The sequence below is a fragment of the Mesorhizobium sp. B264B1B genome, from assembly GCF_020165765.1.
GTDB lineage: Bacteria > Pseudomonadota > Alphaproteobacteria > Rhizobiales > Rhizobiaceae > Mesorhizobium.
The window spans coordinates 1-57,671 of sequence record NZ_JAIUIS010000001.1; the positions used below are offsets into that span (position 1 = coordinate 1).

The 57,671-nt window shown below is 63.5% G+C and carries 41 protein-coding genes and 1 pseudogene (1 of these 42 running past the window's edge); 26 read left to right on the top strand and 16 right to left on the bottom strand.

Going from position 1 to position 57,671, the window contains the following annotated elements:
* From LB547_RS00005 to LB547_RS00035, 6 genes are all read right to left on the bottom strand, one after another.
* The coding region (locus LB547_RS00005) for an ATP-binding cassette domain-containing protein (protein WP_140650329.1) at positions 1-266 on the bottom strand (266 nt) is incomplete at its 3' end.
* A 125-nt stretch (positions 267-391) separates the two neighbouring features.
* On the bottom strand, positions 392-1,276 hold the full coding sequence (cysW, locus tag LB547_RS00010; RefSeq protein ID WP_140686711.1) for a sulfate ABC transporter permease subunit CysW: 885 nt from the start codon (positions 1,274-1,276) through the stop codon (positions 392-394).
* Positions 1,269-2,120 carry a sulfate ABC transporter permease subunit CysT gene (gene cysT, locus LB547_RS00015; RefSeq protein ID WP_224556450.1) on the bottom strand — a complete coding sequence of 284 codons (852 nt, stop codon included), beginning with the start codon at positions 2,118-2,120 and terminating at the stop codon, positions 1,269-1,271. Before cysT ends, cysW begins: the two co-directional genes overlap by 8 nt.
* Positions 2,121-2,141: 21 nt before the next feature.
* Positions 2,142-3,167 carry a sulfate ABC transporter substrate-binding protein gene (locus LB547_RS00020; RefSeq protein ID WP_140672420.1) on the bottom strand — a complete coding sequence of 342 codons (1,026 nt, stop codon included), beginning with the start codon at positions 3,165-3,167 and terminating at the stop codon, positions 2,142-2,144.
* A gap of 559 nt (positions 3,168-3,726) precedes the next feature.
* Complete coding sequence (gene pbpC / locus LB547_RS00030; RefSeq protein WP_140761290.1) at positions 3,727-5,820, bottom strand: penicillin-binding protein 1C; 2,094 nt, start codon at positions 5,818-5,820, stop codon at positions 3,727-3,729.
* A 212-nt stretch (positions 5,821-6,032) separates the two neighbouring features.
* Positions 6,033-11,531, bottom strand: coding sequence for an alpha-2-macroglobulin family protein (locus LB547_RS00035; RefSeq protein ID WP_140516690.1), 5,499 nt, complete (start codon positions 11,529-11,531; stop codon positions 6,033-6,035).
* 273 nt (positions 11,532-11,804) lie between these two features.
* Between LB547_RS00035 and LB547_RS00040 the strand changes: the two genes are divergently transcribed.
* From LB547_RS00040 to LB547_RS00065, 6 genes and pseudogenes are all read left to right on the top strand, one after another.
* The gene (locus LB547_RS00040) at positions 11,805-13,730 is read left to right on the top strand and encodes an autotransporter assembly complex protein TamA (protein ID WP_140516688.1); all 1,926 of its coding nucleotides are present in this window, start codon (positions 11,805-11,807) and stop codon (positions 13,728-13,730) included.
* Between the two features lie 2 nt (positions 13,731-13,732).
* On the top strand, positions 13,733-19,786 hold the full coding sequence (locus LB547_RS00045; protein ID WP_140761287.1) for a translocation/assembly module TamB domain-containing protein: 6,054 nt from the start codon (positions 13,733-13,735) through the stop codon (positions 19,784-19,786).
* Positions 19,787-20,048: 262 nt separating this feature from the next.
* Complete coding sequence (locus tag LB547_RS00050) at positions 20,049-21,707, top strand: ABC transporter substrate-binding protein (protein WP_140495085.1); 1,659 nt, start codon at positions 20,049-20,051, stop codon at positions 21,705-21,707.
* Positions 21,708-21,856: 149 nt separating this feature from the next.
* Positions 21,857-22,891 carry an ABC transporter permease gene (locus LB547_RS00055; RefSeq protein WP_140521245.1) on the top strand — a complete coding sequence of 345 codons (1,035 nt, stop codon included), beginning with the start codon at positions 21,857-21,859 and terminating at the stop codon, positions 22,889-22,891.
* A 12-nt stretch (positions 22,892-22,903) separates the two neighbouring features.
* Positions 22,904-24,061, top strand: a complete 1,158-nt coding sequence (locus tag LB547_RS00060) for an ABC transporter permease (RefSeq protein ID WP_140495091.1) — start codon at positions 22,904-22,906, stop codon at positions 24,059-24,061.
* A 53-nt stretch (positions 24,062-24,114) separates the two neighbouring features.
* A pseudogene (locus LB547_RS00065) lies at positions 24,115-26,418 on the top strand (dipeptide ABC transporter ATP-binding protein); the annotation flags it as partial.
* Between the two features lie 442 nt (positions 26,419-26,860).
* Here the strand turns inward: LB547_RS00065 and LB547_RS00070 are convergent.
* Entirely contained in the window at positions 26,861-27,451 is a 591-nt protein-coding gene (locus LB547_RS00070; protein WP_140761281.1) for a transglycosylase SLT domain-containing protein, read from the bottom strand.
* A gap of 217 nt (positions 27,452-27,668) precedes the next feature.
* Between LB547_RS00070 and LB547_RS00075 the strand changes: the two genes are divergently transcribed.
* Together LB547_RS00075 and LB547_RS00080 are read left to right on the top strand one after the other, a co-directional pair.
* A complete protein-coding gene (locus LB547_RS00075) occupies positions 27,669-29,207 on the top strand; it encodes a trimethylamine methyltransferase family protein (RefSeq protein ID WP_140761278.1) in 1,539 nt (512 codons plus the stop codon).
* A gap of 66 nt (positions 29,208-29,273) precedes the next feature.
* Entirely contained in the window at positions 29,274-31,700 is a 2,427-nt protein-coding gene (locus tag LB547_RS00080; protein WP_140495099.1) for a GcvT family protein, read from the top strand.
* 21 nt (positions 31,701-31,721) lie between these two features.
* On the opposite strand, the gene LB547_RS00085 is transcribed toward LB547_RS00080, so the two are convergent.
* Entirely contained in the window at positions 31,722-32,114 is a 393-nt protein-coding gene (locus LB547_RS00085) for a DoxX family protein (protein WP_140516674.1), read from the bottom strand.
* Between the two features lie 200 nt (positions 32,115-32,314).
* On the opposite strand from LB547_RS00085, the gene LB547_RS00090 reads away from it, so the two are divergent.
* Complete coding sequence (locus tag LB547_RS00090) at positions 32,315-32,803, top strand: hypothetical protein (RefSeq protein WP_140495103.1); 489 nt, start codon at positions 32,315-32,317, stop codon at positions 32,801-32,803.
* A gap of 38 nt (positions 32,804-32,841) precedes the next feature.
* Here LB547_RS00090 and LB547_RS00095 read toward each other — a convergent pair whose 3' ends face one another.
* Complete coding sequence (locus LB547_RS00095; RefSeq protein WP_140761275.1) at positions 32,842-33,654, bottom strand: VOC family protein; 813 nt, start codon at positions 33,652-33,654, stop codon at positions 32,842-32,844.
* Between the two features lie 300 nt (positions 33,655-33,954).
* Between LB547_RS00095 and LB547_RS00100 the strand changes: the two genes are divergently transcribed.
* The 5 genes from LB547_RS00100 to LB547_RS00120 all read left to right on the top strand — a co-directional run bounded on the left by LB547_RS00100 (position 33,955) and on the right by LB547_RS00120 (position 38,180).
* Positions 33,955-35,319, top strand: coding sequence for an NAD(P)-dependent oxidoreductase (locus tag LB547_RS00100; RefSeq protein ID WP_140761272.1), 1,365 nt, complete (start codon positions 33,955-33,957; stop codon positions 35,317-35,319).
* Between the two features lie 2 nt (positions 35,320-35,321).
* Positions 35,322-36,635 (top strand): NAD-dependent dihydropyrimidine dehydrogenase subunit PreA, encoded by a 1,314-nt coding sequence (preA, locus tag LB547_RS00105; RefSeq protein WP_140495109.1) that lies wholly within the window; start codon positions 35,322-35,324, stop codon positions 36,633-36,635.
* Positions 36,636-36,744: 109 nt separating this feature from the next.
* Entirely contained in the window at positions 36,745-37,263 is a 519-nt protein-coding gene (locus LB547_RS00110; protein WP_140623098.1) for an RrF2 family transcriptional regulator, read from the top strand.
* A gap of 11 nt (positions 37,264-37,274) precedes the next feature.
* Positions 37,275-37,733 (top strand): carboxymuconolactone decarboxylase family protein, encoded by a 459-nt coding sequence (locus LB547_RS00115; RefSeq protein WP_140761269.1) that lies wholly within the window; start codon positions 37,275-37,277, stop codon positions 37,731-37,733.
* A gap of 69 nt (positions 37,734-37,802) precedes the next feature.
* Entirely contained in the window at positions 37,803-38,180 is a 378-nt protein-coding gene (locus LB547_RS00120; RefSeq protein ID WP_140516666.1) for a DoxX family protein, read from the top strand.
* Between the two features lie 9 nt (positions 38,181-38,189).
* Here the strand turns inward: LB547_RS00120 and LB547_RS00125 are convergent, their stop codons facing one another.
* Complete coding sequence (locus tag LB547_RS00125; protein WP_140761266.1) at positions 38,190-38,912, bottom strand: SDR family oxidoreductase; 723 nt, start codon at positions 38,910-38,912, stop codon at positions 38,190-38,192.
* Positions 38,909-39,748 carry an SDR family NAD(P)-dependent oxidoreductase gene (locus tag LB547_RS00130; RefSeq protein WP_140675425.1) on the bottom strand — a complete coding sequence of 280 codons (840 nt, stop codon included), beginning with the start codon at positions 39,746-39,748 and terminating at the stop codon, positions 38,909-38,911. The genes LB547_RS00125 and LB547_RS00130 overlap by 4 nt, the downstream gene beginning before the upstream one ends.
* Positions 39,749-39,849: 101 nt before the next feature.
* Between LB547_RS00130 and LB547_RS00135 the strand changes: the two genes are divergently transcribed.
* Positions 39,850-40,722, top strand: a complete 873-nt coding sequence (locus LB547_RS00135; protein WP_140675423.1) for a helix-turn-helix transcriptional regulator — start codon at positions 39,850-39,852, stop codon at positions 40,720-40,722.
* Positions 40,723-40,737: 15 nt separating this feature from the next.
* On the opposite strand, the gene LB547_RS00140 is transcribed toward LB547_RS00135, so the two are convergent.
* Positions 40,738-41,373, bottom strand: a complete 636-nt coding sequence (locus LB547_RS00140) for a TetR family transcriptional regulator C-terminal domain-containing protein (RefSeq protein ID WP_140495120.1) — start codon at positions 41,371-41,373, stop codon at positions 40,738-40,740.
* Between the two features lie 227 nt (positions 41,374-41,600).
* Here LB547_RS00140 and LB547_RS00145 point away from each other — a divergent pair, with 227 nt between their 5' ends.
* The 4 genes from LB547_RS00145 (at position 41,601) to hydA (ending at position 46,249) form a co-directional block, all read left to right on the top strand.
* Positions 41,601-42,929 (top strand): aspartate aminotransferase family protein, encoded by a 1,329-nt coding sequence (locus tag LB547_RS00145; RefSeq protein WP_140521238.1) that lies wholly within the window; start codon positions 41,601-41,603, stop codon positions 42,927-42,929.
* A 139-nt stretch (positions 42,930-43,068) separates the two neighbouring features.
* On the top strand, positions 43,069-43,482 hold the full coding sequence (locus LB547_RS00150) for an endonuclease domain-containing protein (RefSeq protein WP_224655899.1): 414 nt from the start codon (positions 43,069-43,071) through the stop codon (positions 43,480-43,482).
* Positions 43,483-44,733, top strand: coding sequence for a Zn-dependent hydrolase (locus tag LB547_RS00155; protein ID WP_140761260.1), 1,251 nt, complete (start codon positions 43,483-43,485; stop codon positions 44,731-44,733).
* A 64-nt stretch (positions 44,734-44,797) separates the two neighbouring features.
* Positions 44,798-46,249 (top strand): dihydropyrimidinase, encoded by a 1,452-nt coding sequence (hydA, locus tag LB547_RS00160; protein WP_140761257.1) that lies wholly within the window; start codon positions 44,798-44,800, stop codon positions 46,247-46,249.
* A 328-nt stretch (positions 46,250-46,577) separates the two neighbouring features.
* Here the strand turns inward: hydA and LB547_RS00165 are convergent, their stop codons facing one another.
* Entirely contained in the window at positions 46,578-46,982 is a 405-nt protein-coding gene (locus LB547_RS00165; RefSeq protein ID WP_140495129.1) for a cupin domain-containing protein, read from the bottom strand.
* Between the two features lie 130 nt (positions 46,983-47,112).
* Between LB547_RS00165 and LB547_RS00170 the strand changes: the two genes are divergently transcribed.
* From LB547_RS00170 to LB547_RS00190, 5 genes are all read left to right on the top strand, one after another.
* Positions 47,113-47,904: an ABC transporter ATP-binding protein gene (locus tag LB547_RS00170; protein WP_140516662.1), complete on the top strand. Its 792-nt coding sequence runs from the start codon at positions 47,113-47,115 to the stop codon at positions 47,902-47,904.
* A gap of 379 nt (positions 47,905-48,283) precedes the next feature.
* Complete coding sequence (locus tag LB547_RS00175; RefSeq protein WP_224702851.1) at positions 48,284-49,162, top strand: ABC transporter permease; 879 nt, start codon at positions 48,284-48,286, stop codon at positions 49,160-49,162.
* Complete coding sequence (locus LB547_RS00180) at positions 49,159-50,313, top strand: ABC transporter permease (RefSeq protein WP_140559505.1); 1,155 nt, start codon at positions 49,159-49,161, stop codon at positions 50,311-50,313. Before LB547_RS00175 ends, LB547_RS00180 begins: the two co-directional genes overlap by 4 nt.
* 37 nt (positions 50,314-50,350) lie before the next feature.
* Positions 50,351-51,322 (top strand): ABC transporter substrate-binding protein, encoded by a 972-nt coding sequence (locus LB547_RS00185; RefSeq protein WP_140761248.1) that lies wholly within the window; start codon positions 50,351-50,353, stop codon positions 51,320-51,322.
* 184 nt (positions 51,323-51,506) lie between these two features.
* A complete protein-coding gene (locus LB547_RS00190; protein WP_140557483.1) occupies positions 51,507-51,956 on the top strand; it encodes a CHRD domain-containing protein in 450 nt (149 codons plus the stop codon).
* Between the two features lie 87 nt (positions 51,957-52,043).
* Here LB547_RS00190 and LB547_RS00195 read toward each other — a convergent pair whose 3' ends face one another.
* From LB547_RS00195 to LB547_RS00205, 3 genes are all read right to left on the bottom strand, one after another.
* A complete protein-coding gene (locus tag LB547_RS00195; protein WP_140557500.1) occupies positions 52,044-53,693 on the bottom strand; it encodes a thiamine pyrophosphate-binding protein in 1,650 nt (549 codons plus the stop codon).
* The gene (locus LB547_RS00200) at positions 53,690-54,862 is read right to left on the bottom strand and encodes a CaiB/BaiF CoA transferase family protein (protein ID WP_140664775.1); all 1,173 of its coding nucleotides are present in this window, start codon (positions 54,860-54,862) and stop codon (positions 53,690-53,692) included. Before LB547_RS00200 ends, LB547_RS00195 begins: the two co-directional genes overlap by 4 nt.
* An 80-nt stretch (positions 54,863-54,942) precedes the next feature.
* Positions 54,943-55,875 (bottom strand): alpha/beta fold hydrolase, encoded by a 933-nt coding sequence (locus LB547_RS00205; RefSeq protein WP_140567407.1) that lies wholly within the window; start codon positions 55,873-55,875, stop codon positions 54,943-54,945.
* 186 nt (positions 55,876-56,061) lie between these two features.
* On the opposite strand from LB547_RS00205, the gene LB547_RS00210 reads away from it, so the two are divergent.
* Together LB547_RS00210 and ettA are read left to right on the top strand one after the other, a co-directional pair.
* The gene (locus LB547_RS00210) at positions 56,062-57,069 is read left to right on the top strand and encodes a ribonuclease T2 family protein (protein ID WP_140761245.1); all 1,008 of its coding nucleotides are present in this window, start codon (positions 56,062-56,064) and stop codon (positions 57,067-57,069) included.
* Positions 57,070-57,242: 173 nt separating this feature from the next.
* Positions 57,243-57,671, top strand: the start of a protein-coding gene (gene ettA, locus LB547_RS00215) for an energy-dependent translational throttle protein EttA (protein WP_140495150.1). 1,221 nt of this gene lie beyond the right edge of the window; only the first 429 of its 1,650 coding nucleotides appear in the window; the start codon lies at positions 57,243-57,245; its stop codon lies off the right edge, out of view.

The window sequence follows — 57,671 nt, forward strand, 5'->3', positions numbered from 1 at the left end:
ATGTGCCGGAACAGCGCGTAGTGCTGGAAGACGAAGCCGACATTGCGCTCCTGGATCGATTTGTGCGAGGCGTCCTCCTCGCCGAAGAAGATCTTGCCGCGCGTCGGCCGCTCCAGCCCGGCAATCAGCCGCAACAGCGTCGTCTTGCCCGAGCCCGACGGCCCCAGCAACGCGATCAGCTCGCCCGACTTGATGTCGAGCGACACGTCATGGAGCGCGGGAAACCGCTCGAACTCCTTGCGCACATTGGCAACGCGAACTTCCATCAACAGTCCCTTTGTAGTGGCTGCATGCCGTTATCCCAAATCGGTTCCCGCTTTTGGGCGACATCAAATCCTTGGTCATGCATGTCGTTATCCCAAAACCGGTTTCCACTTTTGGGCGACATGCATCAATGTCCACGCGCCGCGGCGATCTCGGCGCCGTAACGCATCTCGAGCAGTGTCTTCAGGACCAACGTCACCAGCGCCAGGCCGGCCAGCAGCGAGGCGACGGCAAAGGCGCCGACGGCGTTGTATTCATTGTAGAGGATCTCGACATGCAGCGGCATGGTGTTGGTCAGGCCGCGTATATGGCCCGACACCACCGAGACCGCGCCGAACTCGCCCATGGCGCGCGCATTGCACAAGAGCACGCCGTAAAGCAGCCCCCATTTGACGTTGGGCAGCGTCACATACCAGAAGGCCTGCCAGCCATTGGCGCCGAGCGACAGCGCGGCCTCCTCGTCGCCATTGCCCTGCTCCTGCATCAGCGGGATCAGCTCGCGGGCCACGAAGGGGAAGGTGACGAAGATGGTGGCCAGCACAATGCCGGGCACGGCGAACAGGATGACGATGCCATGTGCCTTCAGCCAGGCGCCGAGCAGCCCCTGGGCGCCGAACAGAAGCACGTAGACCAGGCCCGAGATGACCGGCGAGACCGAGAACGGCAGGTCGATCAGCGTGGTCAGGAAGGCCTTGCCCTTGAACTCGAACTTGGCGATCGCCCAGGCGGCCGAGATGCCGAAGACGACATTGAGCGGCACCGAGATCGCCGCCACCAGCAGCGTCAGCCGGATCGCCGAGCGCGTGTCGGTATTGCCGAGCGCTTCGGTGTAGGCGCCGACGCCCTTGGCGAAGGCTTCGTTGAAGACGATGATCAGCGGCAACAGCAGGAAGATGCCGAGGAAGGCGAAGGCGATCGCCATCAGCACGGCCTGCGCCGGGCGGCTTTCGGTCACCGCCGCCGAGCGGCTGTCGTGATGCGGCTCGTAGGATTTGATCTCCGGATCAGCCATAGCGCTTGCGGCTCCATGTCTGCGCCAGGTTGACGATGAGCAGCATCAGGAACGACAAGGCCAGCATGATCGCGGCGATGGCGGTCGCCGCCGGGTAATTGTACTCCTCCAGCCGGATGACGATCAAAAGCGGCGCGATCTCGGACTTGTAGGGCAGGTTGCCGGCGATGAAGATGACCGAGCCGTATTCGCCGACGCCGCGCGCGAAGGCCAGCGCGAAGCCGGTGACGATGGCCGGCGCCAGGCCCGGGAACAGCACCCGGGTGACGATCTGGAAGCGGCTGGCGCCGAGCGTGGCGGCGGCCTCCTCCACCTCCTTGTCGATCTCCTCCATGATCGGCTGCACGGTGCGCACGACGAAGGGCAGGCCGATGAAGACCAGCGCGATGACGATGCCGAGCGGGGTGTAGGCGACCTTGAGCCCAAGCGGCAGCAACAGCTTGCCGATCCAGCCATTGGGTGCGTAGAGCGTGGTCAGCGCGATGCCGGCCACCGCCGTCGGCAGCGCGAAGGGCAGGTCGACCATGGCATCGACGATGCGGCGGCCGGGAAAACGGTAGCGCACCAGCACCCAGGCGACCAGCGTGCCGAACACGACATTGACGGCGGCCGCGACAAAGGCGGTGCCGAAGCTGATGCGGAGCGCGTTGATGGTGCGCCGGTCGGTGGCGATCGCCCAGAAATCGGTCCAACCCAGCGCCGCAGAGCGCCAGATCAGCCCCGACAGCGGAATGAGGATGATGAGGGTCAGGTAGGCAAGCGAGAAGCCGAGCGTCAATCCGAAACCCGGAATGACGCTCGGCTGTCGAAACCGCCAACCCGCCCGAGCGGGTGCTGTGATCATATCGTCCTGAATATCGACTGCTTACTGGGGCTTGTAGATCTGGTCGAATATACCACCATCGCCGAAATGGTAAGGCTGTGCTTTCTTCCAGCCGCCGAATTGTGGGTCGTCGATGGTGACCAGCTTGATCGGCGGTAGCTTGGCCAGGTCCTCTGCCGGCACCAGATCGGGCTTGGCCGGACGATAGTGGTTCTTGGCGATGATCGTCTGCGCTTCCTTGGAATAGAGCCAGCCCAGATAGGCTTCGGCGACCTTGCGCGTGCCCTTGGCATCGACATTGGCGTCGACCAAAGCGACCGGCGGCTCGGCCAGGATCGAGATCGGTGGATAGACGATATCGAAATTTTCGGCACCGAACTCGTCGAGCGCTAGATAGGCCTCGTTTTCCCAGGCAATCAGCACGTCGCCCAGGCCCTTTTGCGCGAAGGTCACCGTCGAGCCGCGCGCACCGGTATCGAGCACCGGAGCGTTGGCATAGAGCTTGCCGACGAACTCCTTCGTCTTGGCCTCGTCGCCACCGTCATTGGCGTTGGCATAAGCCCAGGCGGCGAGATAGTTCCAGCGTGCGCCGCCCGATGTCTTCGGGTTGGGCGTAATCACCTGGACGCCGTCCTTGACCAGGTCGTTCCAGTCGTGGATGCCCTTGGGGTTTCCTTTGCGGACGAGGAAGATGATGGTCGAGGTGTAGGGTGCCGAATTGTTCTCGAATTTCGTGCGCCAGTCCGGATTGATCTTTTTCGACTTGGAGACGATGGCGTTGATATCGCCTTCGAGCGCCAGCGTCACCACGTCGGCGTCGAGGCCGTCGATCACGGCCCGGGCCTGTGCGCCCGATCCACCGTGCGACTGCTGTATGGTGACCGTTTCCCCTGTCTCGGCTTTCCAGTGAGCGGCGAAGGCCTCGTCATAGGCCTTGTAGAGCTCGCGTGTCGGATCGTACGACACGTTGAGAATGGTGGTATCGGCGAACGCGAAACCGAGCGTGCCGAACTGGACAGACGTGGCGACCAGTGCGCCGAGCAGTCTCCTGAAACGAGGTTTGGTCATTTCTGCCTCCGTTGAACCCGCGTCAAATCTACCGAATTGGTAGAATTTAGATGCATTAAATGTTGCCTTTTTTGTCGTTTTGGAGAAAATCTTGGACCTGATTTCGCGGTGCGGAGAAACATTTTCCCTCAAACGTCCGCTGGCGAATCCCCATCGACCTATCTAGGAACAAGCGGGGCCGAAGCAAGGCTGTGGCATTTGGTCGGCACGCTATCCGGCTGGACTGGGAAATCGAAGCGCTGCTTGGCGGAGGGATCGTGGTTCAGCGTGAAGGTGCCGCCATTCGCGTGCATAGTTCTTGAATCCGGCCGAGTGCATCGCGCCGAGCAGCAGCTTGCGGTTTGCCGTCGCTTCGCTTGCGGTACAGGAAAATTGTCCGTTCCGGCGTAACGGATATCCTGGCGGATCAAGGGGCCGGCAACGCGGACGAAGTCGGCGGGCAGGGCGTCGGCGCGGGCTGGGAGGAGATTGCGGGTAAAGGAACTAGCGTCGCGAGTATTGTCGCGAGGCGCCGTACCTCAGGCGAAGAAGCGCAATCCCCTGAATCGCTTGCGCAATCTTATTCAACAAACACCTTCACACTTGCCGCGCGTCCCGCCGCATCGATTACGGTCAAGGTCGAGTAGCCGGTGCCGTCCGGTTGCCATGTCGCGGTGCGCCGGCGGTCGATGCCGGTCAGCGGCTTGCCGTTGGCCAGCCAGCGGAACGGCGCGCGCCCGCCTTGCAGCTTCAGTACCAGCGGCGAGGCGTCGGCCGAGTTGGTGGCGAGATCGACGCGGGCGCCGTCGGGCGGAAAGATAATGGTCGGCGCGGGCTCTGTGGGGGTCGAGGCCTGAACCAGGCCGTCGGACCCGGCGCCGAAGCGGGCAAGCGTCACAGGCAGGTCGTTACGTCGAGGAGTGAAGGCGCCGGGGGGCTTGCCCGGCAGCGGCACGGTGGCGAGACCCGAGCGGACAAAGCCCTCGAACAGAATTGGGGCTGCCGACACATAGCCGGACAGGCCAGGCACCGCGCCTGCATCGGCCCGGCCGACCCAGACGCCCAGCACGTAACGGCCGTCGAAGCCGACCGACCAGGCATCACGGTAGCCATAGGAGGTGCCGGTCTTGTAGGCGATGCCGCGCTGCAATGCACCCTCGGGCGGCTTGACGCCCGACAGAATGTCGATGATCTGCCAGCTCGCCTGGTCGTCGAGGATGGTCGCGGTGGTGCGGTCGGCATCGGCCGGCTCGGTGCCATCATGCAGCGTGTGCGTCTTGCCGCCATTGGCGAGCCCTGTATAGAGCTGGACGAGATCGCGCAGCGTAATCCCAACGCCGCCAAGGCCGATGGCCAGGCCCGGCGCCTCGTTGACCGGCAGGATCGGGTTTACCCCAGCCTGGCGGAATCGGGCCGTCAGCCGCGCGGGACCGACTGCGTCGAGCACGCGGATCGCCGGCACGTTGAGCGACAGTTGCAGCGCCTCGCGGATGCTGACGTCGCCCTGGTAGCCCATATCGAAATTCTTCGGCCGGTAGCCGCCGAAATCGGCCGGGCTGTCCTCGATCAGCATTTCCTGCGCCACCAGTCCCTGTTCGAAGGCAAGACCGTAGATGAACGGCTTCAGCGTCGAGCCGGGCGAACGCACGACCTTGGTCATGTCGATCCAGCCGGAGCGGCTGGCGTCGAAGAAATTGGCCGAGCCGACTTCGCCTAGAATATCGCCGGTGCGGGAATCGGCCAGCACCATGGCGACGGAGAGACGCGCCCCAAGCTTGGCGGCGGCGTCGCGCGCTACCTGTTCCAGCCCTTCCTGGACGCTCTTGCGGATCGTCAGCTTGAGCGGCTGGCCGGGAACCGCCTTGGGCAGCATCGCATAGGCGGCGTGCGCGGCGAGCGCCGGCAAGCTACGGCGCAGGCCAGACACATCGTCGAGCGCGGCGCGCGCGGCCTCGCGTTCGCCAAGCAGGCCAGCCGAGGCCATGCGGGACAGCACGCGGTCGCGGGCGGCGTGCGCGATCGCGAGATTGCGGTCGGGCCGGCGCTTTTCCGGCAGTTGCGGCAGGGCGACGAGAAGCGCGGCTTCCGAGACGGTGAGCCGCTTCGGCTCCTTACCGAAATAGGCGAGCGAAGCGGCGCGCACGCCTTCGAGATTGCCGCCATAGGGCGCCAGCGTCAGATAGCGTTCGAGGATCTCGTGCTTGGACAGCCGCCGCTCGATCTGGATGGCGCGCAGCATCTGCTTGAGCTTGGAGCCGAGGCTGCGGCTGTCGCGCGGCTCGATCAGGCGGGCGAGTTGCATCGACAGCGTCGAGCCGCCGGACACGATGTGGCCACTGGTGGCGAACTGGCCGGCGGCGCGGGCAAGCGCCAGCACATCGACGCCTTCATGGTTCCAGAAGCGCTTGTCCTCATAGGTGACCAACATGTCGACGAACTGCTTGTCGACCTGGTCGAGGCGGGTTTCGAGCCGCCAATAGCCGTCAGGCGTGGCGAAGGCGCGCAAAAGCTGGCCGTCGCGGTCCTGGACTTCCGTCGAGACGGTAAGCTTTTCAGGAAGCGGAGGCGGGAAGGCGCGGTCGAGCTGCCACAGGGTAGCGGCGGAAACAGCAATAACAGCCACCAAGGAGGTGCTAGCGATAGCCGCGCGGCGCAGGAATTTTCTTGAGGGCATGGCGCTGCCCCTCATCCGCCTGCCGGCACCTTCTCCCCGCATAGTGGCGGGGAGAAGGGAGCTGTCGCAATCGTCGGCGCCTTTTCTGTAACGTTGAAAATTGGCGAAAGCCTTGGTGCAGGCCCCTTTCTCCCCGTCACTAAACGGGGAGAAGGTGCCGGCAGGGCAATGAGGGGCAGCGCAAACTTCACGTTCATGTCCGCCTCGACACCTTACGGCGCCTTGACCTCCATCATGCCGGTGGCGGTACGGGCCGAATATTGCGGCCGGTACATATCCTCCACCGTTGCGGCCGGATGGGCGTAGATGCCCGGCGTCACGGCGCGCACGACATAGGCGAGCGTCAGATTGTGGTCGTGGTCGCCGTCGCTGGGGTTGAAGGCGGCGACGAAACGGTCGTCGCGGAATTCCAGATGCGCGGCGTCGGTCTGCGCCAGCCAGGAGAAGTTCGACAATTGCGCGCTGGAGACCAGGCCGGGATTGTCGATCTCGAAGCCGGCCGGCAAAAGGTCGGTAATCAAAAGGCGCGAAGGCCAGTTGTTCTGTTCGTTGACCTTGAGCACGACGACATAGCGTTCGTTCTGGGTTGCCTCCGTCACATTGGCTTCGGTGCCGTCGAGCTTGTAGTAGGTGCGCTCGATAGTGAAGCCGTCACCTCCCGCCGGCAAGGGCTGTACCGGCGACGCCACGGTGGTGACGACGGCCTGCAGCGGGGTCTTGCCGGTGTTGGCGATGGTGAGCGGGCTGTCGGCCAGATCGCTGCCGTTGACCTGGCTGGAATAGCCGCCGGAATGCGGCGCGCCATTGACGGAAAGCGTGATCGAATCATTGCCTTCCTTCAGTGCCCGGGCCGCCAGCAGCATCCAGGATTCATCCTGGGTGCTGGTCCAGCGGACCTCGGCGCGTTGTTTGGTCACCAGCTTGATCAATTCCGGCACGATCGTCGGCGCCGGTTTTGATTCCGCCGCCAGCGCCAGCATCGCGGCGCCGTCCCGCAGCGCCGAGCCATAGTCCGACCGATAATAGTCATAGTCCGTGCTCGACTTGGCGAGCCGCAGCGCCGTCTGGAAGGTCGCTTCCGAACGCTGGGCGTCGCCATAGAGCGCCAGGCTCGCCGCCAGCTGGGCGACAGCCATCGGGCTGGTGAAGGCCTCGAGCTGGGTGTCCGCGTAATAGCGCAGATCGCCGATCGAGGCCTTCTTGTTGCGGGCGAGCACATAGAGCGCGTAGGCGATCTCGCTGCCGCGGTCCTGGACGTCCTGATCGTACCCAAGCGAGTTCTGAAGATTGCCCAGTGCCTGGTTCATGGCGAGCGCCGGCACGTCGTATTTCTGCTCGCGCGCCCTGGTCAGGAAGTCGGTGACATAGGCGTCGAGCCACAGATCGCCGGAGCCCGGGCCCCACAGGCCGAAGCTGCCGCCCGAAGCCTGGTAGCTCAGCACCTTGTAGATCGCGTCCTGGATGCGGCCACGCAGCTCGGGATCGCTCTCCATGCCGACGCCCGAGGCCATTTCGTTGACATAGAGCAGGGGCATCGCCCGGCTGGTGGTCTGCTCGGCGCAGCCATAGGGATAGCGGTCGAGCGTCATCAGGAGCGAAGGCACATCGAAGGCCGCCGCCTGCGAAACGCCGACACTGACCGAAGCGCCGTCGAGCAGGCTTGCCGCCAAAAGCTCCTTGTCGACGCGCAGCGCGCCGCCATCGCCCTTGAGGTCGACCACCATGCGGGTGGTGACCGGCAGTTGTGCCGGACGGACCGGCACGTAGAGCGTCTGCTCGACCTTGGTGCCGTCGGCGTGCGCTAGCTTGATGGTGAGCGAGGCATTGCCTGCCGTCTGTGCGATCAGCGGCACGGTCAGGGTCTGGCGCTTGCCCTGCGCCAGCGTCAGTTTCTGGGGCAGGGGCTTGTCGCCCGTCGAGAGGTCCCCCGTCGTGTCGATCGACAGCGCATAGTCGCCGGCCGGACCGTCGGTGTCCGCAATGTCGAGCCGCATGACGGCGGCGTCGCCGGGCGCCAGGAAGCGCGGCAGGCCGGCGGTGATCACCACCGGATCGCGCACGATCACGTCCGACTGGGCGTGGCCGACCGCTTCCTTGGTCCAGGCGACGGCCATGACGCGAACCGTGCCGTTGAACTGCGGAATATCGAAGTCGACGCGTGCCTTGCCGTCGGCATCGAGCTGCACCGGGCCGGAGAAGAAGGCGACCAGCTTTTCGGTCGGCGGACTGCCCTGCGCCTGCATGTTGGCGCCGTCGCCGCCGGTCCTGAGCTTGCCCATAGTACCGAGAGAGCCGTCGATCAGGCGGCCGTAGAGATCACGGATTTCCATGCCCAGCATGCGCTGGCCGAAAAACCAATTCTCAGGATCCGGCGCCTTGTAGTTGGTCAGGTTGAGGATGCCGACATCGACGGCGGCGACAGTGACATAGGCGTTGCTGCCGGGCTCTACGCCGGCGACCGCGACCGGGATCGACAGCTGCTGGCGCGGCATGGTCTTGTCCGGCGGGGTAAGGGTGACGGCGAGCTTCTTCGAGCCCGGATCGACCTTCAGCCATTTCACGCCGATGGCGCGGGCCGGCATGCGGCTTTCCTGCGCGTCGCCAGGCCGGAACAGGGTTGCCGTGACATAGGCGCCGGCGCCCCAGTCGTCGCCGACCGGGATGTCGACCGTGCCGCCGCCGGCCGGCACCGACGCCGTGACGGTCTTCAACAGCTTGTCGGAACCGATGTTGACCAGAAGTTCGCCGGCAAAATGCGGCGAGACCTTGAGCCTGGCCACTTCGCCGGCGGCATAATTGCCCTTGTCGAGCGCGATCTCGAGACCATCAGGCGTTTCGGTGGTGGTGGAGGAGACATACCAGCCGCCATCGAACTCATAGCTGGTCGCGGGTCCTTCCGGATCCGCCGTCTCGACCTCGAGCCGGTAGCGGCCCCAGTCGACCGGGATCGACACTGTCGCCTCGCCGTCGGCGCCAAGGTCGACCTGGCCATTGGCGATCGATTTGGTGAAGGTGACGGGTTCGTAATTCCATGAGTTGTTGGAGCGGTACCACTGGTAATTGCGCTCGACCTTGACCAGCGACCATTGCGCACCTTTCAGCGCCTCGCGCTGGCCGTCGGGGTCGACGGCGATCAGGCTGAATTTCGCCGTGCCGCCCTGCGGCACTTCATCATCGGCAAAGTCCGGCCGGATGCCGATCATGTGGCCTTGCGGGCGGATGCCGATATTAAGCGAGCGCTCGATTGCGCGGCCGCCGGTCTCACGCATACGGACCGTCACCTTGGCGTCGATGAGCTTCGTGGTCGACGGCAGTTGCTCGACGGAGACCGGGAAGGTCGCCTTACCATCCTCGCCGACCACCGGAAGATCGGTGAACGGGGTGACGGTCGGTTCCGACGACTGCTCGTCGGCAAGGCCAAAGGAATAGCCGTTGAAGCGGTCCCAGTCACGCGCGGTCGACAGGGTCAGTTCGCCTTCGAGCGCGAGGCCAGCAGCCGGTGCGCCATAGAGAAAGCGGCCGTCGACGGTGATGTTGGCGGTTTCGCCCTGCGCGATCTCCTGCTTGTCGGCCTTCATGTCGAATTCGATGCGGTCCGGCACGAAATCCTCGACCAGGAACATCTGGCTGGCGACGGCCGGTTGCTTGGGATCGGTATAGATCGATACCGACCAGGTGCCGCGCATGGCGTTTGGCTGGAGCGGCAGATCGACGGCGTGCCCGCCGGCTGACGCGCCATCGCTGACGATGCGGCGATCCTCGACGCCGTCCGGGCGCGAGAAGATGAAGGTCAGCGGCAGGTTCTCGACCGCCTTGGCGGCGCCGTCACGGGCAAGAGCCGCAACATGCACCTCCTCGCCGGCGCGGTAGATGCCGCGCTCGGTCCAGGCGTAGACATCGAGCGCGCCCGGCGCTGCGCGTCCAGTGACGCCGCGGTCGGACAGGTCGAAACCGGCGCGGGCCATGTCGAGGAAGACAAAGTCGTTATCGCCCTGCCTGGCCATCAGCACGGCCGGCACCATGCCGCCGTCGCCGCGTGTTAGGCCGGGATTGAACACGGCATGACCATCGGCATCCGAAGTCGCGGTGCCGAGGATCTCGTTGTTGCGGGCAACCAGCGTCAGTTCGGCGCCCGCTATCGGCTTGGCGCTGCCCAGCGAACGGGCATAGACATTGAGCCCGTCCTGACCGGTATAGGTCGAGAGGCCGATGTCGGAAACGACGAACCATTGCGTGGCCATCGAGTTGTAGTCGTCGCTCTTCTCGCTGACAGCCCGGGCAGTCAGCACATAGACGCCGGGCTTGCGCCGCGGCAGCGCCTCGTCGACCGGGAAGGAGGTGGTGACCTCCTTGTTCAGGTCGTTGGCGATGTCGAGCTGGCCTTCCCAGACCGGCTCGCCCATCTGCTCGGAAATGTTTGAGATGTCGTAGCTGTCGAGCTGATGCAGGAACTGGTAGCCGGACAGAAGCTGGGCCAGCGAGCGGTCGCCGATGCGATAGAGCTTCATCTCGGCGGCGTTCATGTTGACAGTGACGACGGGGATGCCGCGGCGCGCGCCGGCCGGCAGCACGAAGCTGTCGCCGGTGAAGCGGGCCGAAGGCGCACGGTCCTGCACATAGATCGACAGCACGACGGGCGCGGCGGTCACTTCGCCGATGGCGGCCGGCAGGCCGGCGCGGAAGGTCACGTCATAATGCTGGCCGTGTTCCAGTCCTTCGACGCAAATCTGCTTGTCCTTGGCTTCAACGCCTTTGGGCGGCTGGTTGTCGACGGTGACGAATTGTGCGTAATCGACGCCGGTCTTGACCAATTCCTCGGAGAATTGGGCGCAGATGCGCGGGGCGCTGGTGTCGGCATCGACGGTGTGGTCGATGACGCGGAAACCCTTGCGAGCCTTGAGATCAGAATAGTCGGCCTGGACCGCAGGCGAAGGTACCAGGGCAAGGCTGGCTTCATAGGCCTGCAGGGCGGGGCGATAGAGGTCGCGCTTGTCGAGGCCGGAGCCGATGAGCGCCAGCGTCTCCGCCCGCGTCCTGGCTGTACGCAGGAGCTTGTAGGCATTGAAGGCGGCCGACGTACCGTTTGCCGGCAAGGTGGAGGCCTCGGATGTGTTGGCCGCCGGCTGCACGGCAAGCGTTTCGCGCGCCAGGTTGAGCCAGAGCTGGCCATCGTCGGGCATGACAGAGACCGCGGCCTCGTATTTCTGCACGGCAGTGCGATGATCGCCGGTGAGCACCGCCTGCTCGGCCGCCGTGGTCAGCGCGGCCATGCCCTCGGTCGGCCTGTCATAGGTCGGGCCGAGCAGCCGGTTACGGTATTGCTGGGCCTGGTCAGCCATCCAGTTGGGGAAGAAGGCGAGTTCCGGCGGCGCGCCGATGTCGGGGTCGCCGTCGATATTGACGACCTTGCCCGCGACCGCGCCGTTGAAGGGCTTCAACTGGTTATAATCGGATTTGAGGAAGCACCATTTGGCCTTGGTGTTATAGGTGAAGGCGCGGCAGGCGGGATCGCCCAGGCAGGTGGTCTTGCATTGATCGAGCGTGACGTTCTGGTCGGACCGGAGGTCGAAACCGAAATAGTCGGAATTGTCGGTCGTTGCGACTCGCCGTGCTTCGGCCGCTTGCGCGACGTTACCCCAGGCCAAGACATTGGCCCAGGCGAAGAAGAGAAGGATCAGGAAAGACAGACGACGAGCCGCGCGCATTGCCATAACACCCTCCAGACAATTTGCAGACGTCCGGGCATGTTCAAGCTTCACTCAGGCTTGTCAACATGAGGACGCGGCAGGGTTCCGCCTGCCAACGGTTTCCTTTCCGGCCAACAGCCGGTAGTACCTCCATAGGACAGGGGATCACGCATTCTTGCGGCAACGCAAAAGGTGTGAATTCCAAGCCCGTCCTATTTCAGACAATTGGATTGTGGCCCCTTTACGAGCGCTTCAGAACTTCATTCCAATTTTAGGTTTGTAAAGTAGGTTGTCTTAATGCCGGCGTATGAAAGGCAGATGTCAGGGGGTACCGAGCCAAAGCGCGTGCTTTCGCGCGCGCTGCTTCTGGCCGTGATCTGCTGCTCCCTGATCGCCGGACTGGGACCGGCGGCCGCCTTCGAAATCTTCGGCATCAAGCTGTGGGGCTCATCGAGCGACGAGAATGCCGACATCGTCGATCCGATGCGCTACGCCGTGACCATCTCCGCGCCCGACGCCGACAAGGACCTGGTAAAAAAGCTCGAAAACGCCTCGGCGCTGAAGAGCGACGAAGACCATCCCGTCTCCGGCTCGCTCGGTCTGATGGCCAAGGCGCGTAGCGATCGAGAACAGCTTGTGGCGGCGCTCTACGCCGATGCCCGCTACGAAGGCGTCGTCACCATCACCATCGAGGGCAAGCCGCTGGACGAATTGCCGCCGGACGCCGAATTCAAGGGTCCGCAGCCCATTCCCGTGGCCGTCAACATCGCCGCGGGTCCCAAATTCACCCTCGGCGATATCCGGCTGGAGGGTGACGCCGCTGGACTGATGAGCGCCGATTACGGCCTGATATCAGGCGGCGACGCTGGGTCTGGCGCGGTGCTCAAGGCCGAGGCGCTGATCGTGCGCACGCTGAAGGAGCAGGGCAGGCCGCTGGCCGAGGTGACCAGCAGGCACATCGTCGCCGACCATGACACGTCGACCCTCGACGTGACGCTGACGGTTGCTGCCGGGCCAGTCGCCGGCTATGGCGCGACCACGGTGGAAGGCACCGAGAAGGTCGACCGCGACTTCACCGAATACATGACCGGGCTGAAACGTGGCCGGCAGTACTCGCCTCAGGAGATCGACGATGCGCGCGACAGGCTGCTGGCGCTCGAGGTCTTCAACAGCGTGACTTTCAAGGAGGCCGACAAGCTCGATGCCGAGGGCAACATTCCGATCGGCGTCCAGGTCAGCGAGCGCAAGCCGCGTTATTTCGGGCTGGGCGGCACCTTCTCGAATACGGAAGGGCTGGGGCTGGAGGGGTATTGGGGCCATCGCAACCTGTTCGGCCGGGCCGAGAAGCTGCGCATCGACGGAGCCATCAGCGGCATCGGCAGCAATGACCTGTCCGAATTGAACTACAATGCCGGCATCATGTTCGAGAAACCCGGCGTGATCGGGCCGGCATCTAAATTCTTCGCCGGCATCAAGACCGTGCTCGAACATCCCGACGCCTACGACCATTTCTCGGTCAAGGGCAACACCGGCCTGTCCTATGAACTGACCAAGAACCAAACCGTGTCGGCCGAGGTCGCGCTCGACTATTCACGCATCCACGATTCCTTTGGCAAACATAAATACCTGATCGCCAGCATCCCGCTGCAATATGTCTATGACAACAGGGACGTCAGGCTGAACCCGACCAAGGGCTTCAGGTTGCTGGCCTATGCCGAGCCGAGCTACGACATATTGAGCGGTGCCGCCTTCCTCAAGCTGAAGGGCGAGGGATCGGCCTATCAGTCGCTGGATACCGCTTCGAAATTCGTGCTGGCGGAACGTGTCGCACTTGGCTCGATCGTCGGCACCAGCCTGCAGAACGTGCCTGCTGACCGGCGTTTCTATTCCGGCGGCGGCGGCTCGGTGCGCGGCTATGCCTATCAAGGCATCGGCCCCAAGGATTTCACCGGCCAGCCGATCGGCGGCCTGTCCTTCTTCGAGACCTCGGTTGAGATGCGTATCGCCATCACCGACACGATCGGCATCGTACCGTTCGTCGATGCCGGCACGGTATCGACGAAGTCGTTCCCCGATTTTTCCGACGTCAAGGTGGGCGCCGGTGTCGGCTTGCGCTATGTGACGCCATTCGGGCCGCTGCGTATCGACGCCGCCGTGCCGCTCAACCGCGACCCAGGCGACCCTCATTTCGGCATCTATGCCGGCATTGGCCAAGCGTTTTGAACATGAAGACGGTCTGGCGCATCCTTCGCATTTTTCTCTACACGCTGCTGATCGTGGTAGCAGGCGCCATCGGCGCGCTTTTCGTGCTGACCAAGACCGAGCGTGGACGCGACAATCTCGCCGGCATCATTTCGCGCCTGGCCTCGAGCGACGAGCGTAAGGTCACCGTCAGCGGCATCGACGGTATCTGGTCGGGCGCGCTCAGTGTCGACCATGTCGTGCTGGAGGACCGCGAGGGCGCCTGGCTGGTGGCGCGCAAGGTGGCCATCGACTGGTCGCCGCTGGCACTGTTGTCCAAAAACTTCAGCGCCGACCGCATCGCGGCGGAGCGCATCGAACTTGCGCGTCTGCCGGTGGCCGGCACGCAGCAGCCGGCGCAAGGCGGCGCGACGACGCTGCCGGTTTCCATTGATATCAAGCAGATCGACTTGCCGGAAGTCGCGCTCGGCCAACAACTGGCCGGCAGCGGCATCGCCGAACTCGCCGCCAAGGCCTCGGTGAAGGCCGACGCCGCACCGCTGTCGGTCGAGACGGTGCTCAACATTACCCGCCATGACGGCAAACAGGGCAATGTCGACGCGCAGATCCATTTCGCGCCAGCGGACAACAAGCTCGACCTCAACCTCAAGGCGTCGGAACCGGCCGGCGGCATCATCGCCAATCTGCTCAATCTGCCGGACACGCCGCCGATCGACATCGTCGTCTCGGGCACCGGGCCGCTGGCCAACTGGAGTGGCGTCGGTACCTTCCTTGTCGATCATCGGATCGTAACCCAGCTCACCGGCCGCCATCAGCTCACCGACAAGGGTAACTATCTCGAAGCCAAGGGCGACGGCGATTTCGCCCGCTTCCTGCCGGAGAACCTGAAACCATTGTTTGCCGGTAAGACCAGCTTCGATATGGCGGGCACTGCCACGACGGCGGGCGGGATCAGTGTCGACCGGGCCAACATCGACAGTGATGCCGTGCACGGCACCGCGACCGGTATCGTCGATCCCGCCGGAGCCAGCGATCTTTCGGTCGAACTCGCCGCCAAGGGGCCACCCGTGGTGGTTAGCGTCGGCAGCAAGGCGCAGCCGATCACGCTGGCGATCAAGAATGCCACCGCCCGGGCGTTCGGCGACGGCAAGGCGCCGGTCGTCGATATCGGCGCCTCCTTCGTTTCGATCGTCGTCGGCGGCACGCGGCTAGACGACCTGGCGGCGCAGATACACTCCGACGGTTTCGACATCCAGAACCGCACCGGGCCGGTTACCGTCAAGCTTGGGGCCGGTGGCCTGAAAACCGACGTCGCGACGCTGGCGCCGCTGGTCACTGGCAAGGTCGATGTCGGCCTGGCTGGTTCCCTCAGCAAGGACGCCATTGTCATCGATCAGGGCACGCTCCGGTCCGATGCGCTCAATGCCTCGCTGACGGCGACCGTGGCGCTCGCCGACCTGTCGATGCAGCTCAAGATGAATGCCGATGCCGTGGCGACCGCCTTCCCGCAGCAGATCGCCTCGGTGCTCGGCGGGCGGGTGAAGTTCTCGGCCACAGCGTCGCGCGATCCGCAGGGCTCGTTCGCCGCCAACTCGATCGAACTCACGTCCGGTTCGCTCAGCGCCAGCGGTACCGCCAGCATGCAAGGTACCGACATCCTGGCCGATATCAAAGGCCGGCTGGGTGATGTTTCGGTGCTGTCGCCGACGGTCGGCGTCCCGGTCGAGGGCGGTGTCGATTTCGCCCTGTCGGCAAGCGGCGCCATGACCGCGCCGGATTTCACGGTTTCCGCCGACAGCGATAGCCTGACGGCCTCGGGCCGCACGGTGAAGGCGATCAAGCTGACCGCGAGCGGCAAGGCCGACATTGCTAACCCTTCCGCCAATGTCTCGCTGACAGGCGCCGTCAACGACCAGCCGCTCGACATCAAGGCGGCGCTGGTGACGAGCGAAGGCAAGCGCTCGATCAATGGCTTTGCGGTGTCGCTGGGTGACAACAAGGTGTCGGGCGATCTGGCACTGGATGACAAGTTCATGCCGCTGGGCACGCTCATTCTTTCTGCGCCTGCAATCGATCAGCTTGCGGCGCTGGCCGGCCAGGCGGTGACCGGCGACATCAACGGCACCATCCGCTTTGCCAAGAGTGGCGACGCGCCCTCCGTTGCCATTGACGCGAAGAGCACGTCGATTGCGCGAGGCGAGGTGACGGCCAGCACAATCGCCGTCAATGCCCTGATTGCCAACTATCTCAAGGCGCCGGCGATTTCAGGCTCGATCAAGGCCGATGCTGTGACGTCAGGGACCACCCAAGTCGGCGGCATCATCGTCGATCTGAAGCGCGACGGAGACTGGACGAATTTTGCCGGCGGCGCCACGGTATCCGGCATTCCAGCGAAGGCGGCGGGGCGCCTGAAGATCGCCGATGGCGTCACCAGCGTCGAGATCGCCTCGGGCGAGGCTACGATTCGCGGCATCAAGGCGGCAATTGCCGAGCCATCTATGCTCAGTATCGCCGATGGCACCACCAGCATCGAAAAATTAGCGCTCGATGTCGGCGGCGGCTCGGTGGCGCTGTCCGGTACCGCCGGCCAGACGCTCGATCTCGCGGCAAAGGTCTCCGCCTTGCCGGCTGCCCTTGCCAACGGCTTTTCGCCCGGCCTCGATGCCGCTGGAACGCTTGATGGCAGCGCTGAGGTAACGGGCTCGCCGTCGGCTCCGGACGTCCGGTTCAATGTGCAACTGGCCGGTGTCGAAACAAGCCAAACCCGCCAGACCGGGCTTGGGCAGCTCGCAGTCGACGCGGCCGGCAGCTACACCATGGCCGGCGGCGTTGTCCTCGACCACGCGACGCTCTCCGGTGACAAGGTTTCCGGTCAAGCCGCCGGCACGATCAATCCGAACGGCGCCAGCGATTTCGCCCTTGACCTCGTCTCATCCGGTCCAAGTCTGCCGCTCACGATCGGAAGCGCCGAGAGTCCCATCAAGATCGAGGTCCGGTCGCTGTCGGCAAAGGTGGCGGGCGAGAGCACGCGGGCCCGATTGGATATGTCCGCGATCCTGCCCTCGATCGCCACGAGACCGGCGAAGGTGGACGGGCTGAGCCTGGTATTGCACTCGGATGCGTTCGATCTGAAGAACCGCGCCGGGCCGGTTTCGGGCACAGTTTCGGTGGATAGGGTTGGGCTCGACAATCCCACGATCGCGCCGCTGATCGCCGGCAAGGTCACGGCCGCGCTCAGCGGGCGCCTGTCAGCCGACGCTGTCGCCATCGACAGCGGCTCGCTCAAAAGCGACGCGCTCAACAGCGAGGTCGCCGGCCTGGTGTCGCTGCGTGACGGCGCCATCGACCTCAAGCTGAAGGCGGATGCTCCATCGTCGGCCCTGCCGGCCGCAGCACGCGGCATGCTTGGCGAACGGGCGCAGTTGAGCGCCATGCTGAAGCGCGAACCCAACGGTAATATCGCCATAGGCGGATTGACGCTGGCCTCCGGCGCGCTGACCGCACAGGGGCAGGCGAGCCTTGCCGACAATACGCTGGCCGCCGACATCAAGGGCGTGCTGGGCGATGTTTCGCTGCTGTCGAAGGATGCCAAAGGCGCTATCGCCTTTGCGCTGAATGCGCAGGGCCCGGCGACCGCGCCGGATCTGTCGCTGACCGTCGACAGCGACAAGCTTTCGGTGGCGTCGCGCGAGATCACCGGGCTCAGACTAACCGCCACCGGCAAAGCCGACGCGGCCAAGCCGGCGGCCAATGTGCAGCTGACAGGCAATGTCGCGGGCCAACCCTTGCAAGGCAGTGCGGTGCTGGCGACCGCGGACGGCAAGAGCGCCATCAATGGCCTGCTTTTGTCGCTGGGCCAAAACAGGATTTCCGGCGACCTGGCGCTGGACGACAAGTTCATACCCGAAGGCACGATCTCTCTCGACCTGCCCGATATAGGACCGCTTGCCGCACTGGCGCTGGAAAAAGCGGAAGGTGATGTGCGCGGCACGATTGCGTTCTCGAAGAACGGTGCCGCACCGCAGGTCGCCATCAAGGCTACGACCGCCTCGGTCACGCGCGGCGATCTTCAGGCGAAGGCCGTGTCGATCGACGCATTGATCGCCAATTACCTCGCCGCTCCGGTCATCTCCGGAAAAATCCATGCCGACACCGTCACGTCGGGCGGCACGGTGATCAGCGGCATCGATGTCGACCTGAAGCGTGACGGCGACTGGACCGGCTTTTCCGGCGGCGCGACGGTGAAAGGAATTCCGGCGAGGGCCGCGGGCCGCGTGAAGGCGGCAAACGGCACGACGACCATAGAGCTTGCTTCCGGCGAGGCGACCGTCCAAGGCATAAAGGCTGCCATCGCGCAGGCTTCGACCGTCACCATCGCCAATGGCACGACGACGCTGGACAGGCTGGTGCTCAACCTGGGCGGCGGCACGGCGACGGTGACCGGCAAGATCGGGCAGGCGCTCGACATCAACGCGGCGCTGGCGCGGGTGCCGATCTCGCTTGCCAACAGTTTTTCGCGGGGTCTCGATGCCGCCGGTTCGATTTCGGGCACGGTGAAGGTCACCGGGGCACCAGCCAGCCCCAGTGTGGCGTTCAACCTCGACGCTGCCGGCGTGCAGACTTCGCGGACCCGCGGCGCGGGGGTCGGTGCGGTGAGTGTCTCTTCCTCCGGCACCTTTGCCGGCAACAAGCTGACCTTCAACGCCAATGTCAGCGATGGGGCCGGCCTTGGTCTCAAGGGGGGCGGCACGGTGACGACATCAGGCACGCCGGCGCTCGCGCTCGACTTCAATGGCGCCGTGCCGTTCGGCATCCTCAGTCAGAAGCTCGCCGCGCAAGGCCTGTCGCTGACGGGGACCGCGAGTGTCAATGTGCAGGTACGCGGTCCCGCGACATCGCCGGTCATCGGCGGCAGCGTCAGCACGTCGGGCGCCCGCCTGCTCGACGCGCGTTCCGGGCTTGCGGTCAACGACATCGCAGCCGAAATTTCCATCGGCAATGGCGTCGCCAGGATCAACCGGCTGACCGGGACGCTGTCGACGCGCGGCAGCCTGTCGGCCAGCGGCACGGTCGGTATCAATCCGGCGCAGGGGTTCCCGGCCGATCTGTCGATCAAACTCACCGACGGCCGCTACACCGATGGGCGGGTGGTCACCGCCAATCTTGGCGGCGACCTGACGATCAAAGGACCGCTGACGTCGGCGCCGGTGATTGCCGGCACCGTCAACCTTGCCAAGACCGTGATCACCGTTCCGGACAAATTGCCGGGTTCGCTTTCGGCGCTCGATGTCAAACACAAGAACGCGCCCGGCGCGGTCAGGGCGCAGGACAAAGCACTGCGCCCGGCCACGACCAGCGGCAAGACGGGTGGCAGCGGCCTTGTGCTGGATGTCACCGTCAACGCGCCGAACCAGATCTTCATCCAGGGCAGGGGCGTGGACGCCGAACTCGGCGGCTCGCTCAGGCTGACCGGTCCGGCCTCATCGCCGCAAGCGGTCGGCACTTTCACGCTGCAACGTGGGCGGCTGTCGATTCTCGGCAAGCGGCTGACCTTCACCGAGGGCACGGTCGGCTTTTCTGGCTCGCTGGTGCCCTATCTCAACCTGACCGCGACAACGACCACGAGCAGCGCAACCGTCACCATCGTGGTGTCGGGCGAGGCGACCAATCCGAAATTCACCTTCACCTCGGTGCCGGCGCTGCCCGAGGACGAGGTGCTGGCGCAACTGATCTTCGGGCGGTCCATGTCGAACCTGTCGCCGCTGCAGATCGCGCAACTGGCCGAAGCCGCCGGGCAACTCGCCGGTGTCGGCGGCTCGACGTCGCTGCTGGAAAACCTGCGCAACGCGATCGGCGTCGACGATCTCGATGTCACCACCGACGAAAAGGGCGGCACGGCGGTTTCTGCCGGCAAGTACCTCAACGACCGCACCTATGTGACGATCCAGAAAGGCGACAAGCCGGGCTCCGGCAAGGCCACGATCGACCTCAACGTCGGGCGCGGCGTCAAACTGCGCGGCGAGGCGACGGACGCCGGCGAAGCCAAGGGCGGCATCTTCTACGAGCAGGAATATTGAAGCGGAGACTTGGGCTGGCCCTCATCCTGGCGAGGGCTGGTCCTGTCGCAAACCGCGCCAATGTCTCAGTTTAATCGCCTGAAGAGATTTAGTGGAAATCCGTCGCGCACTAGCAATTTTGCGCCAAGACTGTCGCTATCACGCGAACCGCTCCCCCTCCAAAGTTGCACATTCGTCAATATGTTCCCAACCATGCCGTCTTTGACATCATGGCCTGGATGCGGAATGTTAATCGGCGGAAAGCCAACAATGGGAGTTAGTCATGACAATCTACAAGAGTAATGGCGATAGCGTTCCGGATCACATCCTGGCCATGGCCGAAGAGGCCAAGTCGGGTAAGGTCGATCGCCGCGAATTCCTCGCGCTCGCCAGCGTCTTCGGCGCTTCGACGGCCATGGCCTATGGCCTTCTGGGGCTCGCCGCCCCGACGCCGGCCAAGGCCGAGGACGTGCAGGGTAAGAAAGGCGGCGTGCTCAAGGTGGCAATGTCGGTCAAGGATCCCAAGGATCCGCGCACGGCCGACTGGTCGGAAATCTCCAATGCCGAGAGGCAGGCGCTCGAGCCGCTGGTGAAATACACCCACCAGTACACATTCGCGCCCTATCTCCTGGAAAGCTGGGACATCAATGACGACGCCACCGAGTACACGCTGCATGTGCGGCCGGGCGTCGAATGGAACAATGGTGACAAGTTCACCGCCGACGACGTGATCTACAATTTCACCCGCTGGGCCGACAAGGCCGCGGAAGGCAACTCCATGCCGGGCCGTCTCGGCAGCCTCGTCGATGACAAGACCAAGAAATTGCGCGAAGGGTCGGTCATCAAGGTCGACGACATGACCGTCAAGCTGAAGCTCACCAAACCCGATATCGCCATCATCCCCAACCTGACCGATTATCCGGCACTGGTGGTGCACAAGAGCTTCGACGAGAAGGGCGCCAACTTCAAGAACTGCCCGATCGGTACGGGTCCGTTCGAGCTCGTCTCCTACGACGTCGGCCAGAAGGTCGTCTACAAGCGCCGCGAGACCGGCAAGTGGTGGCAGGGCGAAGCCTTCCTCGATGGCGTCGAGTTCATCGATTACGGCACCGATCCGGCCGCAACGGTTTCGGCCTTCGAATCGGGCGAAGTTCAGACCAACCATGAGACGACCGCCGACTACGTCAAGATCATCGCAGACGTCGGCGCGCCGCCTTCCGAGGTCGTGACCGCCGCCACCGTGGTGTCGCGCTTCAACGTCAACGCCAAGCCTTATGGCGACCAGAAAGTGCGTCAGGCGATGTGTCTGGCCGTCGACAACTCGGTGGTGCTGCAGCTCGGCTACGGCAATGCCGGCACGCCGGCCGAGAACCACCATGTCGCGCCGATCCATCCCGAATATGTCGAGCTGCCCAAAATCAAGCGCGACATCGCCAAGGCCAAGCAGATGCTGACGGAAGCCGGCGTGATCGATTTCGAACACGAGCTGATCAGCAACGACGAGGACTACCACAAGAACACCACGGACGCGATCGCGGCCCAACTGCGCGAGGCTGGCATCAAGGTGAAGCGCACCGTGCTGCCGAGCTCGACCTTCTGGAACGACTGGACGAAATATCCGTTCTCGGAAACCAACTGGAACATGCGTCCACTTGGCATCCAGGTCATCGCCATCGCCTACCGCTCGGGTGAAGCCTGGAACGAGACGGCCTACGCCAATCCGGACTTCGACAAGAAGGTCAACGAGGCGCTCGGGATCGCCGACGCGGAGAAGCGCAAGGTGGTGATGAAGGACATCGAGCAGATGCTGCAGGATTCCGGCATCATCATCCAGCCTTACTGGCGCAAGCTCTACATCAACATCAAGCCCGAGGTGAAGAACCACTCGATGCACCCCACCTACGAGCACGACTTCGGCAAGGTCTGGCTCGATCAGGCGTGACCCACAGCCTGTCGGGAGCGGGGCGCCAGCGCCTTTCGCTCCCGCGGCATCGCCGCCGTTGCATTGGATGCAGCGGCGGCGTGACGTCACAAGGTTTTTGATACAGGGTTGAACCTATCTGACCCCAACCCGGCCGGCAGGGGGGTACAATGTTCTCATTCATCGCCAGACGCATCGGCACGATACTGCTCACGATGCTGTGCCTGACGCTGGTCGTCTTCTTCCTCGTCAATCTGGAACCCAACCTGAAGAAGCTGGCGATCAGCCAGACCGAGATGCACACCTCGGCCGAACAGCTGGAAAGCTGGCTGGTCAATCACGGCTACCGGCAGAACTTTTTCGTGCGCTACGGCCAGTGGCTCGGCGTCGTGCCCAAGCAGCCGGTAACCGATCCGGCGACCGGTAAGCCGGCGCAGCGCTTCTCTTTCTGCAATGATCCGGCCGAGCCGAAGTTCTCCGGCGTGCTCCAGGGTGATTTCGGCTGCTCGACCAAATTCAAGACCACGGTGGGGGCCAAGCTATTCCCTGCGCTCGGCGCCACGGGCATCCTGATGTTCTGTGTGCTGGCGGTGATGGTGCCGGTCTCGCTGCTGATCGGCATCCTGGCCGGCATGCGCGAGGGGTCGCGCACCGACCGGGTGCTGTCGGTCGCCTCGATCGCCTCGACGGCGACGCCCGAATATGTATCGGGCGTCATCTTTACCGTCATCTTCGCCTCCTGGCTTGGCTGGCTGAACGGATCCGCCGCATCGGCAAGCCAGGGCATCACCTTCTATAACTTCACGCTGCCGGTGATCACGCTGGCCATCTACGGCATCGGCTACATCGCGCGCATGACGCGTGCCTCGATGGTCGAGGTGATGACGCAGCAATATATCCGCACCGCCCGGCTGAAGGGTCTTTCCTTCAAAAGCGTGGTGGTCAAGCACGCGCTGCGCAACGCTCTGATCGCGCCCTTCACCGTGATCATGCTGCAGTTTCCGTGGCTGCTCACCGGCGTCGTCATCGTCGAGGTGATGTTCCGCTATCAGGGCTTCGGCTACACGCTGGTCGAGGCCGCAGGCAACAACGACATCGACCTTTTGCTCGGCTGCTCGCTGGTCTCGGTGTTCATCGTCCTGATCACGCAGCTCATTTCCGATGTCGGCTACGCGTTCCTCAATCCGCGCATTCGGGTCCAGTAGGGGAGACGGCGCATGCAAGCCCAATATATCGGCGCCTCCACCGTCGTCCTCGAAGTGCTCTGGCGCTTCTGGCCGGTCTGGCTCGCGCTTCTCATCGTCATGGGCGCAAGCTTCCTCTACAAGAAGAAGCTGGCTCTCTACGGCCAACTGTTCGACAGCGGCGTCGGCATAGCGGGGGTGGCCATCTGCCTGTTCTGGCTGTTCACGGCGATCTTCGCCTCGACCATCTCGCCTTTCGATCCGCTCGGCCAGATTCCCATCATGAAGGATACACTGCCCGGAGCCATCGAACCGCAATCGGGCCTCGCTTATCTATTCGGTGGCGACAAGCTCGCCCGCGATGTCTTTTCACGCATGGTCTATGGCAGCCAGATCGTCCTGATCATCGCGCCGGCGGCGACCGGCTTCGCGCTCATGGTCGGCATCACGCTCGGCCTGCCGGCCGGCTATTATGGCGGCAAGATCGATACCGTTTTGTCGTTCCTGGCCAATCTCGTGCTGGCCTTCCCGGTTATCCTGCTGTTCTACCTCCTGGTGACGCCGGGCATCATGGACACGCCGATCCCCTACGCGCTGGCCGGCGTTTTCTTCCTGTTCCCGATTATTTTCTTCTGCGTGCTGTTCTGGACGCGCTACAAGAACCGTTCCGACCGGATCTACATCCTGCTCGGACTGACGCTGGTGGTCGGCGGCTGGATCTATGCCGGCCTGGTGTTCGATGCCGACCCGCTGAAGATCGTGCATATCGATCCCAACCAGCTCAACATCTTCGTGGCGGTGGTGTTCGCCTCCAGCCCGGGCGTGTTCCGCATCGTGCGTGGCCTGACCATGGATATCAAGACGCGGGACTATGTGGCGGCGGCCCAGACGCGCGGTGAATCGCCATGGTACATCATGCTGTGGGAGATCCTGCCCAATGCGCGCGGACCGCTGATCGTCGATGCCTGCCTGCGCATCGGCTACACCACCATCCTGCTCGGCACGCTGGGCTATTTCGGCCTCGGGTTGGCGCCGGAAAGTCCCGACTGGGGCACGGCGATCAAGGATGCCAGCCGGCTGCTGCGTTCCTTTATCCACCCGGCACTGCCGCCGACGATCGCGCTGATGTCGTTCGTACTGGGGCTAAACCTGCTCGCCGATTCCCTGCGCGAGCAATCGATGAAGGATTGATGGCGGGGTCCTCGACCCTACTTGCCCGGAAAAACCAAGGATTGGAGCGACCCATGAACGAGGCAGTTCGAAATCCGGCCAGGCCGAACAATGGGCCGATCATCGAGATCGAGAACCTGTCGATCTCCTTCTTCACCCGCAAAGGCGAGATACCGGCCGTGATGGATTTTTCCTGCACGGTCATGCCCGGCGAGGCGATGGGCATTGTCGGCGAATCCGGCTGCGGCAAGTCGACCGTGTCGCTCGGCATCATGCGTGATCTCTCCAACATCGGAAAGATCGTCGGCGGCAAGATCAGGTTCCAGGGAAAGGACATGGGCGAGCTCTCCGAGGAGGAGCTGCGCAGCATCCGCGGCAACAAGATCGCCATGATTTACCAGGAACCGATGGCGAGCCTGAACCCGGCGATGAAGATCGGCCAGCAGCTAATGGAAGTGCCGCTGATCCACGACAAGGTGTCGAAGGAAGAGGCCTATAAACGTGCGCTCGAAATGGTGCGCTCGGTGAAGCTTCCCGATCCCGAACGCATGATGCGCTCCTATCCGCACCAGCTTTCGGGCGGCCAGCAGCAGCGCATCGTCATCGCCATGGCGCTGCTGTCGAAGCCGGCGCTGCTTCTCCTCGACGAGCCGACGACGGCGCTCGACGTAACGGTGGAGGCGGGAATCGTCGAACTGGTCAAGGGGCTGGGCGAGAAGTTCGGCACCTCGATGATCTTCGTGTCGCACAATCTTGGCCTGATCCTGGAGACCTGCGACCGCATCACGGTGATGTATTCGGGCGAGGCCGTCGAGACCGGCAAGATCAAGGACGTGTTCGACCGGATGCGCCATCCCTATACGCAGGGCCTTTTCCGCTCGATTCCACTGCCGGGCGCCGACAAGAACTCGCGGCCGCTGATCTCGATCCCCGGCCAGCTGCCCCTGCCGCATGAAAGGCCGAAGGGCTGTAATTTCGGTCCGCGCTGCCACCATTTCGTCGAGGGCGTCTGCAACGCCGCCGAAATCCCGATGATCGAAGTCGCGGGACATGAAGGTCATTTCTCGCGCTGCGTGCGCTTCAACGAAATCGATTGGGACGCCCTGCCGCCCGGCGCCAAAAAGGTCAATGAGAAGGTCGTGCCCGGCGCACCGGTACTCAAGATCGAGGACTTGAGAAAATACTACAAGGTTGGCGGCAGTGAGGTGTTCGGCTCAAGCGAGGGCCGCGTCGTCAAGGCCAACGAGACGATTTCGTTTACGGCGCGCGAATCCGAAACCGTCGCCATTGTCGGCGAATCCGGGTGCGGAAAATCGACGCTGGCCAAAGTACTGCTCGGGCTCGAGACGGCGAGCTCCGGCAAGGTCACGCTCGCCAACAAGGAAATCCAGTCGACCGGCATCGAGAGCCGCAGCGTCGACACGGTGTCGTCGATCCAGATGGTGTTCCAGAACCCGTTCGATACGCTCAACCCCAGCCATTCGGTCGGCTCGCAGATCATCCGCACACTGGAAAAATTCAACGTCGGCAAGACCGTCGCCGACCGGCGCAAGCGCATGCTGGAATTGCTTGACCTGGTGAAGCTGCCGCGCGCCTTCGAGAGCCGCAAGCCGCGCCAGCTTTCGGGTGGCCAGAAGCAGCGCATCGGCGTGGCGCGCGCCTTTGCCGGCGATGCCAAGGTGGTGGTGGCCGACGAGCCGGTCTCGGCGCTCGACGTGTCGGTGCAGGCGGCGGTGACTGAGCTGCTGATGGACATCCAGCGCAAGAATAAGACGACGATGCTGTTCATCAGCCACGATTTGTCGGTCGTGCGCTATATCGCCGACCGGGTCGTCGTCATGTATCTCGGCTATATCGTCGAGCAAGGCACGACCGACCAGATCTTCGCGCCGCCCTATCATCCGTACACCGAGGCACTGCTTTCGGCGATCCCGATCGCCGACACCAGCGTGATCAAGAAGCACATCGTGCTGGAGGGCGACATACCCTCGGCAATGAACCCGCCGACAGGCTGTCCATTCCAGACGCGCTGCGGCTACAAGAGACTGGTGCCGGATAATCTCTGCGAAACCAAGGTGCCGCCGGTAAAGAACCTGGGCGACGGGCACATGAGCCTGTGCTGGCTCTCGGACGACGTTCTGGCGACGATGGAGCCGGTGATCAAGTTCGACAAGCAGCATGCCGACCATGAGGGCGTGCCGGACGACGCGCCGCATGGGGCCGGCCCGGGCTTTGCCGGTCAGCCACCCAACCGACCACATGGCAAGACCGCCAGTGCGGAAGCCAGCGCGGTGGGAGAGGACGCCGAGGAGACAGAAGCCGTGTGGCGAGCCCGCCGCCACGAGGTGCGCGACGAGGTCTCCGAAACAGGTGCAGCGGCGACCGATGCCAACGCGACCTCCGCGCCTTTCACGCCGAGAACGCTTGGCGAGGGCCGCCAGGCAGAGAATGCGCGTGTCGCACCAATTAGCGGCCGTGCGGCCAGACCAGGTGCGGCGCGTGATGGCGCGGCCGACAGGAACCGACCCGCCGGCATCTCCAAGCCTGCCAAGCCGGACGACTTGAAATTGATATCCGGCGTGGGTCCGAAGACGGAAGCCATCCTCAATGGCCTCGGTATCTTCACCTACGCTCAAATTGCCTCGTGGAAGAAGGCCGAACGGGAGTGGGTCGACGACCATTTGAGATTCCAGGGCCGCATCGAGCGCGAGGACTGGGTCAAGCAGGCGAAGGCGCTCGCCAAGGGCGGCGAGGCGGAATACATCAAGGTGTTCGGCAGGAAGCCGCGCTGACAGGCGCTGTCGTTGTAGCGGGAGCCCTTTAGCTGCCGCACTGCCTTAGCTGTTCGGCATAGTCGCGGGCCATCTTGTCGGTGGCCCGGGCATAGCTCTGGACGCCGGAATCGCCACGATTGCCGCGGCCATAGGCGGTCCAGCCGAGATAGTAGGCAAGGTAGAGATTGTAGGTGTCGTTGCGGGCGACGCCGTAGGTATCCGCTGTCTTGGAATGGTACCAGCCGACGAAATCGACGGCGTCGGCGAATTTGGTCCGGCGCGCCGCCCAGTTGCCGGTTTCGCTCTGATATTGCGACCAGGTGCCGTCCAGCGCCTGCGAGAAGCCGTTGGCCGACGAGACGTGCTTCCATGGGATGAAACCGAGCAGTTTGGTGCGTGGCGGCCGGGCGTTGCTCTTGAATCCCGATTCCTTGCGCACGGTCGCCATCAGCACGGGGACGGGCACGCCGTATTTCTGCTCGGCGCGTTCGGCGGCCGACTGCCAATTGTCGAACCAGCCGTCATTCTGGTCGAAGACGGCGCAGACATTGTTGATGTGGCTGGGGGCCGTCGCACAGGCCGAAAGTGCCAGCAGCATACCAACCGCTACAATTTTACTAAAACTCGACCTACGCATCGGCAGAGCAATAGGCTCAAATCATAAAGGGAATCTTGCTGCCCTCGTTAACGGGCCGCCGATGCGGGCGCTTCAGAAAAATGCCATATTGATCACCGACATATCTTGTCGCTTTTCATAAATCGATGTTTCGAAAATGCCGCCTCGGTTAAAATCGCGCCCGCAAACGGCGTATTTCTGACAGCTGGCGCGGTTTGCCGAGGCTTTGATGCCTGGCATGAACGAACCAAGACGCAAGCGCGGCGCCGAGCGCACCAGCAACCGGGGACCAGGGCCTATCCCGCAGCTGCCGGCGAGGCGGGTGACCAATCCTTATCCGCCGATGGCCTTGCTGTCGCCCGACCAGATCGAGGCGATCCACCAGGCGTCGATCCACATATTGGAGAATTTCGGCATCGAGGTGATGAGCCCGCGGGCGCTCTCGCTGTTCGAGCAGGCCGGTGCCAGCGTGGACCACGCGTCCGCGAACGTGCGCATTGACCGCGGCATGGTCGACGAGGCGCTGAAGACGACGCGGTCCAATTATTCCCTTACACCGCGCAATCCGGCCAACGCCGTTCATCTCGGCGGCAACACAATCAATTTCACGCTCGTTGCGGGGCCGCCCAATGTGCACGACATGGCGCGGGGCCGCCGCCCCGGCAATTTGCGCGACTATGCGGACCTGACCCGGCTGGCACAGCATTTCAACTGCGTGCACATGCTCGGCAACCAGGTCTGCGCGCCGGTCGAATTGCCGGCCAATTCGCGCCATCTCGACACCTATTTCACCAATCTGACGCTGACCGACAAAAGCTTCCATGTCTCGGCGATCGGCCGGGGCAGGGCGCTGGACGGGATCGAGATGATGGCGATCGCGCGCGGGCTGACGCTGGACCAGTTGCGCGACGATCCCGGCATCGCCACCATCATCTCGGTCAACTCGCCGCGCCGTTTCGACGAGATGATGGCCGAGGGGCTGATGACGATGGCCGAATTCGGCCAGTCTGTGGCAGTGACGCCGTTCACGCTGATGGGCGCGATGAGCCCGGTGACGCTGGCGGGTGCGCTCGCGCAGCAGAATGCGGAAGCACTGTTCGGCGTAGTCCTGACGCAACTTGTGCGTCCGGGCGCGCCGGTCATGTATGGCGCCTTTACCTCCAATGTCGACATGAAGTCGGGCGCGCCGGCCTTCGGCACGCCTGAAAACACCAAGGCCAACATCGCGTCGGGGCAATTGGCACGGCGTTACGGGCTGCCCTACCGGACAACGCCGGGCTCGGCCTCCAACGCCGCCGATGCGCAAGGCGCCTACGAGACGCTGATGGCGCTGTGGGGCGCGGTGCTCGGCCACGGCAACCTCGTCTATCACGCCGCCGGCTGGCAGGAGGGCGGGCTGACGGCGTCGTTCGAGAAATTCATCATCGACGTCGAAATGATCCAGCACATGATGGAGTTTTTGCGCCCGATCGTGGTCGACGAGGCCGAGCTTGCCGTCGAGGCGCTGGGCGCGGTGCCGACCGGCGGCCATTTCTTCGGCGAGCCGCACACGCTGGAACGTTATGCGACGGCCTTCTATCAGCCGATGCTTTCGAACTGGCAGAATTTTGAAGCCTGGCAGGAAGCCGGCGGCCTCGACGCAACCGCGCGCGCCACGCGGTTGTGGAAGAAGGCGCTCGAAGACTATGTCGAGCCGCCGATGGACATCGCCGTGCGCGAAGCGCTGGGGGCCTATGTGACCAAGCGCAAGGAAGCGATTGGGGCGGGCGAGCCGTGATGCGCCACGAACGTCCCGTTTTGAATCATCTAGCCCATCCAACTCACTGATATCAGAGAAGAACCCATGAAATCGCATGCAAAGGTCGTGGTCATTGGCGGCGGGGTTGTCGGGTGTTCCGTGCTGTTCCATCTCGCCCGCCATGGCTGGACCGACGTCGTGCTTCTGGAGCGAGACGAGCTGACTTCAGGCTCGACGTGGCACGCAGCCGGCGGCATGCACACGATCAATGGCGATCCCAACGTCGCCAAGCTGCAGAAATACACGATCAACCTCTACAAGGAGATCGAGGAGCTTTCCGGCCAGGCGACCGGCGTGCATCTGACCGGCGGCGTGCTGCTGGCGGCGACCGAGGCACGGCTCGACTGGCTGCGTGGCGTCGTCGCCAAGGGTCGCTATCTCGGCATCGATCTCGAAGAAATCTCGCCGAAAGAAGCGGCCGAACTGATGCCTCTGCTCGACCCCAAGCAGTTCGTCGGCGCTGTCCGCAACAAGGAGGACGGCCATCTCGATCCCTCCGGCGTCACCCATGCCTATGCCAAGGCTGCGCGTAAGCTGGGCGCCGAGGTCGAGCGCTTCACCAAGGTCGAGGACATCGTGCGGCGTCCCGACGGGCTGTGGCGCGTCATCACCAACAAGGGCGAGGTCGTGGCCGAGCATGTCGTCAACGCCGGTGGCCTTTGGGCGCGCGAGGTCGGCCGCATGGTCGGGCTCGAACTGCCGGTGCTGGCCATGGAGCACATGTATCTGATCACCGAGGACATGCCGGAGGTCGCCGCCTGGAACGCCAAGACCGGCACCGAGATCATCCACGCCGTCGATTTCGACGGCGAGCTCTATTTGCGCCAGGAGCGCGGCGGCATGCTGATGGGCACCTATGAGAAGGCCAACAAGGCATGGTCCGAGCACCAGACGCCGTGGAATTTCGGCCATGAATTGCTGGAGCCGGACATCGACCGCATCGCGCCGTCGCTGGAAGTCGGCTTCCGGCATTTCCCGGCCTTTCAGAACACCGGCATCAAGCAGATCATCAACGGACCCTTCACCTTCGCGCCTGACGGCAACCCGCTGGTCGGGCCGGTGCGCGGTTTGCCGGGCTTCTGGGTGGCCTGCGGCGTCATGGCCGGTTTCAGCCAGGGCGGCGGCGTTGGGCTCGCGCTGTCCAACTGGATGATCGAGGGCGATCCCGGCGCCGACATCTGGGCCATGGACGTGTCGCGCTATGGCGACTGGGCGACGATGGCCTACACCAACGCTAAGGTGCGCGAGAACTATTCCAGGCGCTTTTCGATACGCTTCCCCAATGAGGAATTGCCCGCCGGACGGCCGCTGAAGACCACGCCGGTCTATGACCTGCTGTCGGCCAAGGGCGCGCAATGGGGCGTGTCCTATGGGCTGGAAGTGCCGCTCTGGTACGCGCCCGAAGGCGTCAAGGACGAGTTCTCGTGGCGTCGCTCGAGCGATTTCGCGCATGTCGGCAGGGAGGTTGCAAACGTTCGCGGGGGCGTCGGCATCGCCGAGATTTCGAATTTCGCCAAATACGGCGTGACAGGCGAGGGGGCTGCTGCATGGCTCGACCGGCTGCTCGCCTGCAAGCTGCCGAGGCCAGGCCGCATGACGCTGGCGCCTATGCTGAAGGAGGACGGCAAGCTCATCGGCGATTTCACGCTGGCCAATCTCGGCGGCGAGGAGTGGTTCATCGCCGGTTCCGGCATTGCCGAGCAGTACCATATGCGCTGGTTCGAAAAGCATCTGCCCGCGGATGGTTCTGTCCGCATCGAGGCTTCGGGCGCGAAACTCACCGGCCTTGCCGTCGCCGGGCCGAAGGCGCGGGACGTGCTGGCCAAGGTTACGCGGACGGACGTCTCGAACGCCGCCTTTCCCTTCATCGCCATCGGCAAGATGGATATCGGCATGGCGCCGTGCCTGGTAGGCCGCGTCAGCTACACCGGTGATCTCGGCTATGAAATCTGGGTGGCGCCGGAATATCAGCGCGCGGCGTTCCAGGCGCTGATGGCGGCGGGCGAGGAGTTCGGCATTGGCCTGTTCGGCTCCCGTGCGCTGAACGCACTGCGGCTGGAAAAGAACTATGGCTCGTGGGCGCGCGAATACCGGCCGATCTACGGACCGCTGGAGGCAGGGCTCGATCGCTTTGTCGCCTATGGCAAGGAAGCCGATTTCATAGGCAAGACCGCGGCGTTGGCAGAGCGCAAGCAGGGCGGCAGGCTCAGGCTGCGCGCCTTCATCGTCGAGGCTGCCGACGCCGATGTCATCGGCGACGAGCCGATCTGGTTCGGCGGCACGGTGCGTGGCTGGGTGACGTCAGGCGGCTATGCGCATCATTCAAGGAAATCGGTGGCCATGGGCTACGTGCCGAAGGAGATCGCCGAGGAGAGCGAAGGCTTCGAGATCGAAATCCTCGGCAAGCGCCATGCCGCACGCATGCAGCCGGTGCCGCTGTTCGACGCCAATTTGGAGCGGATGCGGGCGTGAAAAATCCGCATCCGGCTCGCATCAGGCAGCGCGGCGATTGTCGAGCGCAAAGGCGCCAGGGCCGGCGAAGAACAGATAGAGGAAGATGAAGCAGAACGAGATCGCCAAATCGCCGCCATTGTTGACCGGGAAGAAGCCGCGCGGCATGTGCGCCATGAAATAGGCGATCGCCATCTCGCCGGCCAGAAGGAAGGCGACTGGGCGGGTGAACAGCCCCAGCGCGAGCAGGATGCCGCCGGCGAACTCGAGAATGCCGGCTGTCAGCGTCAACCCGCTGAGGGCGTGGGGTTCGGCGCTTGCCGGGAAATTGAACAGCTTCTGGCTGCCATGCTCGATGAACTGCAGCGCAGTCATGATGCGCAGAACGCCGAGCGCCTGTGGCTGGTATCGGGCCAAGCCTTCGAAAAGCGCCATCTGAAACTCCGTTTTCGCCCTCCCGGCCCGACCTAGATTATCGCCCTGAAATGGACCATTCACTTCCCGCTACCTAACATCAACAATCGGTGATGCGAGACGTTCCGCAACGCGTCGATATTTTCTCCCTAAGGTTGCATTACTATCCCTATGGTTGTATCGATTTGTAGATAGTTGAAATCGTTTGGGGGTCTCTCGCCATGAAAAAAGTCGTCATCAGCTTTTTCGCAATCCTTGCAGGTACCAGCTTCGCGATGGCCGAGGATGCCGGCTGCGAGGCTTTCAAATGGCCGGTAACGCGCGAGCAGGCGCTGTTCGCCGCGCCTCCTTCTGCTGCGTCGGGGACGACGCTGGCGGTCGGCGCTGCCGCCGATCTGGTTCTGGTGCCGGCCGAGACGGCGGAATTCGCCCTCCCGCCGGAACGTGCCCCGGCGCCTGGCACGTTCGGCGCTGTCGCCAGCATGGTTGTGCCGCCGGAAGGGGGCATCCAGATAAGCCTGTCGGGCGAAGCCTGGATCGATGTCATTCAGGACGGCCATACCGTGAAATTGGCCGGCTACAGCGGGGTCAAGACCTGTCCGGACATTCGCAAGAGCGTTCGGTTCAAGCTTGCGCCCGGCCCGGCCACCGTCCAGTTCAGCGGTGCAAAAAAGGCAGGCCTGAAAGTCGCGGTGCTGACGCCGGAATAGCTCGGCGCCAGGCTGGGGGACGGCCTTCAATCCCTTGGTCAAAAGGCCGTCCTCCTGTGCGACGTTGAGCCCCTTACCGTCCGGCGCGCCATCAAGGCGAAATGGGCGCCTTGCGGGTCCTGGCATTGCACGATCCAGCTGCCGCCGGGGACCTCCATCGGGCCCATCAGGATCTTGCCGCCATTGTCGGTCACCCGTTTTGCCGCCGCGTCGATGGCGGTTACGTTGAAATAAAACTGCCAGACCGGCACCGGGATCTGTTCGGGTTTGTTCATGATGCCGCCACCGGATTCGGGGCCGGCCGCGAAGGTTTGATAGGTTCCCATCGGCCCCATGTCGAAATCGCCGGCATTGGTCCATCCGAACTGGCTGGAATAGAAGTCGAACGCAGCCTTCCAGTCGGTTGTGTAAAGCTCGTGCCAGCCGATATGGCCCGGCGTGCTGGCCGGCACGACCGGCTGGTCGGGCCCGTTCGGCTGCAGGAACATGAAGGTCGCGCCTTGCGGATCGGCGACGACGGCAAAGCGGCCGACGCCCGGAATGTCGTCGGGCTGGCGATGAACGGCGCCGCCGGCTTTCTGCAGCGACGCCGTGGCAGCATCGACATCCCTGGTGTGGATATAGCCAAGCCAGGCGGGAGGCATGCCCATCTTGGCGGCATCCTCAGGCATCGTCATCAGCCCGCCGACGCCACGCTCGCCGACATTCATGACGATGTAGCGCGGCATGCCGGGAGCCTTGTCGAAGGCTTGCGCGGTCCAGCCGACCACCTTGGTATAGAACGCCTCGGCGGCGTCGAGGTCTGATGTCATCAATTCGTACCAGAAGAAGGGCATTGGGGATTTCGGCATCGTCGGTCTCCTCACCTTTTGCGTCGATCGTCCTTCGATCCATCATAGGACGATCTTCGAGACGGAAATCCGACAGCGGAGGAAAAATTGCGGCTCGACAGGCATGCCATGATTGCGGCCTGCCGCTTAGCGGACCGTCCTTCCTCGAAAGTTCGACATTCGCGCATTATGATATTAAACGTGAACCAAATTATCATGTTTTATTCGAGCCTTTTCAGAGGCTTATGTAGAAAATTGACCAATTGATAAAAAAATAAAACGTGCTAGCCTTCCCTAAAACGAAAACAAGGGGAACTGACGATGGCAGAAGGCCAGTTCAGGGAAGGCATTGCAGGCGGCCGGCTGCCTGCCGATCAGTATGCGGACAATTTTTCCGACCTGCATCCGCCGCTCGATCACCACGAGGCGCTGGTCGAAGCGGACCGCTGCTATTTCTGCTACGACGCGCCGTGCATGAACGCATGCCCGACCTCGATCGACATTCCGCTGTTCATCCGCCAGATCTCCACGGGCAATCCGATCGGCTCGGCCAAGACCATTTTCGACCAGAACATTCTGGGCGGCATGTGCGCCCGCGTCTGCCCGACCGAGACGCTGTGCGAGGAGGTCTGCGTGCGCGAAGTGGCGGAAGGCAAGCCGGTGCAGATCGGTCGGCTGCAGCGCTATGCCACCGATATCGCGATGAGCGAGAACAGGCAATTTTATCCACGTGCCGCACCGACAGGCAAGGCGGTCGCCGTGGTGGGCGCCGGGCCGGCCGGCCTTGCCGCCGCACATCGGCTCGCCCGCCATGGCCACGACGTCACAATCCTGGAAGCGCGCGCGAAGGCGGGCGGGCTCAACGAATACGGCATCGCCGCTTATAAGAGCGTCGACAATTTCGCCCAAGCCGAGGTCGAGTACGTCACCTCGATTGGCGGGATTGATATCCAGAACGTTAAGGCGCTCGGCCGCGACTATCAGCTCTCCGACCTGATCCGCAATTATGACGCGGTGTTTCTGGGCATGGGGCTCGGCGGCGTCAATGCGCTGCGCGCCGATGGCGAGGCCGCCGTGGGCGTCACCAACGCCGTCGAGTTCATCTCCGAGCTGCGCCAAGCCAGCGATCTCTCCGGCCTGCCGGTCGGCCGCCGCGTCGTCGTCATCGGCGGCGGCATGACGGCGATCGATGCCGCGGTGCAGTCGAAGCTGCTTGGCGCCGAGGAGGTGACGATCTGCTACCGGCGCGGCCAGGAACATATGAATGCTTCCGAATTCGAGCAGGACCTGGCGGCCGCCAACGGCGTCGTCATCCGACACTGGCTACAGCCGAAGCGGGTGATTGCCGAAGGCGGCAAGGTCAATGCCATCGAGCTTGAATACACCGCCATGAACGGCGACAGTCTTGCCGGCACCGGCGAGACGCTGACCCTCGTTGCCGACCAGGTGTTCAAGGCGATCGGACAGAGTTTCGTCCCCGCTGCGCTCAACGGCAGCGGTGCTGCGATCGAGCTCGAGGCCGGGCGCATCAAGGTCGATGCGGAAGGGCGCACCTCGCTGGCCAAGGTCTGGGCCGGCGGCGACTGCATATTCGGTGGCGACGACCTGACCGTCTCGGCCGTGGCGCAAGGGCGTGATGCGGCGGAATCCATTCACCGGGCACTGACCTCGAACGGGAGGGCATGAGCATGGCAGATATCAGGAATAATTTCGTCGGCATCAAATCGCCCAATCCGTTCTGGCTGGCCTCGGCGCCGCCGACCGACAAGGCCTACAATGTCGTGCGCGCCTTCAAGGCCGGTTGGGGCGGTGTCGTCTGGAAGACGCTGGGCGAAGAGGGCCCGCCGGTGGTCAACGTCAATGGCCCACGCTACGGCGCGATCTGGGGCGCCGACCGCCGTCTGCTCGGCCTCAACAACATCGAGCTGATCACCGACCGCGACTTGCAGACCAATCTGCGTGAGATGAAGCAGGTCAAGATGGAGTGGCCCGACCGGGCGCTGATCGCCTCGATCATGGTGCCTTGCGTCGAGGAAAGCTGGAAGGCGATCCTGCCGCTTGTCGAGGAAACCGGCGCCGACGGCATCGAGCTCAATTTCGGCTGCCCGCACGGCATGTCGGAGCGCGGCATGGGCGCCGCCGTCGGCCAGGTGCCGGAATATATCGAAATGGTTGTGCGCTGGTGCAAGCAGTACACGCGCATGCCCGTCATCACCAAGCTGACGCCCAACGTCACCGATATCCGCAAGCCGGCGCGAGCAGCACATGCCGGCGGCACCGACGCGGTGTCGCTGATCAACACCATCAACTCGATCACCGGCGTCGATCTCGACAGCTTCGCGCCGATGCCGACCATCGACGGCAAGGGCTCGCATGGCGGTTATTGCGGCCCGGCGGTGAAGCCGATCGCCATGAACATGGTGGCCGAGATCGCGCGCGACCCCGAAACGCAGGGGCTGCCGATCTCCGGCATTGGCGGCATCACCACCTGGCGCGACGCTGCCGAGTTCATGGCGCTCGGCGCCGGGAACGTGCAAGTGTGCACGGCCGCGATGACCTACGGTTTCAAGATCGTGCAGGAGATGATCGCCGGTCTCGAAAACTGGATGGACGAGAAGGGCCATCGCTCGCTCGACGACATCATCGGCCGTGCCACGCCCAATGTCACGGACTGGCAGTATCTCAACCTCAACTATGTCGCCAAGGCGCATATCGACCAGGATGCCTGCATCAAATGCGGCCGCTGCCACATCGCCTGCGAGGACACCTCGCATCAGGCGATCACCAGCATGGTCGACGGCGTCAGGCATTTCGAGGTGATCGAGGCCGAGTGCGTCGGCTGCAATCTGTGCGTCAATGTCTGCCCGGTCGACAACTGCATCACTATGGAGCCGCTGGCCGCCGGGGTGATGGACCAGCGCACCGGCATGCCTGTGTCGCCGGTCTACGCCAACTGGACCACGCACCCGAACAACCCAATGGCCAAGGTGGCGGCGGAGTAGGGCGGAACAATCAAGGAAAAAGCGGCGTCCTCGGGCGCCGTTTTCATTTTGCTATTGCAGATAAAAGATATCCAGGATATAATTTATCCATGTATTGGAGATTGGTATCATGAAACTCGGCGATGGCGTCGAAGCGGCCATCCACTGCGCGGCGACGCTGGCGGGCGTCGATGGCGACAGCACCATGCCGGGTGCGGCCCTGGCGGAGGCGTTTGGCCTGTCGCCGAGCTATCTCCTGAAACATCTCAACATGCTCACCGCTGCGCGCATCCTGGAATCGGTTCCGGGACCAGCGGGCGGCTACCGGTTGGCGAAACCGGCCGAACGCATCACGCTGCTGGACATCGTGCTGGCGGTCGAAGGGCGCGAGCCGGCTTTCCGATGCGGCGAAATCCGCCAGCGCGGCCCGACGAAACTCGATGCATCGGCCTATGTCAGGCCGTGCGGCATCAATGCTGCGATGCTGAAGGCGGAGCGCGCCTATCGCGCGGCGCTGGCCGAGGTCAGGCTGTCCGACATCGTGGCGGACTTCATGAAAGGCGCCGATCCGCGGTCGGTCGCGGCAAGCTGCGCTTTCACCGAGCGCCACCAGCGGCAGCAGAAATCCAGTTCAACCAAGCAAACATGAAAGGAAAGATGATGAGACAGAGGCTCCAGTTCTTCGCCAAGGCGCCCGAGATCATGAAAGCGGTGTCGGCGCTCAACAAGGCGGTCGACGAATGCGGGCTCGAGGAAAGCCTGCTGCACCTGATCAAGCTCAGGGCCTCACAGATCAATGGCTGCTCCTTCTGTGTCGAGATGCACAGCCGCGAGGCGAGGCGCGACGGCGAGACCGAACAGCGGCTTTATCTGGTTTCAGCCTGGAAGGAATCGCCGCTGTTTTCGGAGCGCGAGCGCGCCGCTTTGGCCTGGACCGAGGCCGTGACGCTGATCGCCAACAATGGTGTTTCGGACGAACTCTATACCCGCACGCTGGAACATTTCTCGGAAGAGGAGTTGGTCAAGCTCTCCGTGGCGCTGGGCATGATCAATACCTGGAACCGGCTTTGCATTCCGTTCCACGCCATTCATCCGATGCCTGCCGCCAAGGCCGCCTGATTGTTCGATCACGATCGGAGCGCCGCCAAGGGAGGCGGCGCTCCCATTATTTCGAAGGGAGAGCGTTTGATGCTTGCCGATTTACCCGCCGCCTTGTTGGTTCTCGGCCGGCTGTTGCTTGGCGGCGGGTTTGTCTTCGCCGGCCTGCGCAACATCCAGAACGCGGGCTTCTTGACGGGGCTGATGGTCGCGCGCGGTGTGCCGCAGGCGCGGCTGGCACTTTGGGCCGGCATCGTGTTGCAGATCGTCGCCGGCGTGCTGGTGGTGACGGGCTTCTGGACCGCCACTGCCTGTGCGGTGCTGGTGCTGTTCCTGATCGTCGCCACGCCGATGTTCCACAATTTCTGGGATCATCAGGGACAGGAGCGTGCGTCGCGTATCAATGGTTTTGTTGGCAATGTCGCGCTGAGCGGCGGCTTCCTGACACTGATCGCCCAGTCGCTTTGACGGTTGCAGCTAGGCCGCGAACCGCAAACCACCATCGCAGGTCAGCACCTGGCCGGTCATGAAGCCGTTGGAGACGAGGAAGGCTATGGCCGAGGCGACGTCCTCGGCGCGGCCGATGCGGCCGACCGGTGTCTTGCCGGCATAGTCGGCAAAGATCGCCTGCCGCTGCTCGTCCGGCAGAAAGTCCCACCAGGGCGTGTCGATGACGCCGGGCGCCACGACGTTGACGCGCAGCGGCTTCAGCTCGACGGCCAGGATCGGTGCCACCGTCAGGAGCATGCCATTGACGGCGCCGATGCCGGCGACGCCCGGCGTGGCGAGCTGGGCGGATACCGCCGAGATGAAGGTGACCGATCCTGATTTGTCCAGCGTTGGCAAGGCCGCCTGCAGGCAGGACAATTGCGGCCGCACCTTTTCGTCGACGCCGCCAGCGATATCGGCAAGGTCGAGTGTTTCGAACGGGCCAAGGCCCTTGCCGCCGCTCGCCGCCAGAACGAGATGGTCGAACGGGCCGATGCGCTCGAAGAATTGGCGCACCTCGTCGGGCTTGGCAGCATCGAACGCCGCCTTGTCGGCGGCGCCACCGAGACTTTTCCATGCGCTGACGAGCTTGTCCTGATTGCGCCCGGTGATGGTCACCTTCATGCCGGGGCCGAGCAGTTTGCGCGCCGTCGCCAGGCCGATGCCGGACGAGCCACCGATGACGACTGTGTGTTCGATCTTGCTGGTCATGAACGCTCTTCCTTCACTGTAGCCTGCCCGACAAGGTCGAGGCTCAAGTCGCGCAATTGTTGTCTTGCTCTGGCGTCGTAAGCCTGGGCGTCGGCGCGGGATTCGCGAAGGCCGTCGAAATAGAGGCCGCTGCGCCCTTCGAGCGCCGGCGAGGTGGCGACGTTGACGATCGCCTCGGCGCCGGTTTCCACCGAGCTCCACGGCGTGACGCCGGCCTCGCGGACCATGGTCGTGTTCATGTAGCTCGCCGGGTGCAGGGCGTTGACGGTAACCCCGCTGCCCTTGAGCTGCTCGGCGAGATCGACGGTGAACAGGATCTGCGCCAACTTGCTCTGGCAGTAGGCGCGCACGCCGCTGTAGCCATGGGTAAGCATGACGTCGCTAAAGTCGATGGCCTGCTGGCCCGCCGAGGCGACGTTGACGATACGCGCCGGCGCGCTGGCCTTCAGCAGGGGCAGCAATTCCTCCGTAAGCAGGAAGCCGGCGAGATAGTTGACGGCGAAGCGCAGTTCATAGCCGTCGGCGCTGACCTGCCTTTTGGCGTTTTGGCCAGCCGTGCCGACGCCGGCATTGTTGATGAGGATGTCGAGCCGAGCGGTTTTGTCACGCACGGCCTCGGCGAGCCGGCGCACCTCGGCCAGCGAGGCGAGGTCGGCTGCGAAGAACTCGGCCTTGCCGCCGGCCACCTCGATGTCCGCGACCGCCGCCTTGCCGCGCGCTGCGTCGCGCCCGTGCACCAGCACCCGGGCGCCACCTGCGCCCAGCCGTTGCGCGACGACCCGGCCGACACCATCGGTCGAGCCGGTGATCAGGATTGTCTTGTCTTTCAGGTCCATGTTTGAGCCTCCATTCGTCGCTCCCGACAGAAGATGGGGCAGCGGGTGCGCGCCAAACAGTTCAAACTTTATCCTGGTATTGGTACTGCTATAATAGGATCATGGATGCTCCTTCTCATTCCCCTGAAGACAGCCGCCGGCGCGAGCTCGGCGCCTTCCTGCGCTCGCGCCGCGAGAGGCTTTCGCCACAGGCCGCCGGCATTGCCTGCGGCGCGCGGCGGCGCACGCCGGGCCTGCGGCGCGAGGAGGTGGCGATGATCGCCGGTGTCGGCACCACCTGGTACACCTGGCTGGAACAAGGAAGGGATGTCAGGCCCTCCGTAGAGGTGCTGGCGGCGCTCTGCGAGGCGCTGCGCCTCGACGCTGTCGAGAAGCGGCATTTGTTCATCCTCGCCGGCCGCCAGCAGCCGGAGCATCGTGGGGCGACGCCCGAAAAGGTCGACGGGCCGTTGCTGCACATGCTGCAAAGCCTTGTGCTGCAGCCTGCCTATGTGGTTGGCCGGCGCTGGGACGTGCTCGCCTGGAACCCGGCAGCCGCCGCGGTGTTCGGCGATTATGGCTTGCTGGAAGGCGACGCCCGCAACATCGTCCACATGGTATTTACCAACCCGCACCATCGCCGCCTGCTCGTCGACTGGGAAGAGCTTGCCCGCGTGGTGCTCGCTTCGTTTCGCGCCGAAAGCGCCAAATATGTCGGTGATCCCGATTTCGACCGGCTGATCGCGCTGATGATGCGCTCGAGCCCCGAGTTCCGCGATTGGTGGCCCCGACGTGACGTGGCGCGAAAGCTGACGGGTCTGAAGCACGTCCGCCATCCGACGGCCGGCGCCATGGCCTTCGAGCACATGAGTCTGTCGATCGACGATGGATCCGACATGCGGCTGGTCGTCTACACGCCGCTGGCCGAGCAGAACTCGATCGCCAAGCTGCAGAGCTTGCTTGATGCGCTGCCGGCCGAGCGGCGCAGCGCGTGAGCCTTCAGGGCAGGGTCAGGCCTTCGGCTTCAACCCGTCGAGAAACAATTGCTCCAGGAACCTCGCTGCGTCCTCGAAGCGGCCGTCGCCGCCACGGTTCGGGCCGAGCACGGCGCGGACCTGGACGTCGAAATCGGCATAGTGCTGGGTCGTCGCCCAGATCGAGAAGATCAGGTGCCAAGGATCCGTCCTGGCGATCTTGCCGGCGCGCATCCAGCCCTTGATGACGGTTGCCTTCTCGTCGACCAGCGTCTTCAGTTCGCCGGTCAGCAAGGGCATGATGCGTGGTGCGCCCTGCAGAATCTCGTTGGCGAACAGCCGGCTCTCGCGCGGAAAATCGCGCGCCATTTCAAGCTTGCGCCTGATGTAGCTCCTGAGCTCGGTCAGGGGATCGCCGATGTCGTCGAGTTCCCTGAGCGGCGCCAGCCATGTGTCGAGCAGGCGCTGCATCAGCGTCTCGTGAATGTCTTCCTTGCGGCGAAAGTAATAGAGCAGGTTGGGCTTCGACATCCCAGCGGCTTCGGCGATCTGGTCGATGGTCGAGCCGCGGAAGCCATTGGTGGAGAACACCTCGAGTGCGGCTTCGAGAATGAGTTCGCGCTTCTCCTGCTGGATGCGGGTGCGGCGAGGGGCTTCCGTGCTGGTGTTCACCGTTGCGCGCCCTCGTGTTGAAAGCGGTCTGGCCCAATTCTCTGGACCAGTTTTTCCCCGGCCTGTGGAACGCACTTCAGGAGCCGCATTTCCGCTAGTAATCCCTTGACCGCCGACAGGGCGGTGCTAACGTTTGTCCAATCGGTCAAAAATTTGCGTAGCACGAAAGCGCGGCAAAGACCAAGCGTTGGACGTACCGAAACAGGTTACAAGGGGAAGTCTTGGTCATGTCTAACCGGCTGAAAGTCACGCCGAACGATCTCAGTGCATTCTGGATGCCGTTCACGGCAAACCGGCAGTTCAAGCAGGCGCCGCGCATGTTCGTGTCCGCCAAGGACATGCACTACACGACCAGCGATGGCCGCAAGGTGCTGGACGGCACCGCCGGCCTCTGGTGCGTCAATGCCGGCCATTGCCGGCCCAAGATCACCGAGGCGATCCAGCAGCAGGCCGCCGAGCTCGACTACGCTCCGGCCTTCCAGATGGGCCACCCGATCGTGTTCGAACTGGCCAACCGCCTGGTCGACGTCGCGCCGAAGGGCATGGATCACGTGTTCTTCACCAATTCCGGTTCGGAATCGGTCGAGACCGCGTTGAAGATGGCGATCGCCTATCACCGCGTGAAGGGCGAGGGCTCGCGCACCCGCCTGATCGGACGCGAGCGCGGCTATCACGGCGTCAATTTCGGCGGCATTTCGGTCGGCGGCATCGTCACCAACCGCAAGATGTTCGGCACGCTGCTCGGCGGCGTCGACCATATGCCGCACACGCACCTGCCGGAGAAGAACGCCTTCTCCAAGGGCGTGCCGGAACATGGCGCAGAGCTCGCCAACGAGCTGGAGCGCATCGTTGCGCTCCATGACGCCTCGACCATCGCGGCCGTTATCGTCGAGCCGGTCGCTGGCTCCACCGGCGTCATCCTGCCGCCCAAGGGCTATTTGCAGAAGCTGCGCGAAATCTGCACCAAGCACGGCATCCTGTTGATCTTCGACGAGGTCATCACCGGCTTCGGCCGTCTCGGCGCGCCGTTCGCGGCCGACTATTTCGGCGTCACGCCTGATATCATGACCACCGCCAAGGGCGTTTCCAACGGCGTCATCCCGATGGGCGCGGTGTTCGTGAAGAAGGAAATCCACGACGCCTTCATGACCGGCCCCGAGCACATGATCGAGTTCTTCCACGGCTACACCTATTCGGGCAATCCGATCGCCTGCGCCGCGGCGCTCGGCACGCTCGACACCTACAAGGAAGAGGGCCTGCTCACCCGCGGCGAGGAACTGGCGCCCTATTGGGAAGACGCGCTGCATTCGCTGAAGGGCGAGCCGCATGTCATCGATATCAGGAACATCGGCCTGATCGGTGCGATCGAGCTGGCGCCGATTGCCGGCAGCCCGACCAAGCGGGCCTTCTCGGCCTTCGTCAAGGCGTTCGAGCGCGGCGCGCTGATCCGCACCACCGGCGACATCATCGCGCTGTCGCCGCCGCTGATCATCACCAAGGGCCAGATCAACGAACTGATCGATCATGTGCGTGAGGTACTGAGGTCGATCGATTGAAGAACTGGGCGCGGATATCCCTCCCCCTCGAGGGGAGGGTGGCCGCGAAGCGGTCGGGTGGGGTCGGTGCGACGGGGTGCCGACCTGATCTGTTGCCGCGAGGCTGCCGTTGATGCCCCGCACTCGCGTGAGCTACGAAATGCGCCAAAAGGCGCGCGCGCTTCGAGTTCACGCAACCAGGGGTGAATCCTTGCTCTGGTATGAACTGCGCGAGCTGAAATCGGCCGGCATCAAGTTTCGTCGTCAGTGTCCGATCGGGCCTTATATCGTTGACTTTGCCTGCCTCGTCGTGAAGCTGATCGTTGAAGTTGATGGCGATCTGCACGAACACGAGAAGGGCAAGCGGCATGATGCCGTTCGTGATGCCTATCTGCGCTCGCTCGGCTTTGATGTCTTTCGCGTCGATGAGCCCGATGTCATAAACAACCCTTGGCATGTTGCGCAGGTGGCCAAAGGGAAGGTCGAGCGCATGTCCGGCGACCCCACCCGACCGCTTCGCGGCCACCCTCCCCTCGAGGGGGAGGGGAACGCCACGCAATTGGAGAGGTTTTGAATGGCCGCACCCGGCGAGAATCTGCGAATCAATTCAGACCGTTTGTGGGATTCCATCATGGAGATGGCGAAGATCGGCCCCGGCATTGCCGGTGGCAACAATCGCCAGACCGTGACCGACGAGGACGGCGAGGGCCGGCATCTGTTCAAGCGCTGGTGCGATGCCGCCGGGCTCGAAATGGGCGTCGACGAGATGGGCACCATGTTTGCCAGGCGCGAAGGCGCCGATCCCAGCCTGCCGCCGGTCTATGTCGGCAGCCATCTCGACACGCAGCCGACCGGCGGCAAGTATGACGGCGTGCTCGGCGTGCTCGGCGGCCTGGAGATCGTCCGCTCGCTCAACGATCTCGGCATCAAGACCAAACATCCGATCGTGGTCACGAACTGGACCAACGAGGAGGGCTCGCGTTTTGCCCCGGCGATGATGGCGTCCGGCGTATTCGCCGGTGTGCTCGACCAGGCCGACGTCTACGAGCATACGGACAAGAACGGCAAGAAATTCGGCGAGGAACTGGAGCGTATCGGCTGGAAGGGCACGGAGAAGGTCGGCGATCGCAAGATCCACGCGTTTTTCGAACTGCATATCGAGCAAGGGCCTATCCTCGAGGACGAAGGCATCGACATCGGCGTCGTCACCCATGGACAGGGGCTGAAATGGCTGCAGGTGACGCTGACCGGCAAGGAGGCGCATACCGGCTCGACGCCGATGCCCAAGCGCCGCAATGCCGGGCTCGGCATGGCGCGCGTGATCGAACTGGTGCACGAGATTGCCATGGACTACCAGCCGGACGCCGTCGGCGCGGTCGGCCACATGGAAGTCTATCCGAACTCGCGCAACATCATCGCCGGGCGCACGATCTTCACTATCGACATCCGCTCGCCGGAGAAGGAAGTGCTCGACACCATGGATGGGCGCATCCGCGAAGGCATCGACACGATATGCGAGGCGCTCGACATCCAGTACAAGATCGAGCAGGTCGGCCATTTCGATCCGGTCACCTTTGACAAGGGCTGCGTCAAGGCGATCCGTGATGCCGCCGACCGGCTCGGCTACACGCACCGCAACATCGTCTCGGGCGCGGGCCACGACGCCTGCTGGATCAACCGCGTCGCGCCGACCGCCATGGTGATGTGCCCCTGCGTCGACGGTCTCAGCCACAACGAGGCCGAGGAGATCTCCAAGGAATGGGCGGCGGCAGGAGCCGACGTGCTGTTCCATGCCGTGGTGGAGACAGCGGTCATCGTGGAGTAAGCTGGAAAGCTGGATTTCCAAACGCTGCTCGCAAGAAGCGCGAAGGAACAAGGGAACGAGAAAAATGACCAAAGTCATCAGAAACGGCACCATCGTTACCGCCGACCGCACATGGAAGGCCGACGTGCTGATGCAGCACGGCAAGATCGTCGCCATTGGCTCGGACCTACACGGCGACCATGAGTTCGACGCCACCGGCTGTTATGTCATGCCAGGTGGTATCGATCCGCATACTCATCTCGAAATGCCGTTCATGGGCACCTATTCGGCCGACGATTTCGAGTCCGGCACGCGCGCGGCACTAGCCGGCGGCACGACGATGGTGGTCGATTTCTGCCTGCCGTCGCCGCAGCAGTCGCTGCTCGAGGCCTTGCAGATGTGGGACAACAAGACCTCGAAGGCGTCCTGCGATTATTCCTTCCACATGGCGATCACCTGGTGGGGCAAGCAGGTGTTCGACGAGATGGCCACCGTCGTCGACAAGGGCATCACCTCGTTCAAGCATTTTATGGCCTACAAGGGCGCGCTGATGGTGGACGACGACGAGATGTATGCGTCGTTCCAGCGCTGCGCCGAGCTCGGCGCGCTGCCGCTGGTGCACGCCGAGAATGGCGACGTGGTTGCGGCGCTCTCGCAGAAGCTGCTTGCCGCCGGCAACAATGGCCCGGAGGGGCACGCCTATTCGCGCCCGCCGGAAGTGGAAGGCGAGGCGACCAACCGCGCCATCATGATCGCCGACATGGCCGGCGTGCCGCTCTATGTCGTGCATGTTTCCTGCGAGCAGGCGCACGAGGCCATCCGCCGGGCGCGTCAAAAAGGCATGCGAGTGTTCGGCGAGCCACTGATCCAGCACCTGACGCTGGACGAGAGCGAGTATTTCGACAAGGACTGGGACCATGCGGCGCGCCGCGTGATGAGCCCGCCCTTCCGGAACAAATTACACCAGGATTCGCTGTGGGCCGGCCTGCAGGCGGGATCGTTGCAGGTGGTGGCGACCGACCACTGCGCCTTCACCACGGACCAGAAGCGCTTCGGCGTCGGCAATTTCACCAAGATCCCGAACGGCACGGGCGGCCTCGAGGATCGCATGCCGGTGCTGTGGACCAGGGGCGTCAACACCGGGCGGCTGACGATGAACGAATTCGTCGCGGTAACCTCGACCAACATAGCCAAGATCCTCAACATGTACCCGAAAAAGGGCGCCATTGTCGAAGGCGCGGATGCCGACATCATCGTGTGGGATCCCAAGCGCAAGAAGATCATTTCTTCGAAGAAGCAGCAGTCGGTCATCGACTACAATGTCTTCGAAGGCGTCGAAGTGACAGGCCTGCCGCGCTATGTCTTCTCGCGTGGCGAATTGTCGATCGAGGAGACCGAGGTGAAGGCCAAGCCTGGCCATGGCCAGTTCGTCGGCCGCGAGCCGAACGCGGCGGTTAACCGGGCACTGTCGAACTGGAAGGAGATCACCGCGCCGCGCAAGGTGGAGCGGACAGGCATTCCGGCGACTGGGGTTTGAGCTTGCGCAGCTCGAAAAGCGCCAAGAAACTGATGATCGCCGACAAGGACGGCACCGTCTGCGGGGAAGTTTCCGGGTGCCGATGATTGCCGAAGTTGGTGCTGCCCCTCATCGCCCTGCCGGCACCTTCTCCCCGTATAGGGACGGGGAAAAGGGAACTGAACGCAATCTTGGCGCCCTTTCCGGCAACGCTGGAAATCGGCGAAATCCTTCGCGAAATCGTCCTTCTCCTCGTCCCTATACGGGGAAAAGTGCCCGGCAGGGCGATGAGGGGCAGCGCAAACCTCAAGCAATTGGCCGATGGGCGCTTAGCCCCGCAAGGCCGGCTTCAGGCGACCAATGCATCCAGTTCCGGCAGCAGGACGACGCTTTCCTGCTCTTTGGGATCGGTGCGGGCAATGACGGCCGAAGACGGGGCCCCACTCAGATTGGCGGGCAGATGCGGCACGCCGGCCGGAATGTAGAAGAGGTCGCCGGCTTTGGCGACGATGTGGTTCTCAAGCCGGTCGCCGTACCAGGTATGGACCTCGCCGGAGAGCACGTAGATCGCCGTTTCATGGTTCTCATGCAGATGCGCCTTAGCGCGGGCGCCGGGCGGCATGGTGAGCACATGCATGCAGATACCAGATGAGCCGACCGACTCGGTGGCGATACCGGCGAAATAGGTCAATCCCTGCTTGCCTTCATAAGAGCTTTCAGGGCGGATAAGATGGCAAGTGGGTTGAGGCGACATCGGGGAAACTCCGGGCGTCGAATGAGTGGAACAAGACCAATGGGACTGGGCGAGTGGAAAACAACATCGCGATAAAAGCAATCGGAATCGGGCCGGCACTAAAGGGGCAGGAACAGGCAGGCCGCGGCCGATGACGGGGATTTCGCCAGCCGTCGTCGCGGCAAGCAAGCTTGGCCTGACCTTCCAGACCAATGACGGGCCGGTACAGGCGCTGTCCAATGTCGACCTGACCATCGGCAAGGGTGAGTTCGTTTCCTTCATCGGGCCGTCGGGCTGCGGCAAGACGACCTTGCTGCGGGTCATCGCCGATCTTGAGAAGCCGACCTCGGGGACCATTTCGGTCAACGGCATGACAGCAGAACAGGCGCGCGAGAAACGCGCCTACGGCTATGTCTTCCAGGCCGCCGCCCTGTTTCCCTGGCGCACCATCGAGCGCAACGTCGCGCTGCCGCTGGAGATCATGGGTCTGTCCGGGGCGGAGCAGGGAGAGCGGATCAGGCGCACGCTCGATCTCGTCAACCTTTCCGGCTTCGAGAAGAAGTATCCTTGGCAGCTTTCCGGCGGCATGCAGCAGCGCGCCTCGATCGCTCGCGCGCTCGCCTTCGATGCCGACCTTCTGTTGATGGACGAGCCGTTCGGCGCGCTGGACGAGATCGTGCGCGACCATCTCAACGAGCAATTGCTGCAATTGTGGGCGCGCACCAACAAGACCATCTGCTTCGTCACGCACTCCATTCCCGAGGCGGTGTATTTATCGACGCGCATCGTCGTCATGTCGCCGCGTCCGGGCCGCGTCAGCGACGTCATCGAATCGACGCTGCCGAAGGAGCGGCCACTCGACATCCGCGAGACGCCGGAGTTTTTGGCGATCGCCGCGCGTGTGCGCGACGGGTTGCGGGCAGGGCACAGCTATGATGATTGAGCTGGGGCAGGATGGACTCGCGGCAGCGCCCCGAAAGGCGCCTCCACCTCACGAAGGAGCGGCCACCTACGCCTTCGTCATTCTAGGGCGGAGTAGCCGCGAAGCGGCGTACGTAGACCCTAGGATCCATGCCGTGACGCCTGCCGAAAGGCGCAAACAGTCGAGAATATTCGGCAGGCTAAGCGGCCCGGAGGGAGCCATATTCCGAACGGTCGCGGAGCGGAGAGGTAACGGCTTGGATCCTAGGGTCTGCGCCGCGTCGCTTCGCTCCTTGCTTCGCCCTAGGATGACGAAGACAAAGGCACCCGACCTCCGCTTCGCTCCGGCCACCCTCTCCCCGTCGGGGAGAGGAGGGAGCCAGCCCAGCGAGGCCTGCTAGATGGACACCTTCCGCTCCAAGGTCATCCCGGTAACCTCCATCCTCGCCGGCGTGGTCGTACTCTGGTACGTCTTCGCCGTCATACTCAACACGCCGTTCCAGCGCGATCTCGACCAACGTGCCAACGAAACGCCCGGCACCGTCGAGTTCATCGGCAAGACGCTCTCGCAGCCGAAGCCGACGCTGCCGGCGCCGCACCAGGTGGCGGTGAACTTTTTCGAGAACACGTTCCTGCGCAACGTCACTTCGAACCGCAGCCTGGTCTACAATGCCTGGGTGACGCTGTCCTCGACGCTGCTGGGCTTTGCCTTCGGCACGGCGCTCGGCATCGTCATTGCCGTGGGCATCGTACATGTGGCGACGCTCGACCGCAGCCTGATGCCATGGATCATCGCCTCGCAGACCATCCCGATCCTGGCGGTGGCGCCGATGATCATCGTGGTGCTGGCGGCGATCGGCATCACCGGCCTGATCCCGAAGGCGATGATCTCGACCTATCTGTCGTTCTTCCCGGTGACGGTTGGCATGGTGAAAGGCCTGCGCTCGCCCGAGATCATGCATCTCGACCTGATGCACACCTATAATGCCAGCCGTGCGCAGACCTTCTGGAAGCTGCGCGTGCCGGCCTCGGTGCCGTTCCTGTTCACCTCGATGAAGGTGGCGGTGGCTGCCAGTCTGGTCGGCGCCATTGTCGGCGAACTGCCGACGGGCGCCCTCGCCGGCATCGGCGCCAAGCTGCTCGCTGGCGCCTATTACAGCCAGTCCATCGACATCTGGTCGGCGCTTGTCGCGGGCTCGATCGTGGCCGCGCTGCTGGTCATGGTGGTCGGCATTGCCGGGCGCCTCGTCGACCGCGCCATGGGCGGGAGGCCGGCATGAACCGGCTGAAGCCTTCCTGGCAGGCTGTGCTGGCCATCGTGCTGTGCCTGATGGCGGTCGCACTCGGCGCCATGTCGAAGCCGGAAGCGGCGGCGCTAGCGGACCCGACAACCAGCGCCAACTATCCCTATCTCGGAACGAAGGGCCTGATGTTTGGCCTTGCCATGCTGACGGCCCTGGTCTCGATGATCAGGATTTCGCCCTTTGTGGAAGCGGTCGTACTGTTTGTCGGCGCCCACCTCGTCGCCTGGCTGCTGATCTCAGGTATCGCTGGTTTCGAAGGCACGGCACTGGCGCCGTATTTCGTGCTGCTCACGGCCGCCTGGCTGCTTGGCTGGCGCTGCGTCGCGGTGCTATCGGGACTGCACCCCACCGCAAGCTGGATGCGCACGGCGCTGCGCCTGATCATCCCCGCCATCTTCGGCGCCTGGATCCTGATCATCTGGGAAGCGGTGACGCGTGGCGCCGGCATCCCGTTCATCCTGTTGCCGCCGCCGAGCGCCATCGGCGCGCGCATCGCCAGTTCGCTGCCGATCCTTGGCGCCGATGTCCGGCAGACCATCTTCAAGGCTGTTATCTTCGGCTATATCGTGGGCAGCGGCGCCGGCTTTGTCACGGCCATTCTCGCCGACCGGGTGCCGTTCCTACGGCGCGGCCTGCTGCCCATCGGCAACATGGTCTCGGCGCTGCCGATCATCGGCGTGGCGCCGATCATGGTGATGTGGTTCGGCTTCGACTGGCAGTCCAAGGCGGCTGTCGTCATCATCATGACCTTCTTCCCGATGCTGGTGAACACCGTCGCCGGTCTGGCCGCGTCCGGCCATATGGAGCGCGACCTGATGCGCACCTATGCGTCGGGCTACTGGCCGACGCTTATCAAGCTCAGGCTGCCGGCCGCCGCTCCCTTCATCTTCAACGCGCTGAAGATCAACTCGACGCTGGCGCTGATCGGCGCCATCGTCGCCGAGTTCTTCGGCACGCCTGTCGTCGGCATGGGCTTCCGCATCTCGACCGAAGTCGGACGGATGAACATCGACATGGTCTGGGCCGAAATCGCAGTTGCAGCCCTTGCGGGTTCGGTCTTTTATGGTGTGGTCGCTCTTGTCGAAAGAGCCGTCACGTTTTGGCATCCCTCTGTCCGTGGTGGATAGGGGCGGTGGGTTTGGGCACTAACTCCAGAGGGAAAAAATGAAAAGACTGATTATTCCTGTACTGGCCGGCGCGATGTCGCTGGCCGCGTCCCAGGCAATGGCTGCCGACAAGGTGACGTTGCAGCTGAAATGGGTCACGCAGGCCCAGTTTGCCGGTTATTACGTCGCCAAGGCGAAGGGCTTCTACGAGGCCGAGGGTCTCGACGTCGACATCAAGCCGGGCGGTCCCGACATTGCGCCCGAGCAGGTGATCGCCGGCGGCGGCGCCGATGTCATCGTCGACTGGATGGGCGGCGCGCTGGCAGCCCGCGAAAAGGGCGTGCCGCTGGTCAACATCGCCCAGCCGTTCAAGAAGGCCGGCATGGAACTGGTCTGCCCGAAAGACGGCCCGATCAAGACCGAAGCCGACTTCAAGGGCCACACGCTCGGCGTCTGGTTCTTCGGCAACGAATATCCGTTCTACGCCTGGATGAACAAGCTTGGCCTCAAGACCGATGGCGGCCCGGATGGTGTCACCGTTCTCAAGCAGAGCTTTGACGTGCAGCCGCTGATTCAGAAGCAGGCGGATTGCATCTCGGTCATGACCTACAATGAATTTTGGCAGCTGATCGACGCCGGCTACAAGCCGGAGCAGCTCACCGTGTTCAACTACTCGGCGATGGGCAACGACCTGCTCGAGGACGGGCTTTATGCCTCGGAGGATAAGCTCAAGGATCCGGCCTTCGAGGACAAGATGGTGCGTTTCGTGCGCGCCTCGATGAAGGGTTGGAAATACGCCGTCGACAACAATGACGAAGCGGCCGAGATCGTCATGGACGGTGGCGGCCAGGACGAGAACCACCAGAAGCGTATGATGAGCGAAGTCGCCAAGCTCATCGACAATGCCGACGGCAAGCTCGACCCAGCGACCTATGAGCGTACCGCCAAGGCGTTGCTCGACCAGAAGATCATCACCAAGGAGCCGAAGGGCGCCTATACCACCGCGATCACCGACAAGGCGATCAAGTAGGCCTCAAAGCGGCCTCGTGACGGGGCTTGATGGACGATGTTGGAGGGGCGGGCGACCGCCCCTTTTTCATGCGGCCAAATCACAAAAGCGTGTGCCTGGATACATTGGGGCGGCCGAGCGTTGCGTCGGAGGCATGCGCGTGCGGGGAGCCACGGCGGATGCTACAGCCAATCGGAGGTTCTTCATGCGCACACAGACCGTCTTGCCGACGCTTTCGGCGCTGGCCATTTCGACCGCTTTCCTGTTCGCGTCGCCGGCCCTGGCCGACATGATGAAGTTCAAGGCGACGCTCGATGGCAGCCAGCAGAGCCCACCCGTTACCACCAAGGGCAAGGGAACCGCCACATTCACCTTTGACACCGCCAAGAAGAAACTCAGTTGGAACGTCAAATACTCCGGCCTCAGCGGGCCGGCGACGGCCGCACATATTCATGGCCCGGCCGCGAAGGGGGAAAATGCGGACCCCGTAATCCCGTTCAAAAAACTCAAGAGCCCGATCAAGGGGTCGGCGACATTGACCGATACGCAGGTGACCGATCTGGAGGCCGGCAAATATTACGTCAACATACACACCGCGGCCAACAAGGACGGCGAGATCCGCGGTCAGATCGAAAAGGCGGCGGCGTCGATGTAACGCGACGTCGCTCGGGGCGCGCGCCCGTATTTGCTTGCGAAAGCTTTGCGGGACAGCGCCGCCCTTTCTACTGCCGGAAACCGACTTTCAGGCCTTGTCTCTTATTTGCGTCATCGTTCGGGTCGGGGTGATTGCCTCCGGATCGAGCCGGATTTCGACGATTGCCGGCTTGCCGCTGGCGCGAGCACGCTCGAAGGCAGGGGCGAAGTCGGCGGTTTTCTCCACCGTTTCGCCATGGCCACCATAGGCACGCGCCAGGGCGGCGAAGTCCGGATTCTTGAGGTCCGTGGCCACCACCCGCCCGGGGTATTCACGCTCCTGGTGCATGCGGATGGTGCCGTAGATGCCATTATTGACGACGATGACGATGATCGGCAACCCGTATTGTACGGCGGTGGCGAATTCCTGCCCGTTCATCAGGAAGCAGCCGTCGCCGGCGAAAGCGACTACGGTGCGATCCGGATAAAGCGCCTTGGCCGCTACCGCCGCCGGCGTTCCGTAACCCATCGAGCCTGAGGTCGGCGCGCCCTGTGTGGCAAAGCGGCGGAAGCGATGGAAGCGGTGCACCCACGTGGCGTAGTTGCCGGCGCCGTTGGTCAGGATGGCATCGTCGGGCAGCACCGTTTCGAGATAGGTCATGATCGGCCCCATCTGGACGGCGCCCGGACCGCTTTCCGGTGGGGTCGACCAGTCGAGATAAGCGGCATGGAGCTTTGCCGTCTCCGCCGCCCAGCCCGGCGATGCCGGTCCCTTCCGTTTGGCGAAGGCGCGCACGAAGGCGGCGGGCGAGGCATTTATCGCCAGCGTTGGACGGTAGACGCGGCCTAGTTCGCCGGCATCGGGGTGGACATGGACCAGCGTCTGGTCAGGGTAGGGGCTCTTCAGCAGCGTATAGTCCGAGGACGGCATCTCGCCCATGCGGCCGCCGATCAGCAGCACCAGATCGGCCTGCTTGATTGCTGTCGCCAGCTTCGGGTTGATGCCGATGCCGACATCGCCGGCATAGTTCGGGTGCAGATGATCGAACAGCATCTGGCGGCGGAAGGAGCAGCCGACCGGTAGCGACCACGCCTCGGCGATGCGGGTGATTTCCTGAACAGCCTGGAAATCCCAACGTGTGCCGCCCAGGATCGCGATCGGTCGTTTGGCGGCATTGAGCAGCGCCTCGAACCGGTCGAGTTCGGCTTCGGCGGGGCTGGTCTCGACCGGGGTGTAGGCGATCGCGGCCGGTGCATCGACGACACTGGTCAGCATGTCTTCCGGCAGCGAGATGACGACGGGACCTGGGCGTCCGGAGGTCGCCACGGCAAAGGCGCGGGTGACGAATTCGGGAATACGCGACGCATCGTCGATCTCTACCACCCATTTTGCGATGTCGCCAAAGAACCTGACATAGTCCACTTCCTGGAAGGCCTCGCGCTGCTTGGCGTGGCTGGCGACCTGGCCGATGAACAGGATCACGGGAACCGAATCCTGCATGGCGATATGGATGCCGGCGGAGGCATTGGTGGCGCCGGGGCCGCGGGTGACGAAGCAGATACCGGGTTTGCCGGTCAGGCGGCCTTGGCAGTCGGCCATCATGGCGGCGCCACCCTCCTGGCGGCAGACGATGGTGCGGATCGCCGAATCGTGCAGCGCGTCGAGCACCGCGAGGTAGGATTCGCCTGGCACGCAGAAGATACGGTCGGTGCCGTTGGCCTCGAGCGCGTCGACGATCAATTGTCCGCCGGTTTTCATTTTGCTCTCTCCAGTTCGGCAAGGATTTCGTCAGTATGTTCGCCCAGGCGGGGCGAGGGGCGCTCATAGACGAGCGGTGTTTCGGACATGATCATCGGTGCGCGAACCGAGGGCAGAAGATTGCCATGGCCGTCGTCGAGATCGAGCCGCATGCCGCGCGCGATCGCCTGCGGGTCGGCGAACATCTGTCCGATCGTGTTGATCGGGCTCGCCGGCACGCTGGCCGCTTCCAGCTTGGCCAGCAGCGGGTCGCGATCCTTGGTCTTCAGCGCCTCGACGATCCGCTCGCGTAGCGCCGCCCGGTTGGCGACGCGGGCCGGATTGGTGGCGAAATCGGGATTGCCGGGCAATTCGTCCAGCCCGACCACCGCGCAGAACCTGGCGAACTGGCCGTCATTGCCGACCGCCAGGATGATGTGACCGTCCCGGACCGGCAGCACCTCGTAGGGCGCGATGTTCATATGCGCGTTGCCCATCTGCACAGGCGACTTGCCGGAGACGAGATAGTTGAGGTTCTGATTGCCGAGCGCCGAGATTTGGGTGTCGAACAATGCCATGTCGATGTGCTGGCCTTCTCCGGTTTTTTCGGCGTGGCGAAGGGCCGCCTGGATGGCGATGACGGAATAGAGGCCAGTGAAGATGTCCGAGATGGCGACGCCGGCCTTCTGCGGCTCGCGTCCCGCCTCGCCGGTGATCGACATCATGCCGGCCATGCCCTGGATGATGAAGTCGTAGCCGGCGCGCGGCGCGTAAGGACCGTCCTGGCCGAATCCGGTGATCGAGCAATAAACGAGGCGCGGATTGATCTTGCGCAGGCTCTCATGGTCGAGCCCGTATTTCTTCAAGCCGCCAAGCTTGAAGTTTTCGATCAGCACGTCAGACGTTGCCACCAGCCGGCGCACGGTTTCGGCGCCCTCCGGTGTCGAAAAATCAATGGCGATGGAGCGCTTGCCGCGATTGCAGGAATGGTAATAGGCGGCCGACAGGTTCTCGCCATCCTTGCCCATGACGAAGGGCGGGCCCCATTTGCGGGTGTCGTCGCCGCCATCAGGGCTTTCGACCTTGATGACGTCGGCGCCGAGATCGGCAAGCAACTGCCCGGCCCAGGGCCCGGCAAGGATGCGGGCGAGTTCGACGACGCGGACGCCTTTCAGCGGGGGCTCAGCCATAGATCACCAGAATTGGTCGGAACCGAAGCCTCTATCAACAGAGATTGCCGCTGTCACGGCTCTTGCGATGGGCCAACGCTTCATCGCTTCAAGGCGGTTTCGGCCCACGCTGCGAAATCGTCCATGACGATGTCGCGATTCACCTCGTTCAGGCTTTCGTGGCGGGTCTCGCTGTAAACCTTTGAAACGAGATTCGAAAAGCCCATTTTGCGCATGCGTCCGGCAAGCTGGATGATCCCCTTGCCATAATCCGAGGCAGGGTCTTTTTCGCCCCCCACGACGCTGACGGACAGGTCGCGCCGAACGCCGACGAAACCGGCGTCCCTGCCGCCATTGAGCGCCATCTGGACGACGTCGCGCCACATCGACACCGAGGCGTCCCAGCCGCATAGCGGGTCGGCGATGTATTTGTCGACCTCGGCCCCGTCGCGTGACAGCCAGTCGAACAAGGTCCGGTGGTTGGGCACCGCCTTGCCCCAGGCCTGGAAGGTGAGCTTCGGCAGCAGGCGCGATGGGACGTCCGAGCCGAGCCGCATCCTTTCCCATGCAAGGATGCCGAGCGCCACCTGCCCGAGCAGGCCAGCTGAAAAATTGCCATTCCAGATGGCGGCGGCGTGAACGCGGTTCGAATGGGCCAGGAGAAAGTTCAGCGCCACGGACGCGCCCATCGAATGGCCGAACAGGATGACGGGCAGGCCCGGCTGCTCCCCGGCGATGAGATCATGGATGGCGCCGACATCGGCGATGACCTTGGCGGGGCCGTCCTCATGCGCGAACCTGCCCAGCGGTGCGTCGGGTGCCTTCGTTGTGCCATGGCCGCGATGATCGTGAACATAGACACTAAAGCCGCGCGCGCCCAGGAATTCGGCAAAACGATCATAGCGCGCCGCATGCTCTGCCAGCCCGTGATTGATCTGGATGACGGCGCGCGGATGGCCGTCGGCCTGCCGGACCAGAAGATTGAGGTCGGCGCCGGTCGGCGAACGGACCATGCGCTGCTGGCTGAATGACATTCAGTGATTTCCACCCTGGCCCGCCTCGGTGGCGCCGGCCTTGTTTGCGCCGGGGCCGGTTCAGCGTCAATCCGCCATTCCGGATTTCTCGCGATGATGTTTCTTGCGTCTGGCCGGTGGAATATCGCAATTCTGACATGGAGACAGCTTCAGTCTGTCGCCCACCTTTTTCATCCAGGGATTCCCATGCGCATTGCTGTTGTTTTCCGATTGGCCATGTTGGCGGCATCGTTAACGGGTGCGGCCCATGCCGACGTCAGGATGAGTGGCACCTTCGTTGCCGACGCCTCCTGTCCAGCGACGCAAGCCATCAAGAACGGCAAGAATCCCGGCAATGTCTCGACTGATGCCGGACAGAGCTATCAGCTGCTGGCGGGCAACATGGATGCGCCGACGCACTATCTTATCCTGGTGCCGAGCGCAGATCCGGATCGGCGCTGGGTGAAGGTCAGTTGCGGACATCTCTCCGGCAGCAGCGCAGCAACGCTGCCGGCGACCCCCGGCGGGCAGGGCAAGCCTGCGGCGTCGGGAAAACCCGAATATGTCTTCGCGCTGAGCTGGCAGCCGGCTTTTTGCGAGACCAAGTCCAGCAAGAGCGAATGCAAGGCACAAAACCCGAATGAATTCGATGCCAGCAACTTCACCTTGCACGGCCTGTGGCCGCAGCCGAACGGGAACTTCTATTGCCAGGTACCGGCCAGCGACAAGGCCAACGACAGTCCGGCGCACTGGAAGGATCTTCCGCCTGTCAATTTGGACGCCGGCACGCGCACGGAACTCGACAAGGTGATGCCGGGCACTGCTTCGCAGTTGGAGCGGCATGAATGGATCAAGCACGGCACCTGCTACGGCAAGAACCAGCAGGAGTACTTTTCCGACGCACTCGGCCTGATGCGTGCGGTGAACGGCTCAGCGGTGCGCGATCTCTTCGCCAAGAACATCGGCGGCAAGCTGACGGCGGATCAGATCCGCGGCGCCTTCGACCAGGCCTTTGGCGCCGGCGCCGGCGATCGCGTGCGCGTCTCCTGCGTCATCGATCCGTCGAGCGGCCGGCGGCTGATCGGAGAGTTGACGCTTGGCCTTGCCGGTCCGATCGGCCCAAACAGCTCGCTCAAGGACCTGCTGCTGGCCTCGGTGCCGACCAACAAGGCCGGTTGCCCGACCGGAACCGTCGACGCAATCGGGTTCCAGTAGGTCCTGAGCTCATTCCAGCCGGCAGGCAGGCCGGGGCGCCAACGCCCGTTGTTGTGCGGCCTGTGATCGGTTCGATGCGGCGAAAGCGATTGCCGTTCGGCTCCGCATCGCCTACATAGCGGCCAACCTCCATTCAGATCGACAAATCAGTCAGTTTTTCAGGGAAAGCGCGCGTGGCACGCCAGTTCATCTATCACATGTCAGGCCTGTCAAAGGCCTACGGCACCAAGAAGGTGCTCGATAACGTTCATCTGTCCTTCTACCCGGACGCCAAGATCGGCATTCTCGGTCCTAACGGTTCGGGTAAGTCGACCATCCTGCGCATCATGGCCGGGCTCGACAAGGAGTTCCAGGGCGAGGCGTGGCTGGCCGAAGGCGCCACGGTCGGCTACCTGGCGCAGGAGCCGCAGCTCGACAACAGCAAGACCGTGCGTGAAAACGTCATGGACGGCGTCGGCAGGAAGACCGCCATCATCGAGCGCTACAACGAATTGATGATGAACTATTCCGACGAGACGGCGGACGAGTCGGCCAAGCTCCAGGACGAGATGGATCGGCTCAACCTTTGGGACCTCGAGCAGCAGGTCGAGATGGCGATGGAC

Coding starts and splice junctions, on each gene's coding strand:
- LB547_RS00210 (WP_140761245.1), top strand. CDS start 56,062: ATGCGCATTGCTGTTGTTTTCCGATTGGCCATGTTGGCGGCATCGTTA.
- LB547_RS00035 (WP_140516690.1), bottom strand. CDS start 11,531: ATGGCAATGCGCGCGGCTCGTCGTCTGTCTTTCCTGATCCTTCTCTTC.
- LB547_RS00055 (WP_140521245.1), top strand. CDS start 21,857: ATGTTCTCATTCATCGCCAGACGCATCGGCACGATACTGCTCACGATG.
- LB547_RS00080 (WP_140495099.1), top strand. CDS start 29,274: ATGAAATCGCATGCAAAGGTCGTGGTCATTGGCGGCGGGGTTGTCGGG.
- LB547_RS00185 (WP_140761248.1), top strand. CDS start 50,351: ATGAAAAGACTGATTATTCCTGTACTGGCCGGCGCGATGTCGCTGGCC.
- LB547_RS00150 (WP_224655899.1), top strand. CDS start 43,069: ATGCGCCAAAAGGCGCGCGCGCTTCGAGTTCACGCAACCAGGGGTGAA.
- LB547_RS00155 (WP_140761260.1), top strand. CDS start 43,483: ATGGCCGCACCCGGCGAGAATCTGCGAATCAATTCAGACCGTTTGTGG.
- LB547_RS00135 (WP_140675423.1), top strand. CDS start 39,850: ATGGATGCTCCTTCTCATTCCCCTGAAGACAGCCGCCGGCGCGAGCTC.
- hydA (WP_140761257.1), top strand. CDS start 44,798: ATGACCAAAGTCATCAGAAACGGCACCATCGTTACCGCCGACCGCACA.
- LB547_RS00195 (WP_140557500.1), bottom strand. CDS start 53,693: ATGAAAACCGGCGGACAATTGATCGTCGACGCGCTCGAGGCCAACGGC.
- LB547_RS00085 (WP_140516674.1), bottom strand. CDS start 32,114: ATGGCGCTTTTCGAAGGCTTGGCCCGATACCAGCCACAGGCGCTCGGC.
- LB547_RS00020 (WP_140672420.1), bottom strand. CDS start 3,167: ATGACCAAACCTCGTTTCAGGAGACTGCTCGGCGCACTGGTCGCCACG.
- LB547_RS00145 (WP_140521238.1), top strand. CDS start 41,601: ATGTCTAACCGGCTGAAAGTCACGCCGAACGATCTCAGTGCATTCTGG.
- preA (WP_140495109.1), top strand. CDS start 35,322: ATGGCAGATATCAGGAATAATTTCGTCGGCATCAAATCGCCCAATCCG.
- LB547_RS00205 (WP_140567407.1), bottom strand. CDS start 55,875: ATGTCATTCAGCCAGCAGCGCATGGTCCGTTCGCCGACCGGCGCCGAC.
- cysT (WP_224556450.1), bottom strand. CDS start 2,120: ATGATCACAGCACCCGCTCGGGCGGGTTGGCGGTTTCGACAGCCGAGC.
- LB547_RS00130 (WP_140675425.1), bottom strand. CDS start 39,748: ATGGACCTGAAAGACAAGACAATCCTGATCACCGGCTCGACCGATGGT.
- LB547_RS00165 (WP_140495129.1), bottom strand. CDS start 46,982: ATGTCGCCTCAACCCACTTGCCATCTTATCCGCCCTGAAAGCTCTTAT.
- LB547_RS00075 (WP_140761278.1), top strand. CDS start 27,669: ATGAACGAACCAAGACGCAAGCGCGGCGCCGAGCGCACCAGCAACCGG.
- LB547_RS00180 (WP_140559505.1), top strand. CDS start 49,159: ATGAACCGGCTGAAGCCTTCCTGGCAGGCTGTGCTGGCCATCGTGCTG.
- LB547_RS00175 (WP_224702851.1), top strand. CDS start 48,284: ATGGACACCTTCCGCTCCAAGGTCATCCCGGTAACCTCCATCCTCGCC.
- LB547_RS00090 (WP_140495103.1), top strand. CDS start 32,315: ATGAAAAAAGTCGTCATCAGCTTTTTCGCAATCCTTGCAGGTACCAGC.
- LB547_RS00120 (WP_140516666.1), top strand. CDS start 37,803: ATGCTTGCCGATTTACCCGCCGCCTTGTTGGTTCTCGGCCGGCTGTTG.
- LB547_RS00125 (WP_140761266.1), bottom strand. CDS start 38,912: ATGACCAGCAAGATCGAACACACAGTCGTCATCGGTGGCTCGTCCGGC.
- LB547_RS00110 (WP_140623098.1), top strand. CDS start 36,745: ATGAAACTCGGCGATGGCGTCGAAGCGGCCATCCACTGCGCGGCGACG.
- LB547_RS00100 (WP_140761272.1), top strand. CDS start 33,955: ATGGCAGAAGGCCAGTTCAGGGAAGGCATTGCAGGCGGCCGGCTGCCT.
- LB547_RS00060 (WP_140495091.1), top strand. CDS start 22,904: ATGCAAGCCCAATATATCGGCGCCTCCACCGTCGTCCTCGAAGTGCTC.
- LB547_RS00045 (WP_140761287.1), top strand. CDS start 13,733: ATGAAGACGGTCTGGCGCATCCTTCGCATTTTTCTCTACACGCTGCTG.
- LB547_RS00200 (WP_140664775.1), bottom strand. CDS start 54,862: ATGGCTGAGCCCCCGCTGAAAGGCGTCCGCGTCGTCGAACTCGCCCGC.
- LB547_RS00115 (WP_140761269.1), top strand. CDS start 37,275: ATGAGACAGAGGCTCCAGTTCTTCGCCAAGGCGCCCGAGATCATGAAA.
- LB547_RS00095 (WP_140761275.1), bottom strand. CDS start 33,654: ATGCCGAAATCCCCAATGCCCTTCTTCTGGTACGAATTGATGACATCA.
- LB547_RS00070 (WP_140761281.1), bottom strand. CDS start 27,451: ATGCGTAGGTCGAGTTTTAGTAAAATTGTAGCGGTTGGTATGCTGCTG.
- pbpC (WP_140761290.1), bottom strand. CDS start 5,820: ATGCCCTCAAGAAAATTCCTGCGCCGCGCGGCTATCGCTAGCACCTCC.
- LB547_RS00190 (WP_140557483.1), top strand. CDS start 51,507: ATGCGCACACAGACCGTCTTGCCGACGCTTTCGGCGCTGGCCATTTCG.
- LB547_RS00170 (WP_140516662.1), top strand. CDS start 47,113: ATGACGGGGATTTCGCCAGCCGTCGTCGCGGCAAGCAAGCTTGGCCTG.
- cysW (WP_140686711.1), bottom strand. CDS start 1,276: ATGGCTGATCCGGAGATCAAATCCTACGAGCCGCATCACGACAGCCGC.
- LB547_RS00040 (WP_140516688.1), top strand. CDS start 11,805: ATGCCGGCGTATGAAAGGCAGATGTCAGGGGGTACCGAGCCAAAGCGC.
- LB547_RS00050 (WP_140495085.1), top strand. CDS start 20,049: ATGACAATCTACAAGAGTAATGGCGATAGCGTTCCGGATCACATCCTG.